Raw genomic sequence first — 57671 nt, 5'->3', positions numbered from 1 at the left:
ACCCGGCGCGCAAGGAACTGTGGGTCTACAGCAACGAGGGCAACGGCCAGCTGGCCGGCACGGAGTTCGGACGCCGTGAGCTGCAGGTGTTCTCCGACGACGCCAACCACTGGCACAACGCCGACCAGATCCTCTCGGTCGGCAGCATGAACGACGACAACGGCGACGGCACGCTCACCGATGTCGACACACCCGACTTGCTGGTCAAGTCGGCCGGACAGCTCTGGCTGTACCTCGGTGCCCAGGGCAGTCCCTTCCTGGACGAGTTCTCCGAGCCCATCCCGCTCGGCAACGCCGACTGGCAGAACATGACCCTGATGGCGCCCGGCGACCTCAACAAGGACGGGCTCCCAGAGCTGTGGGTCCGCGACACCAAGGCCGGTACGGTGCACCAGTACACCAGCCGGGTCAACCCTGTCGCCGGCGACCTCACCGCCGCCGATCTCACCGTTTACGGTGACGCGGCCGTCCGCACCGCGTCCATCGGCACGGGCTTCACATCGGCCGCGTACCCGCATCTGTCCACGGAGGGAGACTTCGAGGGCGACGGCTTCGCGGACCTGTGGGCACGGGACGGTGTCGGCACAGCGGTCGAGTTCCCGGGCAGGGCGCTCGCGAACAGCTCCGCCTTCGGCGCGGCGCGGCCGCTCGTCACGGGCGGCACGCCTTGGGGCACGTGCGAGGTCTTCGAATCCACGGCTACCGGCAAGCGTTCCCTTTGCGGGCCGATCCTGGCCAAGTACAAGGCCATCGGCGGCCCGGCCAAGTTCGGCTACCCGACCAGCGACGTCAAGACCGCCGGAGACGGCGTGGGCCGCTACGTCCACTTCCACCAGCCGGGTACGACGACGGAGAACCGCTCCATCTTCTGGAGCCCGGACACCGGCGCCTGGCCGGTCCACGGCAGCATCTGGGCCAAATGGAACGAGATGGGCCGCGACACCAGTGTCCTCGGCTACCCGACCTCGGACGAGCGTCCCACTAGCGACGGGGTCGGCCGGGTCACCACCTTCAGCAAGGGCGGCAAGACAGGCGCCATCTACTACGCCCAGGGCATCGGCGCCTTCTCCATCCACGGACCTGTCTATACGAAGTACCTGGAGCGCGGCGCCACGGCAGCCCTGGGATATCCGACGACCGACGTGCGGGCCACGACCCCCAAGGCCGGTTCTTTCCAGCGGTACCGCTTCCGTCACGAGACGGCGGACAGCTCATCCATTTACTGGAGCAGCGCGACGGGCGCCTGGCCCGTGTCCGGGCAGATTCGGGCGAAGTGGATCTCCCTGGAGTCGGAGAACAGCTGGCTGGGCTTCCCGACGTCCGACGAGTACGAGGTCACCGGAGGGACGCGGACCGACTTCGAGGACGGGTACGTGCGCTGGAACCGGGCGAGTGATATCGCCACCGAGTACAAGCCGAACGCGATGACCGGCGGTCTGCGCACGGAACTCGGAGGGGACGTCAACGGTGACGGCCGTAGCGACATGATCACCATTTACAACTACGGCGGCGCCACCACCGGCTTCCACGTCCTGACCGCCAACACCGAAGGCGGGTTCGGCCCGCCGAAGGAGGCTTGGACCAGCGCGAGGGGCGGCTTCGACTACACCCGGAGCAAGTGGATCTCCGGCGACTTCAACGCCGACGGCCGTGCCGATGTCGCCGCCTTCTACGGATATGCCGACGGATCCGTTGCCACCTGGAGCTTCTTGGGCGAGTCCGACGGAACCTTCAAGCGCACCCTCAAGAGCACGACGAACCCAAGCGGCTGGTCATGGGAAGCCAGCCAGGTGCGCAGTGGCGACTTCAACGGGGACAAACGCGATGACTTCGCGATCCTCTACGACTACGGCAACGCCACTTCCGGCCTTCACACCTTCCTCGCGAAGGCGGACGGTACGTTCAATTCTCCGCTGGCCAGTTGGAAGTCTGGTGTTGGGGGCTGGGATGCCACCAGGGCCCAGATGGTCCCCGGCGATTTCAACGGGGACGGGCGTGCCGAGCTTGCCGGCTTGTACCAGTACGAGAGCGGAACGGCAGCTCTCTGGCGCTTCAACACCGCCGTCACCGGATCATTCTCCAGTAATGGCAAGGCCTGGGATTCGGGCGCAGAAGCATGGAACGCCGCCGGCCGCTTGACCAGCGGTGACTTCAACGGTGACAAGAGGGCGGATCTCGCTGTGCTCAAGGGCAAGGGGAGCACAGCCAAGAAGCTGGAGACCTTCACTGCCACTCCAGACGGTGGGTTCAGTGCACCGCGTGTCAGCTGGGAGACTCCTGCTTGGAGCGGCAGATGGGCATTCGGCAACCCCGGCGATGCGGTTTCCGGTGATGCGAACGCCGACGGAGTCGGAGACTTGGCTGTGATCTACGAACAGATGAGTGGAGACAGCCGTGCCTACACCTTCGTAGGTAAGAGCGACGGCGACTTCGACAATCCCCAACCCTCCTGGCACGGTGAAGGTGGCACCTGGTAGCCAAAGGAATTCCAGAGTCACACTCTGACTGACACACCAAGGCCCCGCGGTCATCCCCACCGCGGGGCCTTGGTCGTCGGCGTACTGCATGGGTGCACGTGCGGGGACCGGGAGAGGGACTGGCGGCGGTCCGGGGCGGATGCGGTCGGCTCCGGGCGTCCCCGGAGCCGACCGCTTTTTCGGGTGACCGGGCTGCTGTCCCCTGCCGTCCGGTCACGCACGCTGGAGCGAGGTCCCACGACGTACCCGAGGGGTACGCCACACGCTCCAGCGGAGCCACGCGTGGTTTCTTCGGCCCGCCCCTGGCTGACACGGACAACCGATCCAACGAAGGCCGGTACCGTGCGGTCACGCGCCGTACGGGTGAGGGTGGGACCGAACTCAGATACGGCCCCGGCACAGCTCCAGCATCGTCATCGCCAGCGCGGTGCCCGGCTTGCCCAGCGCGGAGCGGTAGTGGGCGAGGACCTCCATCTCGCGGGCCAGGTTCACGCGGCGGCCGCCGGAGGTGATGCGGGCCTCCTGGATGACGGCCGAGATGGCCACCCGTTCCTGGATCAGGCCGATGATCCGGTCGTCGAGCGCGTCGATGCGCTCACGCGCGTCGGTGATCAGCTCCGCGGCGTCGTCCGTGCGGGCGCCGGTCTTGTCGAGCGAGTCGAGTGCGGTCATGGCGGGGCTCCTCAGTCGGTGAGCGGTGCCCCGAGCGGCATGGCCCGGAAACGACAGACGCCCCGGACCTTGTCGGCCCGGGGCGCCTGGGGAAGTCGCTTGTCAGTGGCTCAAGCAGCACGACCATGGCAGCCGGACGGGCCCGGTGCCATAGGTAAAGACGTAGGTCAGGTGCTTGTGCATGGGCGCCAGTATGGTGCATCCGCACATCACGGCAAGCCCGGGTTCGGATGGTGAGACGAAAGGTCGCGCGGGCGCGCCGGTAGAATTGGCGTACAGCCCCTCCTCCCACCGCCGGAAGGCCGCCGTAGTGTCATCAGCGAATCCCGCTGCCGCGCCCGACGCCGTACTGGTCGTCGACTTCGGCGCGCAGTACGCCCAGCTCATCGCCCGACGCGTCCGTGAGGCGCGGGTCTACAGCGAGATCGTCCCGTCCACCATGCCGGTGGCCGAGATGCTGGCCAAGAACCCCAAGGCGATCATCCTCTCCGGCGGCCCGTCCTCCGTGTACGAGGAAGGCGCCCCCACCCTCGACCGCGAGATCTTCGAGGCCGGCGTCCCCGTCTTCGGCATGTGCTACGGCTTCCAGCTGATGGCCACGACCCTCGGCGGCACGGTCGACAACACCGGCGCACGCGAGTACGGCCGTACGCCGCTGCACGTCAGCAAGGTCTCCTCGACCCTCTTCGAGGGCACCCCGGCCGAGCAGCCGGTGTGGATGTCGCACGGCGACGCCTGCTCCGCCGCGCCCGAGGGCTTCACCGTCACCGCGTCCACGGACGTCGTACCGGTCGCCGCCTTCGAGAACGACGAGAAGAAGCTGTACGGCGTGCAGTACCACCCCGAGGTGATGCACTCCACGCACGGCCAGCAGATCCTGGAGCACTTCCTCTACCGCGGCGCCGGCCTGCGCCCCGACTGGACCACCGGGAACGTCATCGAGGAGCAGATCGAGGCGATCCGCGCCCAGGTCGGCGACAAGCGCGCCATCTGCGGCCTCTCCGGCGGCGTCGACTCGGCCGTCGCGGCCGCGCTCGTCCAGAAGGCCATCGGCTCGCAGCTGACCTGCGTGTACGTCGACCACGGCCTGATGCGCAAGGGCGAGACGGAGCAGGTCGAGAAGGACTTCGTGGCGGCGACCGGCGTCCAGCTGAAGGTCGTCGACGCGCAGGAGCGGTTCCTCGCCGCGCTCGCCGGGGTCTCCGACCCCGAGGAGAAGCGCAAGATCATCGGCCGTGAGTTCATCCGGGTCTTCGAGCAGGCCCAGGCCGAGATCGTGGCCGAGGCGCCGGACGACCAGCCGGTCGAGTTCCTCGTCCAGGGCACCCTCTACCCCGACGTCGTCGAGTCCGGCGGCGGTACGGGCACGGCGAACATCAAGTCCCACCACAACGTGGGCGGGCTCCCCGAGGACCTCGAGTTCAAGCTGATCGAGCCGCTGCGCAAGCTGTTCAAGGACGAGGTCCGGATGGTCGGCCAGGAGCTCGGCCTGCCGGAGGAGATCGTCCAGCGCCAGCCCTTCCCGGGCCCCGGCCTCGGCATCCGCATCGTCGGCGAGGTCACCAAGGAGCGCCTGGACCTGCTGCGCGAGGCCGACGCCATCGCCCGCGAGGAGCTCACCGCGGCCGGCCTGGACGGCGAGATCTGGCAGTGCCCGGTCGTGTTGCTCGCCGACGTGCGCAGCGTGGGCGTCCAGGGTGACGGGCGTACCTACGGCCACCCGATCGTCCTGCGGCCCGTCTCGTCCGAGGACGCGATGACCGCGGACTGGACGCGGATGCCGTACGACGTGCTCGCGCGGATCTCGACGCGCATCACCAACGAGGTGCGCGACGTCAACCGCGTCGTGCTGGACGTGACCAGCAAGCCGCCGGGCACCATCGAGTGGGAGTGACCCCACTCCGACTCCGGGCGTAGCCGGACGAAGCCGCCGTTCACCCTCGTGGGCGGCGGCTTCGTCGTACGACGCCGAAGCGCTGAACCGGCGGTCCTTCCGTCGCGTATCCATGGGGTGGGGCCGGAGAATCGGTTCACGAGGTGGCGGAGAGGCGGGTCGGAGATGGGCGGGCACAGGTACGGGACGTACCGGACGGCGGGGGAGGCGCGGGGGCTGCGGGCGGCGGCCTCGCGCTACGCGCTGCTGCCGCTGCGGATCTTCCTCGGCGTCACGTTCGTCTACGCCGGACTCGACAAGCTCACCGACGACCGGTTCCTGGCCGCGTCCGGAGCGGGCTCGGTCGGCGAGCTCATGCGGTCCGTGCGGGACTCCTCCGCCGTGCCGTGGCTGGTCGACCTGGCGCTGAAGAACCCGGAGGCGTTCGGGCAGGCCATCGCCTTCGGCGAGCTGGCCGTCGGGGCCGGGACGCTGCTCGGGCTGTTCGCGCGGCTCGCCGCCGCCGGTGGGGCGCTCATCTCGCTGAGCCTGTGGCTGACCGTGAGCTGGCAGTCCGACCCGTACTACTACGGCAACGACCTCGCCTACCTGATGGCGTGGCTCCCGCTGGTGCTGGCCGGGGCGTCCGTCCTCTCCGTCGACGCGGTCCTCGCCGCGCGGCGGCGGCGCAGCCGGTAGGCGGCCCAGGCGGCGGCGCCCGCCAGCCCCAGCCCGCCGCAGAGCAGCGGTACCACCGCGTACCAGGGCGTGTGCCAGGAACCGGCGGCGTCGCCCCCGTACAGGACGGCGATCGTCATGCCCGTGGCGCCCGCGACCAGCCGGCCCGGGCGGAACTCATGCAGCGGCACGGGTGACCTCCACCAGTCCGAGCGCGGCGTTCAGCGTGAGATGCACGGTGCCGGCCGGGGGCACCCCTCGGGGCGGGGGGATCGTACGGACCGTGTCCTGGTCCGGCGCGATGTCGACCTCACCGGACGGGTCGGCCGGAAGCCGCACGTCACCGAGGCCCACCTGGGCGTGCACCGTCACGGTCACGTTCCGGGGGACGACCACTTCCACGCGGCCGGCGCCCACCTCCGCCGAGGTGCGCAGGGTCCGCTCCGGGGGGACGGCCACCTGGGAGAGGTCCACCGTGCCGACGCCGCTGCCCACGGCGTAGCGCGGCTGGACGTCCGCGACGGTGGCCGGTCGCCATGTCGTACGGGTCCACTCGGTGCCGATCTGCCGCGGTATCAGCGAGGCACCCGCCAGCAGCAGGGCCATGACGACCGTCATGAAGACCGTGCCCAGGCCGGTGCGGCCCGCGAACGAGCTGACCACCAGGCCGAGGGCGAGGACGCCCAGCGCGCACGCGAGCCCCGTCTGCAGGCACGTACCGAGCGGCTGCGACCCCCAGGGCAGGGCCGTGCCGAGCGCTCCCGCCAGCAGCGCGAGCAGCAGGACCAGGCCGCCGATCGAGCGCGGGCCGCGCCGGGCCGCGGCGGCGGTCGGCGCCGGTGCCCACGCGCGCTGGGTGGGGCGGGCGCTGATCGCGTCCTCGACGCCCACCGCGTCCTCGGGGCCCCACAGGTAGCCGAGGGCCAGCGGCCCCGTCGTACCGTCCTTGACGATCGGGTCCCGCCACCACGACGGCGCCGCGGGCGGCGGCGGGGCCTGCGTCTCGGGCGGCGCCTCCGCCACCGCGTGCGCTGCCGCCGGGTCCAGCGGCACCTCCGCCTCGACCGTCAGCCGACGCCGCTGCGACCAGACGGCCGCGCCGCTCACCGCTATGACGAGCAGCAGCGAGAAGGAGAGGGTGCTGCTGTTGCCCAGCATCGACAGGAACAGCCCGCAGCCGACGAGCGCCATCAGCACGGCGGTCAGCGAGGCGCCGTCGACGCGGCCCGACAGCAGTCGGCGCGCTTCGTTCTCCTCCTCGCCGTCGGCGGTGATCAGCAGCCAGGCGAAGCCGTAGAAGAGCAGGCCGAGGCCGCCGGTGACGGCGAGCACGCCGACCGCTACCCGGAAGACCACCGGGTCGAGGTCGTAGTGCCGGCCGAGACCGCCGCACACCCCGGCCAGCACCTTGTGCCGGCGCGCGCGGCGCAGCGGCGGAGGGGCGGCGGGCGCGGGCGCTCCCGAGGGGGCGGGGCCGGCCGCGCCCTCGGGAACCCCCTCGGGCGGCGCGGGAGTCGTGCGGGTCATACGTCCATGGTGGCGGTCCGCGCGCCCCGGCGGCACCGGGGCCGACCCTGGCCCGTCCCTGATATCGCCCCCGGGCCCCGGGGAGCCGTCTCAGGGCCGCGTAGGGGACCGACCCTGATGTGGGCGGGCCGGATGCCGTGTGACGATCGGACCATGCCCGTCGCCACCCGTCCGCCCGAGACCGACGAACCGCCCGTGCGCAAGCTGTACCGCAGCGCCGACGGGCGGATGCTCGGCGGTGTCGCGCGGGGCCTCGCCGGGCACCTGGGCCTGCCCGTCATCTGGGTGCGCTTCGTCTTCCTCGCCCTCTTCATGGCCGACGGCCTGGGCGTGCTGCTCTACGCCGTCTTCTGGATCGTCGTCCCGCTCGGCGTCGGGGGCAGGGCCAGGACCGTCGAGCCGCGTTCCGTGTTCGAGACCACCCCCGACGGGCGCCGCCGCCTCCGCAAGCCCGACAAGGGCCAGATCGTCGCCCTCATCGCGCTGACGATCGGCGCAGGCGCCTTCGTCGGCAGCGTCGACCTGGGCGGCGAGCGGTACGTCTGGCCGATCCTGCTCGTGGGCGTCGGCGTCGTCCTGGTGTGGCGCCAGGCGGACAACGCGCGCCGGGCGCAGTGGTCCCGCTCCGGCCGTCGCAAGCGGCTCTTCCAGCTCGCGCGCGGCCTGGCCGGGGTGGCGCTCGTCGGCATGGGCCTGACCGTGTTCATGGTGGTGCGCGGCTCGGCGGCCCAGCTGGGCACGGCGCTCACCGCGGCCATAGCGGTGCTGGCTGGCATAGCGCTGCTCGCCGGGCCCTGGCTGGTGCGGATGTCGCAGGACCTCTCCGAGGAGCGGACCATGCGCATCCGCGCCCAGGAGCGCGCCGAGGTCGCCGCCCACGTCCACGACTCCGTCCTGCACACCCTCACCCTCATCCAGCGCAACGCCGACGACCCGGGCGAGGTCCGCCGCCTCGCCCGCGCCCAGGAGCGCGAGCTGCGCGAGTGGCTGTACAAGCCGGAGGGCACCGGAAAGGACGCGGACGAGGAGCCCGAGACCCTCGCCGAGGCCGTGAAGCGGACCGCGGCCGAGGTCGAGGACACCCACGGCGTCCCCATCGAGGTCGTGGTCGTCGGCGACTGCCCGCTGGACGAGAGACTGGCCGCGCAGGCGCAGGCCGCGCGCGAGGCGATGGTCAACGCCGCCAAGTACGGTGGCGGGGGCGGGGCCGTACAGGTGTACGCCGAGGTCGAGGGCCGTACCGTCTTCGTCTCCGTACGGGACCGGGGGCCCGGCTTCGACCTGGACGCGGTGCCCGCCGACCGGATGGGCGTACGAGAATCGATCATCGGCCGGATGCAGCGCAACGGCGGCACCGCGCGGCTGCGGTCGGTGCCGGGGGACGGCACCGAAGTGGAGCTCGAGATGGAGAGGGCGGACGCATGACCGAGGAGACGACGGCTTCCGTAGGACCCGGGGAGTCGGGGACGTCCCGGCAGTCCGTGGCGCCCGGGCAGTCTGTGGAGCCCGGGGAGTCCGGGACGTCCCGGCCGTCCGTGGCGCCCGGGCGGTCCGTGGAGCCCGTGGAGTCCGAGCAGTCCGGGCAGCCGGTGGGGCGGCGCGTGCGGGTGGTGCTCGTCGACGACCACCGGATGTTCCGCACCGGCGTCCGGGCCGAGATCGGCCGGACCGAGACGACCGGCGTCGAGGTGGTCGGCGAGGCCGCCGACGTCGACGAGGCCGTCTCCGTGATCACCGAGACCCGCCCCGAGGTCGTCCTCCTCGACGTCCACCTGCCGGGCGGCGGCGGCGTCGAGGTGCTGCGCCGCTGCGCGCCGCTGATGGCCGACGCCCGGAACCCGGTCCGCTTCCTCGCGCTGTCGGTCTCGGACGCCGCCGAGGACGTCATCGGCGTCATCCGCGGCGGGGCCCGCGGGTACGTCACCAAGACCATCACCGGGAGCGACCTGGTCGACTCGATCTTCCGGGTGCAGGACGGCGACGCCGTGTTCTCGCCCCGGCTGGCCGGATTCGTGCTGGACGCCTTCGCCTCGACCGACGCCCCGCCCGTCGACGAGGACCTCGACCGGCTCACGCAGCGGGAGCGCGAGGTGCTGCGGCTGATCGCCCGCGGGTACGCGTACAAGGAGATCGCCAAGCAGCTGTTCATCTCGGTCAAGACGGTCGAGTCGCACGTCTCGGCGGTGCTCCGGAAGCTCCAGCTGTCCAACCGGCACGAGCTGACCCGCTGGGCGACGGCCCGCCGCCTCGTCTGAGGGCCGCCCGTCCCCGGCCGCTCATGACGTAACCGGGACATAACCGGGGCAACCCGCACGGTTCCGGGCCCCTCCTACAGACCGTGATGAGCCTGACGGGTACGCCCTTCCTCGTGACCGCGATCGTGCTGGCCGTGATCGCGGTCCTGCTGCCGCTGGTGCTGTGGACCCGACTGCGCGGACCGGCGGTCGTGCGGGGCGCACTCCGGCTGGGCATGGTCGCCTTCGCCCAGCTCACCGCGATCGTGGTGGTCTTCGTCGCGGTCAACAACGCCAACCGCCTGTACGACAGCTGGGGCGACCTCCTCGGCACCAGCGACCACGTCGACGCGGCGATCGACCTCGGCCCCGACGGCACGGGCGGCAAGCGCGTCACCGACCTGCCGAAGGTGCGGCAGACGTTCGAGCCGGTCGACGACCCGGGCATGGGCGAGGGCATCCGGCGCACCACCCTCAAGGGCCGCATCTCCGGGGTGGAGGCCGAGGTGTACGTATGGCTGCCGCCGCAGTACGACGACCCGGCGTACAAGGACCGCAGGTTCCCGGTGGTCGAGCTGCTCTCCGGCTTCCCCGGCTCCCCGAAGTCCTGGTTCGGCAGCCTGCACGCGAGCAGGCAGCTGGAGCCGCTGATGCGGCAGGGCAAGGTCGCGCCGTTCATCCTGGTGTCGCCGCGGACCACCCTGCTCGGCGACACCGACACCGGCTGCGCCAACATCCCCGGCAAGGTGAACGCCGACTCGTGGCTCAGCATCGACGTACGCCGGATGGTCACCGACAACTTCCGCGCCCTCGACACCCCCGACGGCTGGGCCGTGGCCGGGTACTCGGCGGGCGCCCACTGCGCCGCGAAGCTGACGGTGGCGCACCCCGACCGGTACGGGTACGCGATCAGCATGTCCGGCTACAACGACCCGGCCGCCGAGCCGTCCTCGCTCACCGGCCGGGACCCGGAGCTGCGGCACCGGCACAACCCGCTCACCCTCCTGAAGACGGCCGCGACCCCGCCCAGGGTCACGATGCTGTTCACCGGGAACGGGCAGGACGGCTTCCAGCAGGGCCTGGACCTGCGCGCCGTCTCCCGGCCGCCGACCCGGATCGACGTCCGCCAGGTCACGGGCGGCCACCGCACGGCCTCCTGGATGCGGGAGGTGCCGGCGGTCTTCGAGTGGCTGACGGCGCGCATGGGGACGGGTCCCGGGGCGGGGGCCGCCGGGGGTCACGGAGCCAGCGAGACGTCCACCTTCTCCGCCACCCGCCGGTAACCGATCCCCGCGTAGATCCGCTCGATCGCCGCGTCGGCCGGCTCCAGCCACACCAGCCGGCAACCGCGCGCGAACGCCGTCGCCGTCAGGTACGCCGAGAGGCCCGCGCCGATGCCCCGCCGCCGGTGGCTCGCCGCGACCGCCAGCCCGGCGAGCTCGCTCAGCCCGTCCACCGGCACCGAGCAGCCGCCCGCCCCCACCGTCGTACCGTCGGAGGTGTCCGTGGCGACGCCGGCGACGCCGCCGCCGGCCGCCGCCGTGCGCAGCCAGCGGATCGCGCCCTCGTTCGCCTCGCCCGTCCCGCCGTACGCGAGGTTCTGCACCGCGGCGGCGGCCGCGTACGCGGCGTCGTCCGCCGGCTCGCCGAACGCGATGCCGTCGACGGGTCCCGGTTCCCGCAGCCCGTCCGGCGCGCACGCCATCAGCGGCGCCCGCCGCTCGACGGTGAACCCCGCGGCGAGCAGCGCAGGTTCCAGCTCCGGCGCGCAGGCGGGCTGGAACTCCAGGCGCGGCAGCCGTTCCAGCTCGCGGAAGGCCGCCACCAGTTCGTCGATCTCCGCCTTCGTGGGCGCGGCGCCCGCGTCGGGGACGGCGTAGTTGGCGGGCGGGATGTCCCAGTCGGGGTTGTAGCGCAGGGTGAAGGGGCCCACGCGGCGGTGGTCGGGGGACCGCTGCACCAGGGTGCGGACGCAGTCCTGGAGGGCGGCGGCGATGCCGTCGGGAACGGTTTCACGGGTGTCGCGATCCATGGTCATGGATTCCGGACCCTATGCGATCCGGGTCGCTCCCGCCCACGGCATTTCGTCGATCGGCGCGATCCGTACGGCCGCGCCGGGGCGCGGCGCGTGGATCATCTTGCCGTCGCCGATGTAGAGCCCGACGTGGCTGACACCGGAGTAGAAGAACACCAGGTCACCGGGGGCGAGCGCGGAGCGCGGTACGCGCTGTCCGGCGTTGATCTGGGTGTACGTGGTACGCGGCAGGGACACCCCCGCGGAGCGCCACGCGGCCTGGGTGAGGCCCGAGCAGTCGAAGGCCGACGGCCCGGTCGCGCCCCATACGTACGGCTTGCCGAGGGCCCCGTACGCGTACGCGACGGCCTGCGCGGCGCGCGGGTTGGGCGCCTGCGGCGCTCGCGCCGGAGGGAGGCTTCCGGCCGACGGGCCGGGGTTGTCGTACCGGGCGCGTTCGGGGGCGGACAGCCGGCCCAGGAGGCGCTCGGCGGCGGCGAGCTTCTGCCGGATGGTGGTCTTGTGACGGCGCAGCTCGGCCTGGCGGGCCGCCAGTTCCCGCAGGTGGCCGCCGGATTCGGCGCGCAGCTGCGCGAGCCCGGCGAGTTCGCGGCGCAGGGCGGCGATGGCGTCGGTCTGGCGGGTCCCGGCGCGCTCGGCGAGGGCGGCGCCCTCCAGGTACGCGTCGGGGTCGCTGGAGAGGGCGAGCTGGAGGGCGGGGTCGAGGCCCCTGTGCCGGTACTGGGCGGTGGCCACGGAACCGAGCGCGTGGCGGGTGGCGGCGAGCCGCTCCGTCCGGCGGGCGGCCTCGTCCCGCAGGGCGTCCAGGGAGGAACGGGCCTTGTCGGCCTGCTCCTTGGCGCCGTTGTACCGCTCGGTGGCCTCCTCGGCCTCCCGGTGCAGCCGGTCCACCTCGCTCCTGACCTGGGCGGGGGAGAGGCGGGGCTCCGCGTGCCCGGCGCCGCTGAGGGCGGTGGCGGTCGCCGCCCCGGCGAGTACGAAGCCGACGGCGGTGCGCCCGGCCACCCGCCCGGCAGCCCACCCGGCCGCAGCCGCGTTCAGGGAGCGCTGCCGGGGCTTGCGGTGCTTGCCGCGACCGCTGTCATGGCCGTGATCGCCGTGCTGCGGAGGTTCTGGTTCTGGGTGAGCTGCCACGAGGGCGGGTCACTTCCCTTCCCTGTCGCGTGTGGGTGGGGTGGCCGGCCGCCGCCCGGGAGTCGGAAGACGGCGGTGGGAGAACCGGCCACCTGGGGGAGGACGCTAAACCCGCCGGTCACGGTGGTGAGGGGGAGTGACCGCAATTGCCCGCAGGTGAGAGTTCGGGAACGGCTTCCGTCGGCGGCGACGCGCCTGGAATCTCTCATTCCGTATCAGCTGTGACCGAGGCGACGAATGAGGCAACCCTGCCCGGCGACCGGTGCTATGGCCCCGGTTAGGCTCCGGCCCATGGACGTACTCATCAATGTCTTCGTCGCGCTGCACATCATCGGTATCGGCGCCCTGCTGGGCGGCTTCCTGTCCCAGATGAAGGCGATGGGCGCGGGCACGGCGCGCTTCAGCCCCGGCATGCTGCACGGCGCGCTGACCATGCTGGTGACGGGTGTGGCCCTGGTCGGGCTCAACCAGGCCGACGACCAGACCGTGAACAACATCAAGATCGGCGTGAAGCTGGCGATCCTGGTCGTCATCCTCGGCCTGGTCTACGTCAAGCGGGACGAGGAGACGGTCGACAAGGCGCTGTTCGGCGCCGTCGGCGGCCTCACCGTCGCCAACATCTTCATCGCGACGCTCTGGACCTGAGGTGACCTGAGCGGCCCGCTTCCCACGGGCGGGCCGCCCCTCTCAGGCGGCCCCTCAGGCGGGGCGCACGCAGCCGTACAGCGGCATGGAGTGGACCGCGTCCTCGCGGACGTTCATCCCGGGACGCGGGGCGTGGATCATCACGCCGTCGCCCTGGTAGACGCCGACGTGGCTGATGTCGTCGTAGAAGAACACCAGGTCGCCGGGGCGCAGCTCGTCCATGGAGACGCGCGTGCCGACGCGGGCCTGCTCCCAGGTGGTCCGCGGCAGGTCGACGCCCGCCGCCTTCCAGGCCGCCTGGGTCAGGCCGGAGCAGTCGTACGAGCTCGGGCCGGCCGCGCCCCAGACGTACGGCTTGCCCAGCTGGGCGCGGGCGAAGGCCAGCACCTTGTCGGCTTCGGCCGCGGTGCGGTCGGGGCCGTGACCGGTTCCGCTCTCGGTCTCGCGGACTTCCGGCCCGTACACCGGGGCCTCCGTCCGCGTACCGGTCGGCGTCCCGGTCGGCGTCCCGGTCGGTGTCCCGCTCAGCGTCTCCGGCCGCGTCTCCTCCCGCGCCAGCAGGGCGCGCGCCTCCGCGAGCTTGCGCTGCACCGTCCGCTTGCCGGCGCGCAGCGCCTCGGGGGTCTTCGCGGGCTCGGCCCGCGGGGTCGGGGCCTCCGCCTTCCACGCCTCGGCGGCTTCGAGGGCCTCGGCGGCCTCGACGGCATCGTTGTCGGGCTTCGCGGTCGGCTCCGACTCGACGTGCGGGACGTGCGGGCTGGGCGGGGTGAGCTGGACGGGCGGGGCGGGCCGCACGGGCTGGGCCGGCGGGGCGGGCCGCACGGGCTGGGCGTACCGCTGCGCCTGCGTCATCGTCCCTCCGGCCTGCCGGTAGAGGTCGTCGACCTTCCTCTGCACCTCCTCCACCGTCGGCCGGCCCGGCGCGGCCTCGGCCGACTGGGCGGACAGCAGGGTCGTGACCGAGGCGATGGCGGCCGTCGTGACCCCGACGGCGGGGGAATTCGTACCGAACGAACCAAACGTACCGAGCGTGCGGGTGGTGCGGCTGCGCGGCTTGCGATGCGACGCCAAGGCCGGCATCTCCTTCCGTAGACCGCCTACCGGGTCAACCGGCGGGTTCGGGCGAACGGAAGGTGCCCTACGGCCTGCGGAAGCGGCCGATTCACCCCATGGTGCATGGTGGGTCCCCGGTTCCAACTCCCGTGCGGGGAGAGTGGATTCGGCGTGGGCGGTCCGATCGGCGTGGTTCGCCGATGAGGGAACGGTCCGCTTGTGCGGCACGCTAGCCAACGTGTGGTGGTGCTGTGAAGGATGATGTTCGATATGCCGGATACATTTTCGTGACCTTTACGCGACGCTTATGTGTCATCGCGCTCTGCGACGAAGTCTGTTCGGCCCCGGCTGTCGGTGGGGCGGCCTAGACTCGATAGGCGATGAGCAGCCTCTTTGACGACAGCTTCCTGGCGGACCTGCGGAACCACACCTCCGAGGAACCGCCGCCGCCCCCCGAGGACGCCGAGGGCCACGCCCCGGCCCCGGAGGAGGTCCCGCACGACCTCTTCGGGGACCGCTTCGACGTGCCCCCGGCCCGGGACGCGTACCACCGCGACGGCGCGCCGCGCACCGTCGTGGACCCCGCCGCGCTGCTGGAGGGGCTGAACGACCAGCAGCGCGCCGCCGTCGTCCACACCGGCTCGCCGCTGCTCATCGTGGCCGGTGCGGGCTCCGGCAAGACCCGGGTGCTCACCCACCGCATCGCCCACCTGCTGGCCACCCGGCACGTCCATCCGGGCCAGATACTGGCGATCACCTTCACCAACAAGGCCGCCGGCGAGATGAAGGAGCGCGTCGAGCAGCTCGTCGGCCCGCGCGCCAACGCCATGTGGGTGATGACCTTCCACAGCGCGTGCGTCCGCATCCTGCGCCGCGAGTCGAAGAGGCTCGGCTTCACGTCGTCCTTCTCGATCTACGACGCCGCCGACTCCAAGCGGCTCATGGCGCTGGTCTGCCGCGACCTGGACCTCGACCCGAAGAAGTTCCCGCCGAAGTCCTTCAGCGCCAAGATCTCCAACCTCAAGAACGAGCTGATCGACGAGGAGACCTTCGCCGACCAGGCCGCCGACGGTTTCGAGAAGACGCTCGCCGAGGCGTACCGGATGTACCAGGCACGGCTGCGCGAGGCCAACGCCCTGGACTTCGACGACATCATCATGACGACGGTCCACCTGCTCCAGGCGTTCCCGGACGTCGCCGAGCACTACCGCCGCCGCTTCCGCCACGTCCTCGTCGACGAGTACCAGGACACCAATCACGCCCAGTACACGCTCGTACGCGAGCTGGTGGGCACCGGTTATGAGGACCTGGACCCGGCCGAGCTGTGCGTCGTGGGTGACGCCGACCAGTCGATCTACGCCTTCCGCGGCGCCACCATCCGCAACATCCTCCAGTTCGAGGAGGACTACCCCGACGCGACGACGATCCTGCTGGAGCAGAACTACCGCTCCACGCAGACCATCCTCTCCGCCGCCAACGCCGTGATCGAGCGCAACGAGAGCCGCCGCCCCAAGAACCTGTGGACGAACGCAGGCCCCGGCTCGCGCATCACCGGGTACGTCGCGGACACCGAGCACGACGAGGCGCAGTTCGTCGCCGACGAGATCGACCGGCTGACGGACGCGGGCGAGGCGAAGGCCGGCGACGTCGCGATCTTCTACCGGACGAACGCCCAGTCCCGCGTCTTCGAGGAGATCTTCATCCGCGTCGGCCTGCCGTACAAGGTCGTCGGCGGCGTCCGCTTCTACGAGCGCAAGGAGGTCCGGGACGTCCTGGCGTACCTGCGCGTGCTGGCGAACCCGGAGGACAGCGTCCCGCTGCGCCGCATCCTCAACGTGCCCAAGCGGGGCATCGGCGACCGCGCCGAGGCGATGATCGAGGCGCTGGCCCTCCGCGAGAAGATCACCTTCCCGCAGGCGCTGCGCCGCGTCGACGAGGCGTACGGCATGGCGGCGCGCTCCGCGAACGCCGTGAAGCGCTTCAACACGCTCCTCGACGAGCTGCGCACCATCGCCGAGTCCGGCGCCGGCCCGGCCGTGGTCCTCGAGGCGGTCCTGGAGCGCACCGGGTACCTCGCCGAGCTGCAGGCCTCCACCGACCCGCAGGACGAGACCCGCATCGAGAACCTCCAGGAGCTCGCCGCCGTGGCCCTGGAGTTCGAGCAGGAGCGCGGCGAGAACCCCGGCACGCTCGCCGAGTTCCTGGAGCAGGTGGCGCTCGTCGCCGACTCCGACCAGATCCCGGACGAGGACGAGGAGGGCTCCGGCGTCATCACGCTGATGACGCTGCACACCGCCAAGGGCCTGGAGTTCCCGGTGGTGTTCCTGACGGGCATGGAGGACGGCGTCTTCCCGCACATGCGCGCCCTCGGCCAGACCAAGGAGCTGGAGGAGGAGCGGCGCCTCGCGTACGTCGGCATCACGCGCGCCCGCGAACGGCTCTACCTCACGCGGTCGTCGATGCGCAGCGCCTGGGGCCAGCCCTCGTACAACCCGCCCTCGCGGTTCCTGGAGGAGATCCCGGCCCAGCACCTGGAGTGGAAGCGCACGGGCGCGATGGCCAAGCCGTCGTCCGGCGGCCCGGCCTCCGGGATCACCGCGTCGCTGTCGTCCTCGCGCTCCCGCTCCGGCCCGTCGGGCTTCGCCACGCGGCGTACGACCGACAAGCCGGTGATCGCGCTGGCGGTCGGGGACCGGGTCACGCACGACCAGTTCGGGCTCGGGACCGTGATGGCGGTGACGGGCGCGGGCGCCGACGCGCAGGCGACGATCGACTTCGGGGACGAGAAGCCGAAGCGGCTGCTGCTGCGGTACGCCCCGGTCGAGAAGCTGTAGTCCGGGTTCTGATCAGCCGGTCGGGTCGAGGCCGTGGCTGCGCAGCCACGGCAGCGGGTCGATCGCGGTGCCGCCGCCGGGCCGTACCTCGAAGTGCAGGTGCGGTCCGGTGGAGTTGCCGGAGTTGCCGGAGTACGCGATGACATCACCGGCCTTGACCTCGCCGGACCGGATCTTGGTGCTGCTGAGGTGGCAGTACCAGGTCTCGGTGCCGTCCTTGGCGGTCACGATGGCCATGTTCCCGTAGGCGCTGTTCCACTGGGTGCGCACGGTGCCGTCGGTGGCGGCCATCACGGGAGTGCCGTACTGCACGGGGAAGTCGATCCCGGTGTGCAGGGACATCCAGTTGACGCCGGCCTGTCCGTAGTGGGCGCTGAGCTGGTGCAGCTTGACGGGGAGCGCGAACTTGGGGCGCAGCGCCTCGCGGCGCGCGGCCTCCTCCTCGCGCTTCTTGCGCTCGGCCTCCTGGCGGGCCTTGAGGTCGATGCGCTCCTGCGTGCGGCTGGCGCGGTCGCCGAAGTCGCGGGCGTCGGCGCTGAGCGCGGCGAGCTGGGTGTCCAGGGCGCTGTTGGCGGCGGCGACGGTCTTGACGGAGGACGGGTCCTCGGCGGTCACCGGTTTGGCCTCGGCCTTCTCCTCGCCGCCGGTGAGGCCGCTGACGGAGGCCGCCGCGATCCCGGCGACACCCATGACGCACGCGGAGGGCACGGCCACGGTCAGAAGCGCGGAACGTTTCGCGGGGGTACGCCGCCGGCCACGGCTGCCGCCTCCGCCGGAGCGGCGGGCGGGGCGGGGGATGACGGCCGCGGCCACGGGCTCGGCTTCGGCCTCGGGCGCCGCCTCGGGCTCCGGGTCCGACTCCTCGTGCTCCTGGTCCTGGTCCTGCTCCGGCTCGGGGGCTTCGGCGTGCGGGGCCTCCGCATGGAGGGCCTCCGCCGAGGCGTAGTCGTACTGCTCCGGCACGAACGTCTCGGTGGGCGCGGAGTGCCAGGCGGTGGCGTCGTAGGCGCCGGTGTCGTACTGCGTCTGGTTGTTCCAGGCGCTGGCGTCCCACTGGCCGGTGTACTCGGAGTACTCGACGTAACCGGTGGTGGCGCCGTCCCACTGCGTGGTGTCGTACTGGCCGCTGTGCCCGGCGTCGTAGCCGCTCTGGTGTCCGGCGGTGTCGTAACTCGCCTGGTAGCCGCCGTCGTAGGACCCGGGGAGGGCGCCGAAGAGCGGGTCGGTGGCGAAGGCGCCGGTGTCGTAGGTCCCGGTCTCGTACGTGCCCGTGGTGTAACTGCCAGTGCTGTAGCTGCCCGTGGTGTAGGCGTCGTCTCCGACGTACCCGGCGTGGGGGTGCTGGTCGTTCACCAACTTCTCTCTCGCCTCGGCAGCAGGACCAGGTCTGGGCGCGGCCCCCGGGATGGGGAACCCCAGAGGGGAAAGCAGTGGGCGCGACTGTACCCGGCGGTACGCGCAAGCGACAATCTTCCGAGAGTTTTGGGCCCGGGGGAAACGGGCATTCAGCCGCCTTTCGGCGGAGTGCACACAGAGCCTTGGCCGTACGTTCGAAATCCGTTCGACCGTTGTGGCGTTGCCTTCACGCCACCGACACGGAATCAACCGCTCCGGCGGTCGGCTCCTCCGACTCCAGCACCCGGCGGACCGCGGCGGCGACCGCCGGGTGGACCGGGAGCGCCAGGTGGCCGATCCCGGTGACCCGGACGTTCTCCGCGATCAGATCTGGATGGCGCAGGCACGCCGTCTCGGCGGGGACCATCACCTGGTCGAGATCGCTCCAGAAGCTCACGAACCGCGTACGGCACTGGGGTGCGGGCTCGCTCAACTCCCGCAGCACGGACGAACCGGGACGCATCTGGCGGACGAGCGGGTGGGCACCGGCCAGCGGGGCGAAGGTGGTGCCCGCGTGCGGTGTGCCGAGCGTGACCAGCGTGCGTACGCGCCGGTCGCCGCCGAGCCGCTGCACGTAGTAGCGGGCGATCAGACCGCCGAGGCTGTGCCCGACGACGTCCACCTCGGGGTGGCCGGTGCGGGAGCAGAGGTCCTCCACATGGCGGCCGAGCAGTGCGGCGGCGGTCCGCAGATCGCAGGTGAGAGGGGAGTAGTTGAGCGACTCCAGGTGCTGAGGCGGTCGGCCGGACCGGACGAGGGAGCGGCGCAGCAGCACGAAGACGGAACGGTTGTCGATGAACCCGTGCAGCAGCACGACGGGCGGCCGCCCGTCGACGGCCGTGACGGGAGCACGGCGGCGGCGTTCCGGGGCGACACCGGTGGGGTAGAGCACCAGGTGGCAGGCGAGGATGGCCAGCTCCAGGGTTGTGGCCTTGAACAGCGCGATGACCCTCATGGCCGACCTCGCCCTCCCGCACCGGCACACGAGGCACCGCGCCACGCCGCGCCGACGTGAGGTTTTCCCTCGCGAGCATGTCCCACGTGTGATTTCCCCCTCGGTATTCACCGTGAAACGGCCGCTTGCGGGATGCTGTAGATAACGTTCGTTCACCTCCCCGGGATACAGCTACGGGGGACGCATGTGGAGGCAGTGATGGGTGTGACCGGTCCGATCCGCGTGGTGGTGGCCAAGCCGGGTCTCGACGGCCACGATCGCGGGGCCAAGGTGATCGCGCGGGCCCTGCGCGACGCCGGTATGGAGGTCATCTACACCGGCCTGCACCAGACGCCGGAGCAGATCGTGGACACCGCGATCCAGGAGGACGCGGACGCGATCGGCCTCTCGATCCTCTCGGGCGCGCACAACACGCTGTTCGCGAAGGTGCTGGAGCTGCTGAAGGAGCGGGACGCGGAGGACATCAAGGTCTTCGGGGGCGGGATCATTCCGGAGGCGGACATCCCGCCGCTGAAGGAGAAGGGCGTCGCGGAGATCTTCACGCCCGGCGCGACGACGGCGTCGATCGTCGACTGGGTCAACGCGAACGTCCGCGTCGCCGCGTAGCGGCACGGCCCCTGCGGGGTGTGGCCCGGAGTTCTTTTCCCCCACCCCTCCCCCTACGCCCTGCGGGCGTGGGGGGACCCCCACTTCCCGTAACTGGGGCTGACGCCCGAGACCCCCCGGGGGAGGTGTACGTGGGGGCTGACGCCCCCACACCCCGGAGCGCGGCAGCTGCGCGCCGCCACTCGGAGGGTTCGGCAGGGGCCCCGGTGGTGGCGTAGGGGCACCACCGGGGGAGGCACGCGTCGGCGGCGGGGACGACCATCCGCGTGAGGGGGTCGGGGGTGGAGCGTGGGGGGTGGTCGGACGTAAGACGACTGAACTCGCGCGAAGCGCGGTGAACGAGAGTCCGACCACCCCCCACCGGAACCCCCGGCACCCGCCCGGTACGCACCGGCGCAAGCCACGGCGCGCCGGAAAGCCGTCCACCGGGCAGAAGCACCGCACCGACCCGCACCCACCGGCGCAAGCCACGGCGCGCCGGAAAGCCGTCCACCGGGCAGAAGCACCGCACCGACCCGCACCCACCGGCGCAAGCCACCGCGCACCCGAAAGCCGCCCCACCGGGCAGAAGCACCGCACCGCCGCCCCCGGCGCACGCCGGGCTACCGCGTGAGCTCCGCGTGCATCGTCGCGCGGAGCCTCAGCGTGGACACCAGGCGTTGGAAGGCCTCCGACCAGTAGCCGCCCGCGCCGGGGGACGCGTCCTCCGGTTCGTCGGGGACGGCGGTGAGGACCTCGAGCCGCGCCGCTTCGACCGGGTCGAGGCAGCGTTCCGCGAGGCCCATCACGCCGCTGAAGCTCCACGGGTAGCTCCCGGCGTCGCGGGCGATGTCGAGCGCGTCGACGACGGCACGGCCCAGCGGCTCCGCCCAGGGCACGGCGCAGACGCCGAGGAGCTGAAACGCCTCCGACAGGCCGTGCGCGGCGATGAAGTCGGCGACCCACAAGGCCCGTTCGTCCGCGGGCAGGGTGGACAGCAGCTTGGACCGCTCCGCCAGCGAGGCGGGCGGCGTCGCGGGCGGGCCCAGCAGGGCGCGCGACCAGGCCGCGTCGCGCTGCCGGACGGCCGCCCGGCACCACGCGGCGTGGAGCTCGTCGCGCCAGTCGTCGGCGACGGGCAGGGCGACGATCTCCTCGGGCGTGCGCCCGCCGAGCCGCGCGGACCAGGCGGCGAGCGGCGTCGCCTCGACCAGCTGGCCGAGCCACCAGGACCGCTCGCCCCGTCCGGCGGGCGGGTTCGGCAGGACGCCGTCGCGCTGCATGCCGGCGTCGCACTCGTGCGGCGCCTCGACGGAGATCACGGCCGTGTCGCCGGTGCGGTCGAGGCTGACGCAGGTCGCCGCCCGCTCGGCCATGCGCGCGGCCAGCGCCGACTGCGGGAGCGCGGACAGCAGCTCGGCGGCGGTGGCGCGGACGTTGCGGCTGCGGTCGGAGAGCGCGTCTTCCAGGAAGGGCTCGTCCGCGTCGGACAGTCCGGTGCGCAGGGAGTCGAGGAACATGAGCCGGTCCTCGGCCCGTTCGGCGGACCAGGTCGAGCGCAGCAGCGCGAGCGCGGCTCCGGGCTCGTGGGCCCGTACGGCCGCGAGGAGGGCGACGCGCTCGGCGAAGAGGCCCTCCTCCCACAGGCTCCGCACCGCCGGGGTGTCGTCGGGCGCGGGGAGCGCGGCCACTCCCGAGGGGCCGCGCAGGGCGAATCGCCACTCGGGGTTGAACCGGGCGAGCCACAGCCCGCGCGGCCCGGCGAAGGTGAGGGCCTGGGGGCGCAGGTCGGTGCGGGCACGGGCGGCGTCCAACAGGGCGGGGAGGACGGAGGCGGGCGCCCGGTAGCCGTGTGCGTTCGCGGTCGCGAGCCACTGGGGCAGCAGCTCGGTGAGGTCGGGTGCCGCCCCGCGCCGGCCGCCGCCCTGTGACGGCCCGGCCCGGTCGGCGAGCAGCTGGGTGAGCCGGCGGCGGGCCGCTTCGGGGACGAGTGGCCGCGGATCGTGCGGCGCCGGTTCGGGCGGGGCGGCGGCGGGCGCGGGCAGCAGGCCCGCCCTGCGCCGCACGGTGTGCAGGGCGGCGGCGTCCAGGAGCGCGACCGGCGCGTCCTTCCCGCCCGAACCGGCGCCGGGCGGCCGCCGCTCGGTGCCGAGCAGTGCCGAGGTCACGAGGTCTTCCCAGGATGTGGCGGTGGTCATGGCGTCGTCCTTCCGTAGCCCGGCGTCAGATGAGCGGAACGGTCTCGAGCGGCCCAAGCGGCCCGAGCGGCTCGAACGGCTGGAGCGACTCGAGCGGCTCGAACGGCTGGAGCGACTCGAACGGCCCGCGTGGCCCGCGTGGCCCGCGCGGCCCGAGCGGCTCCGCAGTCTCGGCCGTCCCGACCGCTCCCGGCGTCCCGATCGTCCCGACCGCTCCCGGCGTCCTGGTCGTCTCGTCCGTCCCCGGCTTCCCGGCCGTCTCCGCCGACCACGCGGCGAGCGGGGTGAAGCCCCGGTGCCCGCATTCGCCGAAGACGGTGACGGGGCCGCCGCCGGAGAGGGCGACGAGCCGCCACAGGCCTGCGCGGCCGAGCGCGGCGGGGGCCACCGGCAGCGCGGACGTGCCGTCGGCCGCGGCCAGTTGCCAGGTGCCGTCCTGCGACGGCACGGGTATGACGTCGGCGAGCGTCACCGGCCAGGCGTCCAGCCAGGGATCCTCGCGCAGCGCGCGCCCGTACGCGGCGAGGGCCTCCGTGGCCGTCCCGCCGGGCGGCGGCCCCTCGGCGGGGACCGGCGGCGAGAACTGCGGCCCGAGCTCGGCCCGCAGCTGTCCGGCGCCCGCGTACGGGGTGACCTCGGCGTCGATGACCACGCCGACGGGCAGGGCCAGCTGCGGCGCCCGCCCCGCGGCGCCGAAGGACAGGAGCAGGGCCGTGCGCCCGCTGTTCCGCCCGTACAGCCAGATGCGGCGCGTGGTCAGCTTGCCGTCCGAGGTGTCGTACTGGGCGAGGACCGTCCAGCGGTCGCGCACGGCCGGGCCGTCGGCGGGCGCGGTGAGCCCGACGCGGGTGCGTACGGTCGCGGCCAGTGGCTCCGGCAGCCGGTCGATGCCCAGCCACGCCTGGTCGAGGAGGTGCGTCAGGGCGCACTCCTCCAGCAGTCGTACGGGCCAGCCGGGGCCCGAGCCCGGTATCGCGCCCAGCTCCCGCACACGGCCGGCCAGCCCGGGGGCCTGCGCGTCGACCATGCGGGCGGCCGTCTCCTCCCACAGTCCGTACCCCGCCTGGTCGGCGGAGGCGAGCCCGCCGCGCAGGAGGTCGGCGAGCCGCTGCTCCAACTCCCGCGCGCCCGCGGTGATCCGGGCCGAGCGGCGTTCGGCGCGGCGCCGGGCCGCCTCGGGGTCGGCGGTTCTCGGGGCGGGGGAGCCGGCCGCGTCCCCTCCGTCGCGGCCGGCAGCCCGTTCTCCGCGCCCGGCGAGCCACTGCTCGGCCCACTCCGGCGCGGCGTCGGCGTCCGGTACGGCCCGTTCGTCCGACGCCCAGAGCAGCAGCAGCCCGAGCGCGTGCTTGCACGGGAACTTCCGGCTCGGGCAACTGCATTTGTACGCCGGGCCGGTGGTGTCCACGATCGTCTGATACGGCTTGCTCCCGCTGCCCTTGCACAGACCCCAGACGGCCCCCGCGCCGCTGCCGCCCGTGCCGGACCACGGTCCGGCCGTGCCGAGTTTGCTTCCCGCTTTGCGTGAGGCGTCGTCAGGAGCCAGAGCCAGCACCTGTTCAGCCGTCCAGCGCACCCCCTGCTGATTCATGCCCCCGACCGTAGGCCCCACCACTGACAATCGGCTCTGACCTGCGCAGACGATCGATTGTCAGTGGCATGGTGCACGGTGGATCCCACACCCGGTCGCAACGATCTGGAGGGGGATCCATGACCGTGCCCGAAACCACCGAAGCCACCGCGCCCACCGCGCCCACCGGCGCAGACTCCGCCCCGGTCACCGGCGCCGAGCCTCTGCGGCCGCACGCCGAGGACGCGTTCGCGCACGAGCTCAAGGCGCTGGCGGCGGCCGACGACCGGCCCCGCCCCGCCCGCTGGCGGCTCTCGCCGTGGGCCGTCGCCACCTATCTGCTCGGCGGCACCCTCCCCGACGGCACCGTCATCACACCGAAGTACGTCGGCCCGCGCCGCATCGTCGAGGTCGCCGTCACCACACTCGCCACCGACCGCGCCCTGCTGCTGCTCGGCGTGCCCGGCACCGCCAAGACCTGGGTCTCCGAACACCTCGCCGCGGCGGTCAGCGGCGACTCCACGCTCCTCGTCCAGGGCACGGCGGGCACTCCCGAGGAAGCCATCCGGTACGGCTGGAACTACGCGCAGCTGCTGGCCCACGGTCCCAGCCGGGACGCGCTGGTGCCCAGCCCGGTGATGCGCGCCATGGCCGAGGGCATGACGGCCCGGGTGGAGGAGCTCACCCGCATCCCGGCCGACGTGCAGGACACGCTGATCACCATCCTGTCCGAGAAGACGCTCCCCATCCCGGAGCTGGGCCAAGAGGTCCAGGCGGTACGGGGTTTCAACCTGATCGCGACCGCCAACGACCGCGACCGCGGGGTCAACGACCTGTCCAGCGCCCTGCGCCGCCGCTTCAACACCGTCGTCCTGCCGCTGCCGGCGACGCCGGAGGCCGAGGTCGAGATCGTCTCGCGGCGCGTCGACCAGATAGGGAGCTCGCTCGACCTCCCCGCGACGCCGGAGGGCGTCGACGAGATCCGCCGGGTCGTCACCGTCTTCCGCGAGCTGCGCGACGGCGTCACCACCGACGGCCGCACCAAGCTCAAGTCCCCGTCCGGGACACTCTCCACGGCCGAGGCGATCTCCGTCGTCACCGGCGGCCTCGCGCTCGCCGCGCACTTCGGCGACGGCGTGCTCCGCCCCGGCGACGTGGCCGCCGGCATCCTCGGCGCGGTCGTCCGAGACCCGGCGGCCGACCGCGTCATCTGGCAGGAGTACCTGGAGACGGTCGTCCGCGAACGCGACGGCTGGAAGGACTTCTACCGCGCCTGCCGGGAGGTCTCGGCATGACGGCGAAGGCGAAGGCGACGGCGACGGCACGCGCGACCGCCACGAAGCCGCTGCTCCTCGGGGTGCGGCACCACGGCCCGGGGTCCGCCCGCGCGGTCCGGGCCGCCCTGGACGCCGCGAAGCCCCCGGCCGTGCTGATCGAGGGCCCGCCCGAGGGCGACGCGCTGCTCCCGCTCGCCGCCGACGAGCGGATGCGCCCGCCCGTCGCCCTGCTGGCGCACGCGGTGGACGACCCGGCCCGGGCGGCGTTCTGGCCGCTGGCGGAGTTCTCACCGGAGTGGGTCGCCGTGCGCTGGGCGCTCGACCACGGCGTGCCCGTCCGCTTCATCGACCTGCCGGCCACCCACTCGCTGGCCATGGCCGCGGACCCCACCTGGGGCGACGGGGACGAGGAGGAGGCCGACGGCGTCCGCGTCGACCCGCTCGCCGTGCTCGCCGAGACCGCCGGGTACGACGACCCGGAGCGCTGGTGGGAGGACGTCGTCGAGCACCGCGGGCCGCGCGGCCCGGTCGGGGCCCGCCACGGGCCCCCGGGCGACGTCGAAGGCACGGACGACGGAGGCATGGACGACGGAGGCACGGACGACGGAGGTTCCGATCCCGTCGCCGTCTTCGACGAGCTCGCGGAGGCCATGTCCGCACTGCGCGAGGCGTACGGACACGGCGGCCACCGCCGGGACCTGATCCGCGAGGCCTACATGCGGCTCCAGCTGCGCGCCGAGCGCAAGACGTACGGCGACGGCGTGGCCGTCGTGTGCGGCGCCTGGCACGTGCCGGCGCTCGCGGCGAAGAACACCGTCACCGCCGACCGCGCCCTCCTCAAGGGCCTGCCCAAGGTCAAGACCGAGATCACCTGGGTGCCGTGGACCCACCGCCGCCTCGCCCGCCACACCGGCTACGGCGCGGGCATCGACTCCCCCGGCTGGTACGGGCACCTGTTCAGCGCACCCGACCGGCCCGTCGAGCGCTGGCTGACGAAGGTCGCCGGGCTGCTGCGCGACGAGGACCGGATCGTCTCCTCGGCCCATGTCATCGAGGCCGTACGCCTCGCCGGGACGCTCGCCGTCCTGCGCGGCCGCCCGCTCGCCGGGCTCACCGAGACCATGGACGCCGTACGGGCGGTGATGTGCGACGGCTCCGACGTGCCGCTGGACCTCATCAGGGACCGGCTGATCGTCGGCGACGTGCTCGGCGAGGTGCCGGACAGCGCGCCCGCCGTCCCGCTGCAACGGGACCTGACCCGGCTTCAGCGCACCCTGCGCCTCAAGCCGGAGGCCCTGGAGCGCGAGCTCGACCTCGACCTGCGCAAGGAGACGGACGCCGAGCGCAGCCGGCTGCTGCACCGCCTGCGGCTGCTCGGCATCGACTGGGGCGATCCGGACGGCGGGCGCGGCTCCACCGGCACGTTCCGGGAGGGCTGGCGGCTGCGCTGGCAGCCGGAGCTGCACGTGCGCGTGGCGGAGGCGGGTGTGTGGGGCACCACGGTGCTCGCCGCCGCCACCGCCAAGGCCGAGTCGCTCGCGGTGTCGGCCACCGCGCTGGCCGATGTGACCGCGCTCGCCGAGCGGTGCCTCCTGGCCGGGCTGCCCGACGCGCTGCCCGTGGTGATGAAGGCGCTCGCCGACCGGGCCGCGCTCGACGCGGACGTCGGCCACCTCGCCCAGGCGTTGCCCGCGCTGGCCCGCTCCCTGCGGTACGGCGACGTGCGGTCCACGGACACGGCCGCGCTCGGCGAGGTCGCCACCGGCCTCGCGCTGCGCGTCTGCGTCGGGCTGCCGCCCGCCTGCGCGGGGCTCGACGCGGACGGCGCCGCCGAGATGCGCGGCCACCTCGACGGCGTCCACACCGCCATCCGGCTCCTGCCGGAGGCCGAGGCCGAGGAGGTCACCGCCCGCTGGGGCACCGTCCTGCGCGGCCTCGCCGGCCGGGACACCGTGCCAGGAGTGATACGCGGCCGAGCCGCCCGGCTGCTGCTGGACGACGGGCGGCTCGCCGAGGAGGAGGCGGCCCGGCTGATGGCCCTCGCCCTCTCGCCGGGCACGCCGCCCGCTGAGGCGGCGGCCTGGATCGAGGGGTTCGTCGGCGGCGGCCCGGGAGCCGGTTCCTCCGGCGGGGGCATGCTCCTCGTCCACGACGAGCGGCTGCTGGGCCTGGTCGACGCCTGGCTCACCGGGGTCCCGGCGGAGGCGTTCACCGACGTACTGCCGCTGCTGCGGCGCACGTTCGGAGCGTACGAACCGGGTGTGCGGCGCACGCTCGGCGAGCTGGTGCGGCGCGGCCCGGCGGCACCCGGCGCAACGGCGGCGGGCCGCGCCGCCGAGCCCGGCGCACCGGGCTTCGGCCCGGGCCTGGACGAGGAGCGCGCGGACGCCGTCGTGCCGCTGGTGCGGCTGTTGCTCGACGGCGCGCGGGACGCGCACGGCATGGACGACGACGACCTGGTGGGGGCGGCACGATGAGCGAGGTCACGGCCAAGGCCAAGGCCAAGGACAAGGACGAGGACGAGCGGCTGCGGCGCTGGCGGCTGGTGCTCGGCGGCGGAGCGGCCGACGGGACCGGCCGCGCGCTCGCCGGAACCGACGCCGCCATGGACGGCGCCCTGGCCGCCCTCTACGGCGAGAGCGGCGGCCGGGGCAGGACCGGGCGGGACCGTTCGGCCGGGCTGGGAGCGTCGGCGCCGTCCGTCGCCCGCTGGCTCGGCGACATCCGCACGTACTTCCCGAGCTCTGTCGTCCAGGTCATGCAGCGCGACGCGATCGACCGTCTCGGTCTGTCGACGCTGCTGCTGGAGCCGGAGATGCTGGAGGCGGTCGAGGCCGACGTGCACCTCGTCGGCACGCTCCTCTCCCTCAACAAGGCGATGCCCGAGACGACGAAGGAGACCGCACGGGCCGTCGTCCGCAAGGTCGTCGAGGACCTGGAGAAGCGGCTCGCCACCCGCACCCGTGCCACGCTCACCGGTGCGCTCGACCGCAGCGCGCGCGTCAGCCGCCCCCGTCACCGGGACATCGACTGGGACCGGACGATCCGGGCGAACCTGAAGAACTACCTCCCCGAGCATCGCACCGTGGTGCCCGAGCGGCTCATCGGCTACGGCCGCGCCTCGCAGTCCGTCAAGAAGGACGTCGTCCTGTGCATCGACCAGTCGGGGTCGATGGCGGCGTCCGTCGTCTACGCCTCGGTCTTCGGCGCGGTGCTGGCCTCCATGCGGTCCATCGCCACCCGGCTCGTCGTCTTCGACACCGCCGTCGTGGACCTCACGGACCAGCTCGACGATCCGGTCGACGTCCTCTTCGGCACCCAGCTCGGCGGCGGCACGGACATCAACAGGGCGCTGGCCTACTGCCAGTCGCAGATCACCCGCCCCGCCGAGACCGTGGTCGTCCTCATCAGCGACCTCTACGAAGGAGGCATCCGCGACGAGATGCTCAAGCGGGTCGCCGCGATGAAGGCGTCCGGCGTGCAGTTCGTGGCGCTCCTCGCGCTCTCCGACGAGGGCACACCGGCGTACGACCGCGAGCACGCGGCGGCGCTCGCGGCACTGGGCGCCCCGGCGTTCGCCTGTACCCCGGACCTCTTCCCCGAGGTGATGGCCGCCGCCATCGAGAAGCGCCCCCTACCCATACCGGACATGGCGACCCATCAGTAACACCGGACTTGCGTGACCCCCCGAGGCTCGTGCAAGCATCAGCGCGCCGTATGCGGAGTCCGAACCTCGACTTCCGCCGCCCTGGAAGGACTCCGAACGCCGTGACCGCCGCAGCAGCCGTGCCGGTTGCCGCCCTGCGCCTGGTGCGCGGAGCGGCCCGGCGGCACGCGCCGCGGCACCGCACGCTCGGCGCGCGGGCGCTGACCGCCGCGCTGTTCCTCGGCGGCCTGCTCGCCCTGGGCTTCCTCTGCGGCGGACAGGCGTACGCGGCGGACCCCACGCCGGGCGCGGCGCCGGGCACACAGGTCACGCAGGCCACGCACGTCATGCAGGTCCCCGCCGAGCGGCTCCGCGCCGCCGAGCCGGGGGCCGCCGCGCCCCGCGCCACGGAAGCCGTCCGCGAGGCCGCCGACCGTACGGGCGTAGCCGCCGAAGCCGCCGAAGCCGCCGAAGCCGCCGAAGCCCCCGACGCCGCCGACGTGGCCGACGCGGCCCAAGCCGTCGAGCCCGTTGGCGGGGCCGTCGCCGTCGCCGCCGGTGCGGTGCGGGACCTCGGCTCGGGTCTCACCGGAACCCTTCCGCCGGGTCCCGTCGAGCGCCCCTCGGCGCCCGGCCTGCCCGGCCTCCCGGTGGCGCCCGAGCTGCCGCAGGCCCCGGCACCCGCGGAGGCCGGAAGCCCCGGAGCCCCACCCGTCGCCGGAACCGCGACCACCACGACCGGCACCGGCGCCCGTACGGGCTCCGCGGCCCCGGCCGCCTCGCACGCGGACAGCGCCACCCCGGCGAGCGGCGAGCGCATACCCGGGTACGGCGAGGGCCACCGGGCCGCCACACCCACCACACCCGCCACGCCCGCCACCGCCGTCGCGCTTCCCGCGGCGCCGCCCACCGCCCCGGAGCCGTGCTCCGGCGGTGTGTGCCTCCCGACCGCCGGTGTCGGCGCCGGTGACAGCGGTTCGCCGCGCGGCGCCGACCAGCACGCCGCGCAGTCGGCGTCGGTCCCGTACCCCGGGCCCGTACGCGGCGCCGGACTGCCGGCGACCGTCGCCCCGGTCCACGACCGACCGCACGACATCCTCGAATTCCCCGGCTAGGGCAGACCGTCCCCCGTCCAGGACGCCCAAGACCTGCCGCGCGGGGGCGGGACAGGTCTGCCCGCCGTCACCCCATCGGTGACACCACACACGGAATTCGAAGGAACCGACGCACCCCATGAACAAGAACATCCGCCGTTCCATAGCCGTCGCCGCCACCGCCACCGGCATGTGGGCCATCGGCACCGCGGCCGCCAGCGCGGCCGAGGTCAACGTCTCCGTGCCGCTGTCGACCCCGGACAAGGTCGTCGACGCGGTGGAGGACACCGCCCAGGACACGGTCCAGGACGTCACGCAGGACGCCAAGACCGATGTGAACACCGTCGCGTCGGCCACCACCCCCACCGTCCAGAACGTCCAGGGCGTCACCCAGGACGTCCAGGCCGAGGTCCAGCAGGTGCAGGGCGCCGTCACCCCGGCCGTGGACACCACCGTCGACACCGCCACGGGCGAGATCGACTACCTCTTCGGCCCCCTCGCCTCCTTCGCCCACGAGGTCCACGGCGATCCGGTCGGCACCGCGACCCCGATCCTCGACGGTGTCGCCCAGGACGTCCTGCCGCCCATCGCCGACCGCGCCGTCGACGGAGCCGTCCCGGTCGCGGGCCAGGCCGTCGGTGACGCCGGCACCCTCGCCCAGGGCGTCGTCTCCGGCGTGCAGCCCTTCGCTGGCGGTGTCGTCGCGGACGTCCCGCCGCTGGCGTACGGCGTGACGGGCGAGGTCCAACCGTTCGCGTACGGGGTGACGGGTGCCGTGCAGCCGTTCGTCCAGGCGGTCGTCGACACCGTCTCCGACCACGTCCAGCCGGTGGTCGACGGCGTCGGCGGCAGCGCGACCGGTCTGGCGTACGGGGTGACGGGCGAGGTGCAGCCGTTCACGCAGGGCGTCACCGGCGACGCGCAGACGTTCGGGCAGTCCGTCGTCTCGCACGTCACCGCCGACGTCCAGCCGCTCTCCGCCAACGCGGTCACCGGCGTCCAGTCCACCGTCCAGTCGGTCACCCCGGACTACCTCCCCTACGGCGGCTGATCACCGGACCGGGTCACCGGGCCGGACCACCGGGCCGGATCACCGAGCCGGACCACCGGGCCGGTTCACCACGTCTGGTCCGCTACGAAATCCGTAGCTACGGGCGGTCTCACAACCCGTGAGGCCGCCCGTTTGAGGTCTGTGCCTGTGACAGGTATCACCGCGCGGGTGTGACCTGTGATTTAGGGACCCAGGTCCTACGGGGATAACCTGCGAGACGGACATGCCGCGTCCACGGACACCGTGTACGCCTCCCTTGTGACAGCGCAGTCACGTTGCCCTCCGCCCGGTCCGGGCGCGCGGCACGCCCACGCAGACAACGAACCGCGATCACCAGAAAAGGGACGGACGCGCGTGGACCTGTTCGAGTACCAGGCGAGGGACCTCTTCGCCAAGCACGGTGTACCGGTGCTGGCCGGTGAAGTCATCGACACGCCTGAGGCGGCGCGCGAGGCGACCGAGCGACTGGGCGGCCGTTCGGTCGTCAAGGCGCAGGTGAAGGTCGGCGGCCGCGGCAAGGCCGGCGGCGTCAAGCTGGCCGCCAGCCCCGACGAGGCCGTCGCCCGCGCGACGGACATTCTCGGCATGGACATCAAGGGCCACACGGTCCACAAGGTGATGATCGCCGAGACGGCACCCGAGATCGCCGAGGAGTACTACGTCTCGTACCTCCTCGACCGCACCAACCGCACCTTCCTCGCCATGGCCTCCGTCGAGGGCGGCATGGACATCGAGGAAGTCGCGGCCACCAAGCCCGAGGCCCTGGCGAAGATCCCGGTCGACGCCAACGAGGGCGTCACCGAGGCCAAGGCCCGCGAGATCGTCGAGGCCGCGAAGTTCCCGGCCGAGGTCAAGGACCAGGTCGCCGAGATCCTCGTGACCCTGTGGAAGACCTTCGTCGCCGAGGACGCGCTCCTCGTCGAGGTCAACCCGCTGGCCAAGGTCGCCGACGGCCGGGTCATCGCCCTCGACGGCAAGGTGTCCCTGGACGCCAACGCCGACTTCCGCCACCCCGAGCACGCCGAGCTCGAGGACAAGGCCGCAGCCAACCCGCTCGAGGCTGCCGCCAAGGCCAAGGGCCTCAACTACGTCAAGCTGGACGGCGAGGTCGGCATCATCGGCAACGGCGCCGGCCTGGTCATGTCGACGCTCGACGTCGTCGCGTACGCCGGTGAGGCGCACGGCGGCGTCAAGCCCGCCAACTTCCTCGACATCGGCGGCGGCGCGTCCGCCCAGGTGATGGCGAACGGCCTGGAGATCATCCTCGGCGACCCGGACGTCAAGTCCGTCTTCGTCAACGTCTTCGGTGGCATCACCGCCTGCGACGAGGTCGCCAACGGCATCGTCCAGGCGCTGCAGCTGCTCGCCGACAAGGGCGAGGAAGTCACCAAGCCGCTGGTCGTGCGCCTCGACGGCAACAACGCGGAGCTGGGTCGCAAGATCCTGTCGGACGCCAACCACCCGCTCGTGCAGCGCGTGGACACCATGGACGGCGCGGCCGACAAGGCCGCCGAGCTCGCGGCTGCGAAGTAAGGGACGAGGTCAGAAACACCATGGCTATCTTCCTGACCAAGGAAAGCAAGGTCATCGTCCAGGGCATGACCGGTGCCACGGGCATGAAGCACACCAAGCTCATGCTGGGTGACGGCACCAACATCGTCGGTGGCGTGAACCCCCGCAAGGCGGGCACGACCGTCGACTTCGACGGCACCGAGGTACCCGTGTTCGGCACGGTCGCCGAGGCGATGGAGAAGACCGGGGCCGACGTCTCCGTCCTCTTCGTCCCGCCGGCCTTCGCCAAGTCCGCCGTCGTCGAGGCCATCGACGCCGAGATCCCGCTGGCCGTCGTCATCACCGAGGGCATCGCGGTCCACGACTCCGCCGCCTTCTACGCGTACGCCGTCGAGAAGGGCAACAAGACCCGGATCATCGGCCCGAACTGCCCCGGCCTCATCACGCCGGGCCAGTCCAACGCGGGCATCATCCCCGGCGACATCACCAAGCCCGGCAAGATCGGCCTGGTGTCCAAGTCCGGCACGCTGACGTACCAGATGATGTACGAGCTGCGCGACATCGGCTTCACGTCGTGCGTCGGCATCGGCGGCGACCCGGTCATCGGCACCACCCACATCGACGCGCTCGCGGCCTTCGAGGCCGACCCCGAGACCGAGCTGATCGTGATGATCGGTGAGATCGGCGGCGACGCGGAGGAGCGGGCGGCCGACTTCATCAAGGCCAACGTCACCAAGCCGGTCGTCGGCTACGTCGCGGGCTTCACCGCCCCCGAGGGCAAGACGATGGGCCACGCCGGTGCGATCGTGTCCGGCTCGTCCGGCACCGCGCAGGCGAAGAAGGAGGCCCTCGAGGCCGCGGGCGTCAAGGTCGGCAAGACCCCGACCGAGACGGCCAAGCTGGCGCGCGCCATCCTCGCCGGCTGACCTGCCTGAACAGCTGAACAGCCTCTGAACAGGCTGTACCGCACTGCCGCACAGCGGATGGGCCCGCTCCCGGATCTCCGGGGGCGGGCCCATCCGCGTGTTCAGCGAGGGTCCGGGAGGAGCCGTGGCGGACCGGCGAATGGCAGGCCGCGCAGCGCGTCGCGCAGCTCCTCGTCCTCCGGGGTCAGCCGCTGCGGTCCGCTCAGCACCGGTACGCCGGCGATCGCCTCGCCCGGCGCGAGCGGCGGCTCGTACGCGGTCGGCGCCGTGGCCAGCGTGAACGCGGTCGCGCCGACGATGAGCGTGGTCAGGCCGATGGCCGCCCGCGTCCAGGTCCTGGCGCGGCGCTCGCTGCCCGTACGGACGGCGCGGGGCAGGGCCAGCACCATGGTCGGGCCCTTGGCGAGCAGCTCCGCGAGGCGTTCGTGGAGCGCGTCCGGGTCGGCCAGCTCGGGCAGCCGCTCGGCGACGGCTTCCCGCGCACCCAGGATGCGGTGCGCGGCGGCCGGGGTGCTCGCCTCCAGCTCGGCGGCGGTCTCGGGCAGGTCCATGCCGAGGCCGTCGTAGAGCAGCAGGGCGCGGCGGTACGGCGGCGGCAGGTCGAGCACCGCGCCGCGCAGCGCCCGGGCGGCGCGGTCGGTGGTCGGCGGGTCGGGGTGCCGGTGGGTGGGGCGCAGCCGGTGCCAGGGGGAGAGGGCGTACGCGTGCGCCGCCGCGCGCACCCACCCGGCGGGGTCAGGGTCGACGGCGACCTCCGGCCAGCGCTCCCAGGCGAGGTGGAAGGCGTACTCGACGGCCTCGCGCGCCAGCCGGCGCCGCCCGGTGAGCAGGTATGCCTGCTGGAGGACGGCGGGGGCGGCGCAGGCGTACAGCGCGTCGAAGGCGTCGGAGGCGGTGGCGGGCGCCTCGGACGTCTCGGGTGCCTCGGAGGTCTCGGACGTCTCGCACGCCTCCGGAGTCTCCTCCGCCTCCTCCGCCACCTCCGACTTCTCCGCCTCGGATGTCGCGGACGTCTCGGAGGCGTCGGCGGCGTCGGCGGCGTCGAGGGCGACGGGACCGGATTTCTCCGCGCTCTGCGGCGCCGCGGCTGCTTCCGGGGCTTCCTTCGCAGGCGCCGGCTCCTGTGCCTTCTGGGGCTCCTGGGGCTCCTGCGACGCCCGTGCCTCCTCCGCCTCCTCCGGCTCCTCAGGCTCGGGCTCCGGTTCCGGCCTCTGCGCGCGTGAGGCGTCGGGCGCCGTGGTGCTCTGCGGACGCCGGCGCTCGGCCCGTGGCGCCTGCTGGGAGGTGCGCGGCCGGGTCTGGCCCTTCGCGGCGGACTTCGCCGACTTGTTGGCCGGCTTCGCCCCCGCCGTGGCGGCCTCGTGCGCGCGCAGCAGCTTCACGTACGCCTCGCGCTTGCGCCCGCGCGGGCTCGACCGCCCCGTCTCCCAGGAACGCACGGTCGCCTTGGTGACCCCGAGGACCTCGGCGACCTGGCTCTCGCTCAACGATCTCGCCTCACGCAGTCGTCGCCGCTCCTTGGGGGACGGGAGCGGCGGCGCGGAGCGGGTCGTGGTGCTCTGGGTCATGGGAGGCTCCCCGCGGCGCTGCACGCGACGAAAAAGTACATAACCGTATATTGAGCGACACAGCGGGCAATCTCCCGTTACGCAGAGAAAGCGCGTGTCGTTGGCAGCATGGCGCCGTGACTCGCGCGACGGCCGTGACGGCCATGACCAGGATCACCGTGAGCGGTGTGCGCGGCGCGCTCGCCGCAGGGCTCGGGCTCGGCTCCGTCACCGTCCTGGTGATGGTGATGTGGATCAGCTCGCCCTACCCGGACCGGGGCCCGGACGGGGCGTTGCACGTCGCCGCCGCGGTGTGGCTGCTGGCCCATGGGACGGAGCTGGTGCGGGAGGCCGGAGCGCCACCGGCCGGGGCGCCGGCGCCCGTCGGCGTCGTACCGCTGCTGCTGCTCGCGCTGCCGGGCTGGCTGGCGTACCGCACCACGCGCGATGTGGCGCCCGGACCGGCGTTGAGCGTCGTCGGCGGGGTGACCGCGGGGTACGCGGTCGTCGGCGCGGGCGCCGTGGCGTACGCGCTCGGCGGCCCGCTGGCCCCGCAGCCGCTCAGCGCGGCGCTGCACCTGCCGCCGCTCGTCGCGCTCGCGGCGGCGGCCGGGGTGTGGACGGCGAACGGCCGCCCGGCCGGGCCGCTGCCGCGTTGGCTCCCGCAGTGGCTGCGCGTGGAGCTGGCCCGCTCGCGGACGGGTGTCGCGGCACGCGCCGCCGCGGCCGGTCTGGTGACGCTGGTGGGCGGCGGAGCGCTCGTGGTGGCGGTGTCGCTGGTGTGGCACCTGGGCGCCGTGCGGGACGGGTTCGTGGGCCTGTCCGACACGTGGGCCGGGCGGACGGGGGTGCTGGTCCTGGCCGTCGCGCTCCTGCCCAACGCGGCGGTGTGGGGCTCGGCGTACGCGCTCGGCGCGGGCTTCGCCCTCGGCACGGGCGCGGTGGCCACGCCGTTCGCGCTCACCGGCGACCCGGCGGTGCCGCTCTTCCCCCTTCTCGCCGCGGTACCGGGGGAGGGGCGCGGAACCTGGCCGCACTGGGCGGCCGCGGCGGTGCCGGTGGTGGCGGGCCTGGTGGTCGCCTGGTTCGCGGGGCGGGCGGAGTCGGTACGGAGCGTACGGGACACGGTGCTGGCGGCGTGCGCGGCGGCGGCGCTGTGCGGCGCGGGCGCGGCGGTACTCGGCGCGGCGGCGGGCGGGCCGCTGGGGGCGGGGCGGCTGGCGGAGTTCGGGCCCGTGGGCTGGCGCGTGGGCGCGGCGGCCCTGGCGTGGACGGCGCTGCTCGGCGTCCCGGGAGCGCTCGCGGTACGTGCCTGGCGTCTGCGGGGCGCCACCGCCGTACCCCCCGCGGTTCCTCTCCCCGCCCCGGCTCAGGCCCCTGCCCTGGTGGCGGCGTCCGTGCCCGCCGAGCAGGAGCGGGTGGACGAGGACGCTGCCGAGCCGTACGGGGTGCTCCCGGCGGCCTGGGAGACGCCGGCTGTCACCGCCCAGGCCCCTGACACCGCCCTCGACACCGAAGAGCCGGATACGGAGGAGGACCCGCCGGAGGAGGTCCCGCCGGAAGAGGACCCACCGGAAGAGGACCCGCCGGTCAGGCCGTGAGGGCCGAGCCGGCTACTCCTGTACGCCGAAGACGTCGCGCAGCGGCGTCGGCAGCAGTTCGTTGCAGGAGAGCTGGCCCGTCTTCGTCAGGGCGTCGTCCACGCAGCTGTAGTAGTCGCGGTAGACCAGCTGGACCGTGAAGGTCGCCGCCACGATCGCCAGGGCCAGCGCCGCCGTCACCAGGCCGCTGAGCGCGGCCGTGCGCTGGGGGCGGGTCCCGGGGCGCGGGCTTCCGGAGCCGGCCGGGGCTCCCGGAGCGGCGACCGGAGCCGGAGCCGGGGCGGGGGGCGCGGGAGCCGTCGGGGCGGGGGAGCCCTCGGTGGAGGCGGCCGGTGCCGTGGCGGGCTTGGCGCGCAGGGAGCTGATGCCCCAGTAGAGGGCCAGCGCGCCGAGCAGCAGGGCGATCTCCGGGAAGTCGAAGAGCGCGAAGAAGAACGCCCACATGCCCGACAGGAGCGCGTAGCGGGCGCGCCGCTGGGCCGGGTCCGTCGGGTCCCAGCGCAGGGCCGGGCCCTGCTGGGTGCCGCCGGGGCCGCCGCCGGAGCCGCCGCCCTGCTGGTCACCGTTCGGGCGGCTGCCGAAGCCGCCGGAGGAGCGGCCGGGCTGCCGCGGGCTCCACTGGCTGCCCCAGGCGGGCCGCTCGGACCGGTCGTCGCCCGAGTCGTCGTCGCCGTTCTCGGGGCGGCGCGGCTGCCACGGCTGGTCCGGCCGGCCCTCGGGGGGCGGCGCGAACGGATTGTTCTCGTCCCCGGACGTCCCGGAGGTCCCGGGCGCCGACCCGGGCGTCGACCCGGGCGTGGACGCGGGCGTGGACGTGGACTCCGTGGACGGGCGGTGGCGGTCCGGCATGTGGTGAACGTCTTCCCCTCAGACCCGGTGTGCGCAAAGGGCCTTGTGTTGTCGTGTCCGTCCGTTCGGGACGGCTCCCTCCCAGACGCTACCCCCCGGCTCCGCCCCCGTCCCGTGGGGGCGGCTCGGTGTGCCGGTATCGTTGCTGACGGTCGGCTCGTTCGTAGGGTTCCCCGTGTCGAGGGGCGCGATTCATTCGTACGACCACACAAACAAGGAGTTTCCCCCGTGGCTGCCGCCCGCCTCGTCGTCCTGGTCTCCGGGTCGGGGACGAACCTGCAAGCCTTGCTCGACGCCATCGGTGACGATCCCGAGGCGTACGGCGCCGAGATCGTCGCCGTCGGCGCCGACCGCGACGGCATCGCCGGTCTGGAGCGGGCCGAGCGCGCCGGGCTGCCGACGTTCGTGTGCCGGGTCAAGGACCACGCTTCGCGCGAGGACTGGGACCGCGCGCTCACCGAGGCGACCGCCGCGTACGCACCGGACCTGATCGTCTCGGCCGGGTTCATGAAGATCCTCGGCAAGGAGTTCCTGTCCCGGTTCGGCGGGCGGATCGTCAACACGCACCCGGCCCTGCTGCCCAGTTTTCCCGGTGCCCACGGAGTGCGGGACGCGCTCGCGCACGGCGTGAAGGTCACCGGATGCACCGTCCACTTCGTCGACGACGGCGTCGACACCGGCCCGATCATCGCCCAGGGTGTGGTCCAGGTCCGGGACGAGGACGACGAAGCCGCTCTCCAGGAGCGCATCAAGGAAGTCGAGCGCACGCTGCTCGTCGAGGTCGTGGGGCGTCTGGCCCGGCACGGCTACCGCATTGAGGGACGAAAGGTTCATGTCGGTGAATAAGCCCATCCGTCGCGCGTTGATCAGTGTCTACGACAAGACGGGGCTGGAAGAGCTCGCCCGCGGGCTGCACGAGAACGGCGTCGAGCTGGTCTCCACCGGCTCCACCGCCGCGAAGATCGCCGCGGCCGGGGTCCCGGTCACCAAGGTCGAGGAGCTCACCGGCTTCCCCGAGTGCCTGGACGGCCGCGTCAAGACCCTGCACCCGCGCGTGCACGCCGGAATCCTCGCCGACCTGCGCCTGGACGCGCACCGCGAGCAGCTCGCCGAGCTGGGCGTGGAGCCGTTCGAGCTGGTCGTCGTGAACCTCTACCCGTTCCGGGAGACGGTCGCCTCCGGCGCCACGGCCGACGAGTGCGTCGAGCAGATCGACATCGGCGGCCCCTCCATGGTCCGCGCCGCCGCCAAGAACCACCCCTCCGTCGCCGTCGTCACCTCCCCGGCGCGCTACGGCGACGTCCTCGCCGCGGTCCAGGCGGGCGGCTTCGACATGGCCGCCCGCAAGCGCCTGGCCGCCGAGGCGTTCCAGCACACCGCGGCGTACGACGTCGCCGTCGCCTCCTGGTTCGCCGACGACTACGCCGCCGCGGACGACAGTGGTTTCCCCGACTTCCTCGGCGCCACGTACACCCGCGAGAACGTCCTGCGCTACGGCGAGAACCCGCACCAGGGCGCCGCGCTGTACGTCGACGGCACCGGCGGGCTGGCCGAGGCGGAGCAGCTGCACGGCAAGGAGATGTCGTACAACAACTACACGGACACCGACGCCGCGCGCCGGGCCGCGTACGACCACACCGAGCCGTGCGTCGCGATCATCAAGCACGCGAACCCCTGCGGCATCGCGGTCGGCGCGGACGTCGCCGAGGCGCACCGCAAGGCGCACGCGTGCGACCCGCTGTCGGCCTTCGGCGGCGTGATCGCCGTCAACCGCCCGGTCTCCGTGGCCATGGCGGAGCAGGTCGCCGAGATCTTCACCGAGGTCATCGTCGCGCCCGACTACGAGGACGGCGCGGTCGAGGTGCTCGCCCGCAAGAAGAACATCCGCGTGCTGCGCGCCCCCGGCGCCCCGTCCGCCCCGGTCGAGGTCAAGCCGATCGACGGCGGCGCGCTGCTCCAGGTCACCGACCGCCTCCAGGCGGACGGCGACGACCCGGCCAACTGGAGCCTCGCCACCGGCGAGGCGCTCTCCGCCGACGAGCTGGCCGAGCTGGCCTTCGCCTGGCGCGCCTGCCGCGCCGTCAAGTCCAACGCCATCCTGCTCGCCAAGGACGGCGCGAGCGTCGGCGTGGGCATGGGCCAGGTCAACCGCGTCGACTCCGCGAAGCTCGCCGTCGAGCGCGCGGGCGAGGAGCGGGCACGCGGCTCGTACGCCGCGTCGGACGCGTTCTTCCCGTTCCCCGACGGCCTGGAGATCCTCACCGCGGCCGGCGTCAAGGCCGTGGTCCAGCCGGGCGGCTCGGTCCGCGACGAGCAGGTCGTCGAGGCGGCGAAGAAGGCGGGCGTGACGATGTACTTCACGGGGACGCGCCACTTCTTCCACTAGATGCCGAACTGGCGGAGCCCCCCGCCGGCATTAGCCGGGGTGATTCGCCCAAAAAACGAAGGACGTTAATGCGCCACTGGCGAATTAACGTCCTTCGTGCTTACGGGTGCGCTGCATCGGCGCGTTGTATTGAGGCCTGGCGGCTGTAGTTACGGTTCCCCCTTTCTGTGGCACGCGCGCCTGCTGGCATAGCAGGGCCGCATTGGTGCGCTGAAGCTCAAATCTAGCTCAACGATATGGGAATCAGTGGCGCCTGCATGCGAGAGTATTGATCGAGATCGCTCGGGACTTTCTGACCAAAAGTCCAAGCCTGCCTGGCTGAATAGAGGTGGTCTCGCCATGGAAACGGGAGATAGAATGAATTACAGGTCTCGCGCTGTCGGCGCCCTTGTCGCAGCCGCCACGGTCGGCTCACTCCTTCTCGCCGGGGCACCCGTGGCCTTGGCCCAACCGGGAACCGCTGACGAAGCCGCGCGCGCGGCGGCGGTGATCGAGCAAGCCACCGGCACGGACGACCTCGTGTCCCTCCGCACGGCCGCTGGTGACGGAGTCAAGGTGACGGTCCCGGCGGAGTCCGGGGGGCGCATAGAAGGGCCCACCGCGGACGGTGGCTCCTTCAGTCTTGGCCTGCCGGAGACGAGGAGCGTCAAGGGCATCGCGTCCGAAAGCGGAACCGTCGTGTATCCGGACTCGGCCGAGGCTACCGATCTGGCGGTCCAGCTCACCCAGGACGGATCCGCCCGGGCTCTGATCACGTTGAAGGACAGCAGCGCCCCGACGGAGCACCGGTTCGACCTCGATCTGCCTGACGGTGTCGAGCTCCAGCCGGACGGCCGCGGCGGCTACCTCGCGGTGAAGCAGGACGCCGGCGGCGCGACCGTCGTCGGCGCGATCGCTGCGCCTTGGGCCAAGGACGCACTCGGCGAGCCGGTTGCCACTCAATACAGGGTCGAATCGGGCGCGTTGGTTCAGACGGTCGAAGTGAACCAGGATACGGCGTTCCCGGTCGTAGCTGACCCCAAGATTTCCTTCGGTGCAGGTATTTACATCAATTACTCGAAGAAAGAAGTAAAGGCCCTCTACGGCAAGGTGACCTACCTCAACGGCGCAGCCACCGTGTGCTCCATCGGCGGCCTGGCGGGAATCCCTTGTGCTGTGGTTACCACGGCCGTGGCCACCAAAATCAAGAACACCTGGGAGTACGCCAAGAACAACGGCCGCTGTATTGAGGTGAAGCTCTCCTACACGGGTATGTTCTCGGGAATCAAGCACTACAGCTGCTGATTGCCGGCCCAGCCGGGGCTCGCGGCCTGTTCCGGCATGAAACAGGCCGCGGCCCCACTGCTGTCGAGCAGTGGGGCCGCGGCCTGAGTGCGGCGTCGCCTTAGTACCGCGGGCGCTTGAACCACGCCGCACCGTCCGCCTTCGAGACGAAGACGATGACGAGGATCAGCAGCACGATGTGGACGATGCTGAGCGGGAAGAACGGGTAAATGCTCAGCAGGAGGCCGATCGACGCGTACACGATGATGCCGACGCGTGCGCCGTTGCCGCCCTTGCCGCACTGGAGCGCGAGTGCGATCGACGCGATGAGGTAGACCACCGCGAGGGCGATGAGCGCGTAGAGCACACCGGAGGAGAAGTCGGCGAAGGCGTCGAAGCCCTCGGTCGTCTGCAGCTGCTGGTCTTCCTTGAGCTTGTTCACCGCGGCGAGGCCCAGGCCCAGCAGGATGATGCCCACGACCTGGAGACCGGCGATCACCCACATCATGACCTGCGCGGCCTTGACGCCACCCGGCATCTGCTGCGGCGCGCCGGCGTAGCCGCCGCCGTACGCCGGGGCCGGCGGCGGGGCGGCCGGGTAGCCGTAGCCGGGCTGCTGGGGCTGGCCCTGCTGCGGGTAGCCGTAACCGGGCTGCTGCGGCTGGCCCTGCGGCTGGCCGTAGGGGTTGTTCGGGTCGCCGAAACTCATGGCGTGTTCCTCCGTTGGATGGGTGCGGGGACGGCGCGGCCCGCGCGGAGGAACGAACTTTCACATGTATTGAGCGGTTTGGCCCCCCGGCACTGCCCGCGGCACTGCGCGGATCATCGTGGTCGTACCATCTCCTTTTTGTCCAGTCGGAATCTGTACGTGTTGTGCAAGTGCAACCTGGCGTTCCACCGGGGTGCGCGAATTGGAACCCGGGCGGGTTCATCCGCGAGGATGGGGCCATGACCGCCCAGATTCTCGATGGCAAGGCCACCGCAGCAGCGATCAAGTCCGACCTGGCCGCCCGTGTGGCGGCCCTGAAGACCAAGGGCATCACGCCCGGTCTCGGCACCGTCCTGGTCGGCGACGACCCGGGCAGCCAGAAGTACGTCGCGGGCAAGCACCGCGACTGCGCCGAGGTCGGCATCGCCTCCATCCAGCGGGAACTGCCCGCCACCGCCACGCAGGACGAGATCGAGGCGGTCGTACGCGAACTGAACGAGGACCCCGACTGCACCGGGTACATCGTGCAGCTGCCGCTCCCCAAGGGCATCGACGAGAACCGCATCCTCGAGCTCATGGACCCGTCCAAGGACGCGGACGGCCTCCACCCGATGAACCTCGGGCGCCTCGTGCTGAACGAGCCCGCCCCCCTGCCCTGCACCCCGAACGGCATCATCACGCTGCTGCGCGCGCACGGCGTCGAGATCAGCGGCGCGGAGGTCGTCGTCGTCGGCCGCGGCACGACCATCGGGCGCCCGATGCCGCTGCTGCTCACGCGCAAGTCCGAGAACGCCACGGTCACGCAGTGCCACACGGGTACGCGCGACCTCGCCGCGCACCTGCGCCGCGCCGACATCATCGTGGCCGCGGCGGGCGTACCGCACCTGATCAAGCCCGAGGACGTCAAGCCGGGCGCCGCCGTCCTGGACGTCGGCGTCAGCCGCGACGAGAGCGGCAAGATCGTCGGTGACGTTCACCCCGGCGTCGCCGAGGTGGCCGGGTGGCGCGCCCCGAACCCGGGCGGCGTGGGCCCGATGACCCGGGCGCAGCTGCTGGTCAACGTCGTCGAGGCCGCGGAACGCGCCGCCGCCACCGCGAGCTGAGCCGGACCGGAGAGGGCGACCCCATGGGCGTACGGGCGAACGAGGACCCCGCGACCGCGACCGCTGCCGCCGAGGCGGCGCCGGTCGGCACCGATGCGGCCGCGGCCGGCGGCTCCACGGCACCCGGGCCCGCGGGGCGCGAAGCCGCCGAGGACGAGGCGCCGGCCGGCGCCTCGGGCCCCGGCGAGGGCGGCCACGCGCCCGGCGCCGCCGACGGCGTCCCCCCGGACGCGGGCGCCGACAGCCCCGCGAGCCCCGCACAGGAGCCCCAGCCGGGCGGCAAGCCCCCGGCTGCAGGCACCGCGCCCGAGGCCGAGCCCGGCCCCTCGGCAGATGCCGCGCCCGAGGCGCCGGAAGGGCAGAGCAGCCCGGCTGCAGGAGCTCCGTCCGAGGCCTCGCAGGCCGAAGCCGACAACGCCGCTGGAGCCTCGCCCGAGGCCTCGCAGGACCAGCCCGCCAACGCCGCGGACACCGCGCCCGAGGCCCCGCAGGCCGGGACCGACAAGGGCAGCACCGACGCGGGCACCGCACCCGAGGGCCCGCAGGCCGGGACCGACAAGGGCAGCACGGACGTGGGCACGGCGGCCGAGGCCTCGCAGGCCGGGACCGACAAGGGCAGCACCGACGCAGGCACCGCGCCCGAGGCCCCGCAGGCCGGGACCGACAAGGGCAGCACGGACGCGGGCACCACGTCCGAAGCCCCGCAGGCCGGGACCGACAGGGGCAGCACGGACGCGGGCACCGCGTCCGAGGGCCCGCAGGCCGGGACCGACAGGGGCAGCACCGACGTGGGCACGGCGTCCGAGGCCTCGCAGGCCGGGACCGACAGGGGCAGCACGGACGTGGGCACGGCGTCCGAGGCCTCGCAGGCCGGGACCGACAAGGGCAGCACCGACGCAGGCACCGCGTCCGAGGGCCCGCAGGCCGGGACCGGCAAGGGCAGCACGGACGCGGGCACCACGTCCGAGGCCCCGCAGGCGCAGGTGCAGGACGGCACGGGCGCCGGGACCGCGCAGGAGGATGCGCCCGCGCCGCGGCACACGCGGCGGCCGCCCGCCATGACGCGGGACACCGCGCGGCCCGAGGGCGGCGGGCGGGCGGCGCCCGGGGACGCGCCCGCGCCCGCGCGGCAGTGGCCGCTGCTGACCGTGCTCGGGGTCGCCACGCTCGGGCTGGTCGTCGTCGGGCTCGACCCCTTCCCGCAGGCACCGCGGATCGGGGCCATCCTCATCGGCCTCGCCCTGCTCACCGGTGCCGCGCTGCGCCGCGCCGTGCCGTCCGTCGGCATGCTCGCCGTACGGTCGCGGTTCACCGACATGGTCACGTACGGCCTGCTCGGCGTGGTGATCGTGCTGCTGGCGCTGATGACGCAGCCCAACCCGTGGCTGGAGATCCCGTTCCTGGAGAAAGCCGTCCGGTTCACGGTGCGTTAGAGGCGCGTACCTTCCGTGCACACATGGGGTGAGAGACCGACCCGGCCCCGCGCGAGAGGGACGTTCGCCCCATGGTCAAGATCAAGGTGGCCACTCCCGTCGTCGAACTCGACGGCGATGAGATGGCCCGCATCGTCTGGCGGTTCATCAAGGAGCGGCTGATCCTGCCGTACGTGGATGTCGAGCTGCGCTCCTTCGACCTCGGCATCCAGCACCGCGACGCCACCCGCGACCAGGTGACGGCCGACGCCGCGCGGGCCGTCAAGGAGTACGGCGTCGGCGTCAAGTGCCCCACGATCACACCGGACGACGCGCGCGTCGCCGAGTTCGGTCTCAAGGCGAGGTACCGCCCGCCCGGCGCGACCCTGTGGGAGGCGCTCGGCGGTGCGGTCTTCCGCGAGCCGGTCCTCGTGGGCGCCGCGCCGCGCCCGGCCAGACCGGTCGTCGTCGGCCGCCATCCCTTCGGGGACCAGTACCGGGCCACCGAGCTCAGGGTCCCCGGCCCCGGCACGCTCACCCTCAGCTTCACCCCCGCCACCACCACCGGTCCCGCCGCCGACCCGGTCGAGCTGGAGGTGTACGCGTTCGAGGGCCCGGGCGTCGCGCTCGCGATGTACAACGTCGACGCGTCCATCCGCGACTTCGCGCGCGCCTCCTTCCGCTACGGGCTGGCCCGCGGCTACCCGGTGTACCTCTCGACGAAGAACACCGTCCTGAAGAAGTACGACGGCCGCTTCAAGGACCTCTTCCAGGAGGTCTTCGACACGGAGTTCACGGAGGACTTCGACGCCGCCGGGCTGACGTACGAGCACCGCCTCGTCGACGACATGGCCGCCTCGGCCCCGGCGGGCGAGGGCGGCTACGTCTGGGCGTGCAAGAACTACGACGGCGACGTCCAGTCCGACGCCCTGGTGCGGTGGGCCGGTTCGCCCGGGCTGATGACCTCCGTGCTCATGGCCCCCGACGGCCGGACCGTCGTGACGGAGGCCGCGCACGGCACCGTCACCCGCCACTACCGCCGCCACCAGCAGGGCAAGGCGACGTCCACCAACCCGATCGCCTGCGTCCACGCCTGGACCCGGGGTCTGGCGCACCGGGGCCGCCTGGACGGCACACCCGAGGTCGTCGACTTCGCCGAGTCGCTGGAGGAGGTCTGCGCCGAGACCGTCGAGGGCGGCCAGCTGACGAAGGACCTCGCCGCCCTGGTCTCCGGGGACCAGCCGTGGCTGACCACGGAGCAGTTCCTGGAGACCCTCGACACCGGGCTGCAGAAGAAGATGGCGGCCCGCTGACGGCGGGGGCGACGGCGACCGTCCCCTCCCCCGAGCAGGACGGGCGCCGTCACCTGCGTAAAGAGTCATGGACGCGCCAAGAGAGGGCAAGGTGTGTCCGGTCCCTGTAGCGCGGAGGTGACCATTCCGGCATGGTGTGATCGACCCGCAACGGATGCGAAACTGGGGCGGCGACAGGACGACCCGGCGTGTGGGGGCACCCGGCCGTCCCGTTCGCGCCCCTGCGCCCCCGCCCGAGGAACTGACATCCTGGCTACGCGCATCCCCCTCGGTGACACCCGTTCCGGGGGGCGGCAAGGGGGCACGCGGAGCGGGGAGCACATCAGGCACGTACGGGGGACAAGGGGGAGGCAATGCCTCGTTGGAAGGCGCTACCGGAGGAGCTCGACCCACAGGTCAAGGAGTTCACCCATCAGCTGCGTCGGCTGGTGGACCGCAGCGGACTGAGCATCGCCGCGGTCTCGGACCGCACCGGTTACAGCAAGACGTCGTGGGAGCGCTATCTCAACGGGCGCCTGCTCGCGCCCAAGCGGGCGATCGTCGCCCTGGCCGAGGTCACCGGCACCAACCCGGTGCACCTCACCACCATGTGGGAGCTGGCGGAGCGGGCCTGGAGCCGCGCCGAGATGCGCCACGACATGACGATGGAAGCGATACGCATCTCCCAGGCGCGCGCCGCGCTCGGTGAGTTCGGCGGTGACGCCGGCCCCGGCGCCGACGGCTCGTCCCGTACGAAGACGGCGAAGCCGGTGAAGTCGGCGCAGGCGGCGCAGGCGGCGACGTCCGCACCGGCGTCCCCGGGCGCCGACGGCGGCGCTGGGAGCGGCGGCGCGGGCGCCGTCCGTCCGTCCGTCATACCGCCCGACGGAGGCCCCAACGGCCCCGCCCGGCGCGGCCCGGCGACCCGGCCCGCGCCCACGCCCACGGACCGGGCGCCCGAGCCCGCACCCGCGCGGGCGCGGCGGCGGGGCGGCAAGAGCAAGGTGCCCATGGTCCTCGCGGGCGTGCTCGGCGTCCTGCTGGTGGCCGTCGGCGCCTACCTGGTCTCGGGCCTCGGCGGCGACGAGGACGGCCCGGGCGGCACACCCGTGGCGAAGTCGCCGTCCGCCTCGCCGAGCACCAGCGCGTCCGAGCCGGTGCCCGAGGGCGTCAAGTGCACCGGCGACGACTGCACGGGCCAGGACCCGGAGGCCATGGGCTGCGGCGGTCAGTACGCCACGACGGTCGCCTCCGCGACGGTCGGCACGGCGAAGGTCGAGGTCCGATACAGCAAGACGTGCGGCGCCGCGTGGGCCCGGCTCACCCAGGCGAAGGCGGGCGACACCGTCCGGATCACGTCCGGCGACGCGACCCAGAACGGCGCCGTGAAGATCGACACGGACGCCTACACGCCGATGGTCGCGGCGGCCGAGGCCGCCGACGCGAAGGCGTGCGCCACACTGGCGACCGGCACCAAGGGCTGCACCACCGAGGAGTGAGCGCCCAGGGGCGAGCGGCCCACGGGTGAGCGCCCAACGGCGAGCGGCCCACGGGTGAGCGCCCAGGGGTGAGCGGCTCGGGGCGGTCGGGCCGCGGGTGATTCAGTGAGCCGCGACACAAGGGGGCGGGGGTTGAGGGGGGTCCGGGTCGGATAGCCTGACCGCTGGATATCTCTTCACGTCGAGACACCGATCGATCACCCGGTCGATCCACCGGCCGCTCGGCCGGCCGGCTCAACGCAGAGGGGTGTCCAGCACCAGGGGCAGGGACCCCCACCGCCAGCTGTCTTACGGAGATCGCCATGACCCGCACTCCCGTGAATGTCACCGTGACCGGCGCGGCCGGCCAGATCGGTTACGCGCTGCTCTTCCGCATCGCCTCCGGCCACCTGCTCGGCGCGGACGTGCCGGTCAAGCTCCGCCTCCTGGAGATCCCGCAGGGCCTCAAGGCCGCCGAGGGCACCGCGATGGAGCTCGACGACTGCGCGTTCCCGCTGCTGCGCGGCATCGACATCACCGACGACCCGAACGTCGCCTTCGACGGCGCCAACGTCGCGCTGCTCGTCGGCGCCCGCCCGCGTACGAAGGGCATGGAGCGCGGCGACCTGCTGGAGGCCAACGGCGGCATCTTCAAGCCGCAGGGCAAGGCCATCAACGACCACGCCGCGGACGACATCAAGGTGCTCGTCGTCGGCAACCCGGCCAACACGAACGCGCTCATCGCGCAGGCCGCCGCCCCGGACGTACCGGCCGAGCGCTTCACCGCGATGACCCGCCTGGACCACAACCGCGCGCTGTCGCAGCTGGCGAAGAAGACCGGTTCCCAGGTCTCCGACATCAAGAAGCTGACGATCTGGGGCAACCACTCGGCCACCCAGTACCCGGACATCTTCCACGCCACCATCGGCGGCAAGAACGCCGCCGAGGTCGTCAACGACGAGAAGTGGCTGGCCGACGACTTCATCCCGACCGTCGCCAAGCGCGGCGCCGCCATCATCGAGGCCCGTGGCGCCTCGTCGGCCGCCTCCGCCGCGAACGCCGCGATCGACCACGTGTACACGTGGGTGAACGGCACCGCCGAGGGCGACTGGACCTCCATGGCCATCCCGTCGGACGGCTCCTACGGCGTCCCGGAGGGCCTGATCTCCTCCTTCCCGGTCACCTGCAAGGACGGCCGGTACGAGATCGTCCAGGGCCTGGACGTCAACGAGTTCTCGCGCTCGCGCATCGACGCGTCGGTGCAGGAGCTGGTGGAGGAGCGCGACGCGGTCCGCGGCCTCGGCCTGATCTGAGGAACCCGTCGCCGGACGGAGTCCGGCGCGGCTCCTCGAAGCCTGTGAGGCCCGCCAGGGCCGAGCAGTGCGAGAGGAGCCATCGAGGATGGGTCGCGGTCCGCGGTCTCGGCCTGATCTGAGGAACCCGTCGCCGGACGGAGTCCGGCGCGGCTCCTTGAAGCCTGTGAGGCCCGCCAGGGCCGAGCAGTGCGAGAGGAGCCATCGAGGACGGGTCGCCGTTCGCGGTCTCGGCCTGATCCGACCTCACGAGTTCGTCCGCGTACGGACCTCACCGCCCCCGGTAGCCGACCGCTGCCGGGGGCGCGGTGTTTCCGTGGCGCCCGGCGCGCCCGCGCCCCCGACCGCCCCGCCCGCGACGCCCTCCACGTACGGCCGCCGGAGCCGCAGGAACGGCAGTTCGATGGCGTGGTACGTCACGAACGACACCGCCACCGTCAACGGCAGCGCCACCAGCAGCGTCAGCAGGAACGCCTCGCCCACCGGCGGCAGGACGCCGGGGAACCAGGCGTACTCGCACAGCAGCGTCAGCACCATGAAGTGCGTCAGGTACACCGAGAAGCTGACCTCCCCGAGCCGGGCCAGCCACCGTGACACCCGGCCCTGCCCGCCGCCGGACCCGTCCTTCCCGCCCTCCCCGGCCGCCGCCACGTACGCGACGACCACCAGCGCCCACACGGCCCCCTCGGCGCCGCTCCACGCCAGCTTCAGCGGGCTGTCGGAGACGTACCCGTGGAGCTGGTTGTACGACCAGAGCGCCCCCAGCGCCAGGCTCAGCGCCCCCGGCGCCAGCCATCGGGCCGCCGCCCGCAGCCGCTCGCGGTGGTGCGCGTACGCCCAGGCGGCCAGCATGCCCAGCAGGAACTGGTCGATGCGCCCCGCCAGGCCCAGGTAGAGCGCCGCCGTGTGCGGCGCGGGCGCCGGGCTGCTGAGCCACACCAGCGCCCGCAGCAGGGACACGGCGGCCAGCAGGCGCAGCAGGGCGCCCGGTCCACGCTCCGTCAGGAGCCGGTTGAGCAGCGGGAAGACCAGGTAGAACTGCATCTCCACGCAGAGCGTCCAGAACACGCCCCCGTAGGGCAGGCTCGGCGTCGCGAACGTCAGGATCCGCAGCAGGTCCTGGAAGGTCGGCAGGGAGACGTGGGTCGCCAGGCCGAGGAAGGCGATCACCAGGTACAGCGGGTAGACGCGCAGCAGCCGGTTGGTGAGGAAGCGGCCGTAGTGGATCGGGCGGCCCTGCGCGCCGACGGTGAAGATGAAGCCGGACAGCACCATGAAGAGCGCGACGCCCGTGTGGCCTTCGAAGACGAGGGTGGCGGCGGGGTTCGCCGAGTACAGCCAGTCGGTCCCGGCGACGAAGCGCGGCCGCCCCTCGATGCGCGCGCTCAGCAGCTGGCAGCCGTGGTAGAGCACCACGAGCACAGCGGCGACGGCCCGCAGGTGGTCGACGGGGGCGAGGTAGACGCGGTCGTCGCTGCTGCGCATGGACGCACCCTAGGTCGCCCCGGTCGTGGGGCCGGGGAGCGACGCTCCTTCCGGTCATCCATTCGGATCATTGCGTAAGTGCGATCGAATGTAGTACTTCTTATACATGAGCGAGCAGGTGCACAACAGGCTGGCGATGGTCCGGGCCGAGCGGAAGGTGTCGCGACAGGCCCTCGCGGAGGCCGTGGGCGTCCACTACCAGACCATCGGCTACATCGAGCGGGGCCAGTACAACCCCAGCCTCGACCTGGCGTTGAAGATGGCCCGCTTCTTCCGGCTGCCGGTGGAAGCGCTGTTCTCGCTGGAGCCGTTCCAGCCGCTCACCAGTGAGATCTACGGGGAAAACGGGAGGAACCAGTAACCATGACCAGGTCCACGACCACGACCACGCCCATGAGCACGGCCATGACGGCGACCGCCACGCGCCACGACCGGCGGATGTACGCGCTGATGAACCGGCGCGAGGCCGCCGCGCTGTACGCCACGGCGGCGCGCAGGCGCGCGGTCGTGGCGGCGCACGTCCTGATGACGCTCGCCTCCATCGCCCTGTGGCTCCTCATGGTCCTGGACGGCGACGCCCTCTGGCCCGCCGTCGCCCTGCTCGCGCTGGTGCTGCCCTGGTGCGTCGCCACCGGCGCCATCAACGCCGCCACGCGCGGCCTGCTCGAACTGCGCGGCCGGATGCTCGATGAGCGCCAGCTCACGGAGCGCGACCGGGTGCGGGCGCTGGCGCACCGGATCACCACCGGGCTCCTGCTCCTCTCCGCCGCCGTCATGGGCGCCGTGACGTGGTTCGCCGACGTGCGGTTCGAGGGGCTCGCCTTCGCCGTGCTGTTCAGCGCGCTCGTCATCCACTGGGTGATGCCGCTGTGGGTGGCCGGTCTGCGCGCCGAGGACGACGAGCCCGACCCGTACGGGGACCCCGTAGCCGAGTGACCAAACCCACTTTCGCGGACTGATTCCGCATGCTTTCCGCCGCTCCGGGCAGGGTCCCCGGTCGCCGACCACCGTCGGTGACGACCACCCGACCAGGACAGGCACAACGGAAGGCAGAACGCGACCGTGGCGGAACAACAGACCATCCACGTGGGCGGAGAGTGGCGCGCGGCCGCCTCCGGAGCCACCAGGGACATCCTCGACCCGGCCGACGCCACGACCCTCGCGGTCGTGGCGGAAGGCGGCGCCGAGGACACGGACGCCGCCGTCGCCGCCGCCCGCGCGGCATTCGACGGGGGCCGCGGCGCCTGGCCGCGCACCCCCGTCGCCGAGCGGGCCGCGCTGCTGCGCCGCGTCGCCGACCTGCTCGTGCGCGACCGCGAGAAGCTCGGCCTGCTGGAGAGCCGCGACGCCGGCAAGACCCTCGAAGAGGGCCGGATCGACGTCGACTGCGTCGCCGACGCCTTCCGCTACTACGCCGACCTCGTCGCCGCCGAGAGCGGCGGCCGCGTCGTCGACGCCGGCTCACCCGACGTCCACAGCGTCGTCGTCCACGAACCCGTCGGCGTGTGCGCGTTGATCACGCCCTGGAACTACCCGCTGCTCCAGGCCAGTTGGAAGATCGCGCCGGCCCTCGCCGCGGGCAACACCTTCGTCGTCAAGCCCAGCGAGATCACCCCGCTGACCACCGTCGCCCTCATCGAGCTGCTGGTGGAGGCGGGCCTCCCGGCCGGTGTCGCCAACCTTGTCACCGGCCCCGGCGACCCCGTCGGCGCCCGCCTCGCCGAACACCCCGACGTCGACCTGGTGTCGTTCACCGGCGGCCTCGTCAGCGGTACGAAGGTGATGCGCGCCGCCGCCGACACCGTCAAGAAGGTCGCCCTCGAATTGGGCGGCAAGAACCCCAACGTCGTCTTCGCCGACGCCTGCGCGACCGACGAGGGCTTCGACACCGCCGTCGACCAGGCGCTCAACGCCGCCTTCATCCACAGCGGCCAGGTCTGCTCGGCCGGCTCCCGCCTCATCGTCGAGGAGTCGGTGCGCGAACGCTTCGTCGCCGAACTCGCCCGCCGCGCCGAGCGGATCCGCATCGGCCGCGGCACCGACGAGGGCGTCGAGTGCGGCCCGCTCGTCTCCGCCCAGCAGCTCGCCCGCACCGAGGAGTACGTCGCCTCCGCCCTCGCCGAGGGCGCGGTCCTGCGCGCGGGCGGCGAACGCCCCGGCGGCCCGGAGCACGCGAGCGGCTACTTCTACCGCCCGACCGTCCTCGACCGGTGCCACCGCGCCATGCGCGTCGTACGCGAGGAGGTCTTCGGGCCCGTCCTGACCGTCGAGACCTTCCGTACGGAGGACGAGGCCGTCGCCCTCGCCAACGACACCGAGTACGGCCTCGCGGGCGGCGTCTGGACCGCCGACCCCGGCCGGGCGCGGCGCGTCGCCGGGCGGCTGCGCCACGGCACCGTCTGGATCAACGACTTCCACCCCTACCTGCCGCAGGCGGAGTGGGGCGGCTTCGGCAAGAGCGGCATCGGGCGCGAGCTCGGCCCCTCCGGGCTCGCCGAGTACCGCGAGTCCAAGCACGTCTACCAGAACCTGGCCCCGCGCCCCGTGCGCTGGTTCGCGGGCTGACCAGCGGGAGAACCTTGTGAACAGCGACACCCACGCGTACGAGCACGAGCACGAGTACGACTACGTCATCGTCGGCGGCGGGACCGCCGGTTCCGTCATCGCGCACCGCCTCACGGCCGACCCCGACGTCACCGTCGCCGTCATCGAGGGTGGCCCCAGCGACGTCGACCGCCCCGACGTCCTCACCCTGCGCCGCTGGATGGGCCTCCTCGGCGGCGACCTGGACTACGACTACCCCACCACCCCGCAGCCACGCGGCAACTCCCACATCCGGCACAGCCGCGCCCGCGTGCTGGGCGGCTGCTCCTCCCACAACACCCTCATCTCCTTCAAGCCGCTGCCGTCCGACTGGGACGAGTGGGAGGAGGCGGGTGCCGAGGGCTGGCACGCGGCCGCCATGGACCCGTACTACGACAAGCTCCTCAACAACATCGTGTCGGTCGACGAGAAGGACCGGAACGCCATCGCCCGCGACTTCGTCGACGCCGCCCAGGCCGCGCTCGGCGTCCCGCGCGTCGAGGGCTTCAACGAGAAGCCCTTCCACGAGGGCGTCGGCTTCTTCGACCTCGCCTACCACCCCGAGACCAACAAGCGCTCGTCGGCGTCGGTCGCGTACCTCCACCCGATCATGGACCAGCGGCCCAACCTGCGGCTGATGCTGGAGACCTGGGCGTACCGGCTGGAGCTCGACGGTACGACCGCGCGCGGCGTTCACGTCCGTACGAAGGACGGCGAGGAGCGGCTCGTCACCGCCCGCCGCGAGGTCGTCGTCTGCGCCGGTGCCGTGGACACGCCCCGGCTGCTGCTGCACTCCGGCATCGGCCCCAAGGCCGACCTGGAGAAGCTGGGCATCCCGGTGGTGCACGACCTGCCGGGCGTCGGCGAGAACCTCCTCGACCACCCCGAGTCGGTCATCGTCTGGGAGACCCACGGGCCGATCCCCGAGAACTCCGCCATGGACAGCGACGCGGGGCTGTTCGTCCGCCGCGACCCGCAGTCGCCGGGGCCGGACCTGATGTTCCACTTCTACCAGATCCCCTTCACCGACAACCCCGAGCGCCTCGGCTACGAACGCCCCGCGCACGGCGTGTCGATGACGCCGAACATCCCCAAGCCGCGCAGCCGCGGGCGGCTCTACCTCACCAGCGCCGACCCCGAGGTCAAGCCGGCCCTCGACTTCCGCTACTTCACGGACGAGGACGACTACGACGGCCGCACCCTCGTCGACGGCATCCGCCTCGCGCGCGAGATCGCCAAGACCGAGCCGCTGGCCGGCTGGCTCAAGCGCGAGGTCTGCCCCGGACCGGAGGTCACCGACGAGGAGGAGCTCAGCGCGTATGCCCGGCAGGTCGCGCACACCGTCTACCACCCGGCCGGCACCTGCCGCATGGGCGCCGAGGGCGACGAACTCGCCGTCGTCGCCCCCGACCTGAAGGTCCGGGGCCTGGACGGCATCCGGATCGCCGACGCGTCCGTCTTCCCGACCATCCCGGCCGTCAACCCGATGATCGGCGTGCTGATGGTCGGGGAGAAGGCCGCCGATCTGCTGCGAGGTGACGCCCGATGAGCACTCCTGCGAGTACCCCCGTCTTCTCCGTCCAGAACCTGTGGAAGGTCTTCGGCCCCAAGGCCGAACGCATACCCGGCTCGCCCGAGCTGGCCGCCCTCCCCGCCGCCGAGCTGCGCGAGCGCACCGGCTGCACCGCCGCCGTCCGCGACGTCTCCTTCGACGTGCGCAAGGGCGAGGTCTTCGTCGTCATGGGCCTCTCCGGCTCCGGCAAGTCCACCCTCGTCCGCTGCCTGACCCGGCTCATCGAGCCGACCTCCGGCACCGTCGCCATCGACGGCGAGGACGTCACGGCCATGGACAAGAACCGGCTGCGCGAACTGCGCCGCCACCGCGCCGCCATGGTCTTCCAGCACTTCGGCCTGCTGCCGCACCGCACGGTCCTCGACAACGTCGCCTACGGCCTCGAGATCCAGGGCGTCGCGCGCGCCGAGCGCCGCGCCAAGGCCGCCGAGGTCGTCGCCAAGGTCGGCCTGGAGGGCATGGAGGACCGCACGCCCGCCCAGCTCTCCGGCGGCCAGCAGCAGCGCGTGGGCCTCGCCCGCGCCCTCGCCGTCGACCCCGAGGTGCTGCTCTTCGACGAGCCCTTCAGCGCACTGGACCCGCTCATCCGGCGCGACATGCAGGAGGAGGTCGTACGCCTCCACCGCGAGGAGGGCCGCACGATGGTCTTCATCACCCACGACCTGAACGAGGCGCTGCGCCTCGGCGACCGCATCGCCCTGATGCGCGACGGCCGGATCGTGCAGCTCGGCACGCCCGAGGAGATCGTCGGCGCGCCCGCCGACGCGTACGTCCGCGACTTCGTGCGCGACGTGCCGCGCGAGCAGGTCATGACGGTACGCACCGCCATGCGGCCGCCCTGCGACGCCGACGGCGCCACCGAGTCGGCGGCGGCCGTCACCCCGGGCGCGACCGTCTCCGAGGCCATCGAGGCGGTCGCCCGCAGCGGCGGCCCCGTGCGCGTCGTCGACGGCGGCCGGTGGGTGGGGGTCGTGGACCACAAGGACCTGCTGTCGGTGGTGGCGGGAATCCCCACCGGCGAGGCGGCACCCACGAGTGACCCCGCCGCCGGGCGGAAGGCGGCGGCATGACCGCAGCCGTCACCACCCCCGTCCACCAGAGCGAGCGCGGACGGCAGTCCCGGCTGCCGACCGCCGTGCGCCTCCTCCGCGGGTACTGGCCGCTGGCCGCCGCGCTCGTCGTCCTCCCGCTCGGCGCCCTCCTCGCGGGCGGCGGCAGCTGGCCCGCCGCGCTCGAAGTCGACCTCTCCGGCCCGCTCGGCTCGGCCAGCGACTGGATCATCGACCACCGCGACAGCCACCCCCTGTTCCTCTACTTCTTCGGGCACATCAGCAACGCCGTCGTCCTCTCCGTGCGCGCCGTCTACCTCGTGCTGCTCGCCGCCGGATGGGCCGGTGTCACCGCCGCCGCGGGCGTCATCGCCTGGCGCGTCGCGGGCCTGCGCCTCGGGCTCACCGCCGTCGGCGCGTTCGCCGTGTGCGGGCTGCTCGGCATGTGGGTGCCCACCATGCAGACCCTCGCCCTGATGGTCGTCGCCGTGGCCGCGTCCGTCGCGCTCGGCGCGCTGCTCGGCCTCGCGGCCGGTCTCTCGGACCGTACGTACCGGGCGCTGCGGCCCGTGCTCGACACCATGCAGGTGCTGCCCGCGTTCGCGTACCTGCTCCCCGTCGTCCTCGTCTTCGGCATCGGCGTACCGGCGGCCGTCCTCGCGACCGTCGTCTACGCCGCCCCGCCCATGGCCCGCCTCACCGCGCTGGGCCTGCGCGGCGCCGACGCGGGGGTGCTGGAAGCCTCCGCCTCGCTCGGCGCGACCGGGCGGCAGCGGCTGCTCACCGCGCGCCTCCCGCTGGCGCGCAAGGAGCTGCTCCTCGGCGTCAACCAGTCGATCATGATGGCGCTGTCCATGGCGGTCATCGCCTCCGTCATCGGCGCCGGCGGCCTCGGCGACCGCGTCTACCAGGCCCTCGCCTCCGTCGACGTCGGTGCCGCGCTCGCCGCGGGCATCCCGATCGTGCTGCTGGCCGTGGTGATGGACCGTACGGCGACAGGCGCGCGTTCCCGGGCCGGCGGCCGCCGCGAGTGGGCCGCCTGCGCGGTGGGCGTGGTGGCCGCCGCCGTGACCGGCCGGCTGGCCGGCGGGCTCAGCTGGCCCGCGGCGTGGCACCTCGACATCGCGGGGCCGGTCAACCGGGCCGTCGACTGGATGACCGCCCACCTCTACTCGGGCGTCCCCGTCGTCGGCGGCACGGCCGACTGGGCGGGCCACTTCACCCACTGGGTGCTCGACCCCGTCCGCGACGGCCTCCAGGCCCTGCCCTGGTGGACCCTCCTGCTGCTCGTCGGCGTGCTGGCGCTGCTGGTCGGCACCTGGCGCACGGCGCTGACGGCCGTCACCGCGATGGCCGCCATCGGAGTGCTCGGCGTCTGGGACGCGTCCCTCGACACGCTTTCGCAGGTGCTCGCCGCCGTGGCGGTCACGCTCGTGCTGGGCTTCGCCGTCGCGGTCGCCGCCGCGCGCAGCGCGCGGGTCGAACGCTGTCTGCGCCCGGTCCTGGACGTCTTCCAGACGATGCCGCAGTTCGTCTACCTCATCCCGGTGGTGGCCCTCTTCGGCGTGGGCCGCGCCCCGGCGGTCGCCGCCGCCGTGGTGTACGCGCTGCCCGCCGTCGTCCGCATCACCACGCAGGGCCTGCGGGGCGTCGACCCGGTGGCGCTGGAGTCGGCGCGGTCGCTGGGCGCGACGGGCTGGCAGCAGCTGCGCCAGGTCCAGCTCCCGCTCGCGCGGCCGGCGCTGCTGCTGGCCGTGAACCAGGCGGTCGTGCTCGTCCTCGCCGTCGTCATCATCGGCGGCCTGGTGGGCGGCGGGGCGCTCGGTTACGACGTCGTCTTCGGCCTCGCGCAGGGCGACCTGGCGACCGGCCTGGTCGCGGGCGCGGCGATCGTATGCCTGGGCCTGATGCTCGACCGGGTGACCCAGCCGACCGGAAAGGAGGCCGGACATGCCGCGTAAGCGCGTGATGGCCCCCCTGATCGCCGCCCTGACCCTGCTCCCCCTGACGGCGTGCGGCGCGGCGGACATGACCAAGCAGGCGTCCCCGTACGCCGCCGCCCGGGGCGCGAAGACGGTCACGCTCTCCGTCCCCTCGTGGGTGGGCGCGCAGGCCAACGTCGCCGTCGCCCAGTACCTCCTCGAACACGAGCTGGGCTACCGCGTCGACACCGTCCAGATCGACGAGGTGCCGGCCTGGGACGCGCTCAGCCAGGGCCGGGTGGACGCCCTCCTGGAGGACTGGGGCCACCCGGAGGAGGAGAAGCGGTACGTCGACGACAAGAAGACCGTCGTACGCGGCGGCGACCTCGGCGTCACCGGCCACATCGGCTGGTACGTCCCCACGTACTTCGCCGAGGCCCACCCGGACGTCACCGACTGGAAGAACCTGAACAAGTACGCCGACCAGCTGCGGACGGCGGAGAGCGGCGGCAAGGGCCAGCTGCTCGACGGCTCTCCGTCGTACGTCACGAACGACAAGGCGCTCGTGAAGAACCTCGACCTGGACTACAAGGTCGTCTTCGCGGGCTCCGAGGCGGCGCAGATCACCCAGATCAAGCAGTTCGCCAAGGAGAAGAAGCCCTTCCTGACGTACTGGTACAAGCCGCAGTGGCTCTTCGAGAAGGTGCCGATGACGGAGGTGAAGCTGCCCGCGTACAA

General features: G+C 72.9%; 46 protein-coding genes and 1 riboswitch (2 of these 47 running past the window's edge). Of the genes, 32 read left to right on the top strand and 14 right to left on the bottom strand.

Annotated features, from left to right (window positions below; all coding sequences use genetic code 11):
* Window positions 1–2477, top strand: partial view of an FG-GAP-like repeat-containing protein gene (locus AC07FJ_RS27525; protein ID WP_479051999.1) — the 3' portion only. 2296 nt of this gene lie to the left of the window's left edge; only the last 2477 of its 4773 coding nucleotides appear in the window; its start codon lies beyond the left edge, outside the window; it ends in the stop codon at window positions 2475–2477.
* Between the two features lie 381 nt (window positions 2478–2858).
* Here the strand turns inward: AC07FJ_RS27525 and AC07FJ_RS27520 are convergent, their stop codons facing one another.
* Window positions 2859–3149, bottom strand: coding sequence for a chorismate mutase (locus tag AC07FJ_RS27520; protein WP_361421181.1), 291 nt, complete (start codon window positions 3147–3149; stop codon window positions 2859–2861).
* A 310-nt stretch (window positions 3150–3459) separates the two neighbouring features.
* On the opposite strand from AC07FJ_RS27520, the gene guaA reads away from it, so the two are divergent.
* The gene (guaA, locus tag AC07FJ_RS27515) at window positions 3460–5043 is read left to right on the top strand and encodes a glutamine-hydrolyzing GMP synthase (RefSeq protein ID WP_361421179.1); all 1584 of its coding nucleotides are present in this window, start codon (window positions 3460–3462) and stop codon (window positions 5041–5043) included.
* 165 nt (window positions 5044–5208) lie between these two features.
* Window positions 5209–5721, top strand: coding sequence for a DoxX family protein (locus AC07FJ_RS27510; RefSeq protein ID WP_479051998.1), 513 nt, complete (start codon window positions 5209–5211; stop codon window positions 5719–5721).
* Here AC07FJ_RS27510 and AC07FJ_RS27505 read toward each other — a convergent pair.
* Both AC07FJ_RS27505 and AC07FJ_RS27500 read right to left on the bottom strand, forming a co-directional pair.
* Entirely contained in the window at window positions 5628–5891 is a 264-nt protein-coding gene (locus tag AC07FJ_RS27505) for a hypothetical protein (protein WP_479051997.1), read from the bottom strand. The genes AC07FJ_RS27510 and AC07FJ_RS27505 overlap by 94 nt on opposite strands.
* Window positions 5878–7227: a PspC domain-containing protein gene (locus AC07FJ_RS27500; protein WP_479051996.1), complete on the bottom strand. Its 1350-nt coding sequence runs from the start codon at window positions 7225–7227 to the stop codon at window positions 5878–5880. The genes AC07FJ_RS27505 and AC07FJ_RS27500 overlap by 14 nt, the downstream gene beginning before the upstream one ends.
* A 153-nt stretch (window positions 7228–7380) precedes the next feature.
* Here AC07FJ_RS27500 and AC07FJ_RS27495 point away from each other — a divergent pair, with 153 nt between their 5' ends.
* The 3 genes from AC07FJ_RS27495 to AC07FJ_RS27485 all read left to right on the top strand — a co-directional run bounded on the left by AC07FJ_RS27495 (window position 7381) and on the right by AC07FJ_RS27485 (window position 10744).
* The gene (locus AC07FJ_RS27495; RefSeq protein ID WP_479051995.1) at window positions 7381–8652 is read left to right on the top strand and encodes a PspC domain-containing protein; all 1272 of its coding nucleotides are present in this window, start codon (window positions 7381–7383) and stop codon (window positions 8650–8652) included.
* On the top strand, window positions 8649–9482 hold the full coding sequence (locus AC07FJ_RS27490) for a LuxR C-terminal-related transcriptional regulator (RefSeq protein ID WP_479051994.1): 834 nt from the start codon (window positions 8649–8651) through the stop codon (window positions 9480–9482). The genes AC07FJ_RS27495 and AC07FJ_RS27490 overlap by 4 nt, the downstream gene beginning before the upstream one ends.
* Window positions 9483–9568: 86 nt before the next feature.
* Complete coding sequence (locus AC07FJ_RS27485) at window positions 9569–10744, top strand: alpha/beta hydrolase (RefSeq protein ID WP_479052134.1); 1176 nt, start codon at window positions 9569–9571, stop codon at window positions 10742–10744.
* Here AC07FJ_RS27485 and AC07FJ_RS27480 read toward each other — a convergent pair.
* Together AC07FJ_RS27480 and AC07FJ_RS27475 are read right to left on the bottom strand one after the other, a co-directional pair.
* Window positions 10699–11499: a GNAT family N-acetyltransferase gene (locus AC07FJ_RS27480; protein WP_479051993.1), complete on the bottom strand. Its 801-nt coding sequence runs from the start codon at window positions 11497–11499 to the stop codon at window positions 10699–10701. The two genes, AC07FJ_RS27485 and AC07FJ_RS27480, sit on opposite strands and share 46 nt — an antisense overlap.
* Window positions 11500–11511: 12 nt before the next feature.
* Window positions 11512–12537 (bottom strand): C40 family peptidase, encoded by a 1026-nt coding sequence (locus AC07FJ_RS27475; RefSeq protein ID WP_479052133.1) that lies wholly within the window; start codon window positions 12535–12537, stop codon window positions 11512–11514.
* A gap of 384 nt (window positions 12538–12921) precedes the next feature.
* Here AC07FJ_RS27475 and AC07FJ_RS27470 point away from each other — a divergent pair, with 384 nt between their 5' ends.
* Window positions 12922–13275, top strand: coding sequence for a hypothetical protein (locus AC07FJ_RS27470; protein ID WP_361421155.1), 354 nt, complete (start codon window positions 12922–12924; stop codon window positions 13273–13275).
* A 54-nt stretch (window positions 13276–13329) separates the two neighbouring features.
* Here the strand turns inward: AC07FJ_RS27470 and AC07FJ_RS27465 are convergent, their stop codons facing one another.
* Window positions 13330–14355 carry a C40 family peptidase gene (locus AC07FJ_RS27465; RefSeq protein WP_479051992.1) on the bottom strand — a complete coding sequence of 342 codons (1026 nt, stop codon included), beginning with the start codon at window positions 14353–14355 and terminating at the stop codon, window positions 13330–13332.
* Window positions 14354–14510: riboswitch (cyclic di-AMP (ydaO/yuaA leader) on the bottom strand. It overlaps the preceding gene by 2 nt.
* Before the next feature lie 198 nt (window positions 14511–14708).
* Between AC07FJ_RS27465 and pcrA the strand changes: the two genes are divergently transcribed.
* Window positions 14709–17162 carry a DNA helicase PcrA gene (gene pcrA / locus AC07FJ_RS27460; RefSeq protein WP_479051991.1) on the top strand — a complete coding sequence of 818 codons (2454 nt, stop codon included), beginning with the start codon at window positions 14709–14711 and terminating at the stop codon, window positions 17160–17162.
* Between the two features lie 12 nt (window positions 17163–17174).
* Here pcrA and AC07FJ_RS27455 read toward each other — a convergent pair whose 3' ends face one another.
* Entirely contained in the window at window positions 17175–18515 is a 1341-nt protein-coding gene (locus AC07FJ_RS27455) for a M23 family metallopeptidase (RefSeq protein ID WP_479051990.1), read from the bottom strand.
* 229 nt (window positions 18516–18744) lie between these two features.
* The gene (locus AC07FJ_RS27450) at window positions 18745–19512 is read right to left on the bottom strand and encodes a lipase family alpha/beta hydrolase (RefSeq protein ID WP_479051989.1); all 768 of its coding nucleotides are present in this window, start codon (window positions 19510–19512) and stop codon (window positions 18745–18747) included.
* Window positions 19513–19710: 198 nt separating this feature from the next.
* Here AC07FJ_RS27450 and AC07FJ_RS27445 point away from each other — a divergent pair, with 198 nt between their 5' ends.
* Window positions 19711–20118: a coenzyme B12-dependent isobutyryl CoA mutase small subunit gene (locus AC07FJ_RS27445; RefSeq protein ID WP_361421141.1), complete on the top strand. Its 408-nt coding sequence runs from the start codon at window positions 19711–19713 to the stop codon at window positions 20116–20118.
* Between the two features lie 602 nt (window positions 20119–20720).
* Here AC07FJ_RS27445 and AC07FJ_RS27440 read toward each other — a convergent pair.
* Window positions 20721–22295 (bottom strand): DUF5691 domain-containing protein, encoded by a 1575-nt coding sequence (locus AC07FJ_RS27440; RefSeq protein ID WP_479051988.1) that lies wholly within the window; start codon window positions 22293–22295, stop codon window positions 20721–20723.
* 25 nt (window positions 22296–22320) lie between these two features.
* Window positions 22321–23883, bottom strand: coding sequence for an SWIM zinc finger family protein (locus tag AC07FJ_RS27435; RefSeq protein ID WP_479051987.1), 1563 nt, complete (start codon window positions 23881–23883; stop codon window positions 22321–22323).
* A gap of 119 nt (window positions 23884–24002) precedes the next feature.
* Here AC07FJ_RS27435 and AC07FJ_RS27430 point away from each other — a divergent pair, with 119 nt between their 5' ends.
* The 7 genes from AC07FJ_RS27430 to sucD all read left to right on the top strand — a co-directional run bounded on the left by AC07FJ_RS27430 (window position 24003) and on the right by sucD (window position 33368).
* The gene (locus tag AC07FJ_RS27430) at window positions 24003–25157 is read left to right on the top strand and encodes an ATP-binding protein (RefSeq protein WP_479051986.1); all 1155 of its coding nucleotides are present in this window, start codon (window positions 24003–24005) and stop codon (window positions 25155–25157) included.
* A complete protein-coding gene (locus tag AC07FJ_RS27425) occupies window positions 25154–27616 on the top strand; it encodes a DUF5682 family protein (protein WP_479051985.1) in 2463 nt (820 codons plus the stop codon). The genes AC07FJ_RS27430 and AC07FJ_RS27425 overlap by 4 nt, the downstream gene beginning before the upstream one ends.
* Window positions 27613–28806 carry a VWA domain-containing protein gene (locus tag AC07FJ_RS27420; RefSeq protein WP_479051984.1) on the top strand — a complete coding sequence of 398 codons (1194 nt, stop codon included), beginning with the start codon at window positions 27613–27615 and terminating at the stop codon, window positions 28804–28806. The genes AC07FJ_RS27425 and AC07FJ_RS27420 overlap by 4 nt, the downstream gene beginning before the upstream one ends.
* A gap of 101 nt (window positions 28807–28907) precedes the next feature.
* Window positions 28908–29900, top strand: a complete 993-nt coding sequence (locus tag AC07FJ_RS27415; RefSeq protein ID WP_479051983.1) for a hypothetical protein — start codon at window positions 28908–28910, stop codon at window positions 29898–29900.
* Between the two features lie 118 nt (window positions 29901–30018).
* Window positions 30019–30930, top strand: a complete 912-nt coding sequence (locus AC07FJ_RS27410; RefSeq protein WP_479051982.1) for a hypothetical protein — start codon at window positions 30019–30021, stop codon at window positions 30928–30930.
* 354 nt (window positions 30931–31284) lie between these two features.
* Window positions 31285–32463, top strand: coding sequence for an ADP-forming succinate--CoA ligase subunit beta (gene sucC / locus AC07FJ_RS27405; RefSeq protein ID WP_361421118.1), 1179 nt, complete (start codon window positions 31285–31287; stop codon window positions 32461–32463).
* Between the two features lie 20 nt (window positions 32464–32483).
* Window positions 32484–33368 (top strand): succinate--CoA ligase subunit alpha, encoded by an 885-nt coding sequence (sucD, locus tag AC07FJ_RS27400; RefSeq protein WP_361421115.1) that lies wholly within the window; start codon window positions 32484–32486, stop codon window positions 33366–33368.
* 101 nt (window positions 33369–33469) lie between these two features.
* Here the strand turns inward: sucD and AC07FJ_RS27395 are convergent, their stop codons facing one another.
* Window positions 33470–34936: a helix-turn-helix domain-containing protein gene (locus AC07FJ_RS27395; protein ID WP_479051981.1), complete on the bottom strand. Its 1467-nt coding sequence runs from the start codon at window positions 34934–34936 to the stop codon at window positions 33470–33472.
* Between the two features lie 116 nt (window positions 34937–35052).
* On the opposite strand from AC07FJ_RS27395, the gene AC07FJ_RS27390 reads away from it, so the two are divergent.
* Window positions 35053–36516 (top strand): cell division protein PerM, encoded by a 1464-nt coding sequence (locus AC07FJ_RS27390; protein WP_479051980.1) that lies wholly within the window; start codon window positions 35053–35055, stop codon window positions 36514–36516.
* Between the two features lie 12 nt (window positions 36517–36528).
* Here the strand turns inward: AC07FJ_RS27390 and AC07FJ_RS27385 are convergent, their stop codons facing one another.
* Complete coding sequence (locus tag AC07FJ_RS27385) at window positions 36529–37365, bottom strand: hypothetical protein (RefSeq protein WP_479051979.1); 837 nt, start codon at window positions 37363–37365, stop codon at window positions 36529–36531.
* Between the two features lie 228 nt (window positions 37366–37593).
* Between AC07FJ_RS27385 and purN the strand changes: the two genes are divergently transcribed.
* From purN to AC07FJ_RS27370, 3 genes are all read left to right on the top strand, one after another.
* Complete coding sequence (purN, locus tag AC07FJ_RS27380; protein ID WP_479051978.1) at window positions 37594–38211, top strand: phosphoribosylglycinamide formyltransferase; 618 nt, start codon at window positions 37594–37596, stop codon at window positions 38209–38211.
* Window positions 38198–39751, top strand: a complete 1554-nt coding sequence (purH, locus tag AC07FJ_RS27375) for a bifunctional phosphoribosylaminoimidazolecarboxamide formyltransferase/IMP cyclohydrolase (RefSeq protein WP_479051977.1) — start codon at window positions 38198–38200, stop codon at window positions 39749–39751. Before purN ends, purH begins: the two co-directional genes overlap by 14 nt.
* Before the next feature lie 339 nt (window positions 39752–40090).
* Window positions 40091–41035, top strand: coding sequence for a hypothetical protein (locus AC07FJ_RS27370; protein WP_479051976.1), 945 nt, complete (start codon window positions 40091–40093; stop codon window positions 41033–41035).
* A gap of 100 nt (window positions 41036–41135) precedes the next feature.
* On the opposite strand, the gene AC07FJ_RS27365 is transcribed toward AC07FJ_RS27370, so the two are convergent.
* Window positions 41136–41723 (bottom strand): hypothetical protein, encoded by a 588-nt coding sequence (locus tag AC07FJ_RS27365; RefSeq protein WP_479051975.1) that lies wholly within the window; start codon window positions 41721–41723, stop codon window positions 41136–41138.
* A gap of 239 nt (window positions 41724–41962) precedes the next feature.
* On the opposite strand from AC07FJ_RS27365, the gene AC07FJ_RS27360 reads away from it, so the two are divergent.
* The 5 genes from AC07FJ_RS27360 to AC07FJ_RS27340 all read left to right on the top strand — a co-directional run bounded on the left by AC07FJ_RS27360 (window position 41963) and on the right by AC07FJ_RS27340 (window position 48321).
* Window positions 41963–42826 carry a bifunctional methylenetetrahydrofolate dehydrogenase/methenyltetrahydrofolate cyclohydrolase gene (locus AC07FJ_RS27360; RefSeq protein ID WP_479051974.1) on the top strand — a complete coding sequence of 288 codons (864 nt, stop codon included), beginning with the start codon at window positions 41963–41965 and terminating at the stop codon, window positions 42824–42826.
* Window positions 42827–42849: 23 nt separating this feature from the next.
* A complete protein-coding gene (locus AC07FJ_RS27355; RefSeq protein ID WP_479051973.1) occupies window positions 42850–44259 on the top strand; it encodes a DUF3017 domain-containing protein in 1410 nt (469 codons plus the stop codon).
* A gap of 71 nt (window positions 44260–44330) precedes the next feature.
* Window positions 44331–45551 carry an NADP-dependent isocitrate dehydrogenase gene (locus AC07FJ_RS27350; protein ID WP_479051972.1) on the top strand — a complete coding sequence of 407 codons (1221 nt, stop codon included), beginning with the start codon at window positions 44331–44333 and terminating at the stop codon, window positions 45549–45551.
* Window positions 45552–45904: 353 nt separating this feature from the next.
* Window positions 45905–47029, top strand: a complete 1125-nt coding sequence (locus AC07FJ_RS27345) for a helix-turn-helix domain-containing protein (protein ID WP_479051971.1) — start codon at window positions 45905–45907, stop codon at window positions 47027–47029.
* A 302-nt stretch (window positions 47030–47331) separates the two neighbouring features.
* Window positions 47332–48321, top strand: a complete 990-nt coding sequence (locus AC07FJ_RS27340; RefSeq protein ID WP_479051970.1) for a malate dehydrogenase — start codon at window positions 47332–47334, stop codon at window positions 48319–48321.
* Between the two features lie 246 nt (window positions 48322–48567).
* On the opposite strand, the gene AC07FJ_RS27335 is transcribed toward AC07FJ_RS27340, so the two are convergent.
* Window positions 48568–49806 (bottom strand): acyltransferase family protein, encoded by a 1239-nt coding sequence (locus tag AC07FJ_RS27335; RefSeq protein ID WP_479051969.1) that lies wholly within the window; start codon window positions 49804–49806, stop codon window positions 48568–48570.
* Window positions 49807–49912: 106 nt separating this feature from the next.
* Here AC07FJ_RS27335 and AC07FJ_RS27330 point away from each other — a divergent pair, with 106 nt between their 5' ends.
* The 7 genes from AC07FJ_RS27330 to AC07FJ_RS27300 all read left to right on the top strand — a co-directional run.
* Entirely contained in the window at window positions 49913–50167 is a 255-nt protein-coding gene (locus AC07FJ_RS27330; RefSeq protein WP_361421079.1) for a helix-turn-helix transcriptional regulator, read from the top strand.
* A gap of 2 nt (window positions 50168–50169) precedes the next feature.
* Window positions 50170–50742: a hypothetical protein gene (locus tag AC07FJ_RS27325; RefSeq protein ID WP_479051967.1), complete on the top strand. Its 573-nt coding sequence runs from the start codon at window positions 50170–50172 to the stop codon at window positions 50740–50742.
* A 126-nt stretch (window positions 50743–50868) separates the two neighbouring features.
* Window positions 50869–52371, top strand: coding sequence for an aldehyde dehydrogenase family protein (locus tag AC07FJ_RS27320; RefSeq protein ID WP_479051966.1), 1503 nt, complete (start codon window positions 50869–50871; stop codon window positions 52369–52371).
* 16 nt (window positions 52372–52387) lie between these two features.
* Complete coding sequence (locus AC07FJ_RS27315) at window positions 52388–53938, top strand: GMC family oxidoreductase (RefSeq protein WP_479051964.1); 1551 nt, start codon at window positions 52388–52390, stop codon at window positions 53936–53938.
* Entirely contained in the window at window positions 53935–55032 is a 1098-nt protein-coding gene (locus tag AC07FJ_RS27310) for a quaternary amine ABC transporter ATP-binding protein (protein ID WP_479051962.1), read from the top strand. Before AC07FJ_RS27315 ends, AC07FJ_RS27310 begins: the two co-directional genes overlap by 4 nt.
* Window positions 55029–56972, top strand: coding sequence for an ABC transporter permease subunit (locus tag AC07FJ_RS27305; protein WP_479051960.1), 1944 nt, complete (start codon window positions 55029–55031; stop codon window positions 56970–56972). The genes AC07FJ_RS27310 and AC07FJ_RS27305 overlap by 4 nt, the downstream gene beginning before the upstream one ends.
* Window positions 56962–57671, top strand: partial view of an ABC transporter substrate-binding protein gene (locus AC07FJ_RS27300; protein ID WP_479051959.1) — the 5' portion only. 250 nt of this gene lie beyond the right edge of the window; only the first 710 of its 960 coding nucleotides appear in the window; the start codon lies at window positions 56962–56964; its stop codon lies beyond the right edge, outside the window. Before AC07FJ_RS27305 ends, AC07FJ_RS27300 begins: the two co-directional genes overlap by 11 nt.

Source organism: Streptomyces sp. NPDC045998 (genome assembly GCF_056430285.1).
The sequence above is the reverse complement of the archived record's forward strand: the minus strand, read 5'-3'. Positions and strand labels throughout refer to the sequence as shown.

Coding starts and splice junctions, on each gene's coding strand:
- sucD (WP_361421115.1), top strand. CDS start 32,484: ATGGCTATCTTCCTGACCAAGGAAAGCAAGGTCATCGTCCAGGGCATG.
- AC07FJ_RS27335 (WP_479051969.1), bottom strand. CDS start 49,806: ATGCGCAGCAGCGACGACCGCGTCTACCTCGCCCCCGTCGACCACCTG.
- AC07FJ_RS27365 (WP_479051975.1), bottom strand. CDS start 41,723: ATGAGTTTCGGCGACCCGAACAACCCCTACGGCCAGCCGCAGGGCCAG.
- AC07FJ_RS27440 (WP_479051988.1), bottom strand. CDS start 22,295: ATGACCACCGCCACATCCTGGGAAGACCTCGTGACCTCGGCACTGCTC.
- AC07FJ_RS27430 (WP_479051986.1), top strand. CDS start 24,003: ATGACCGTGCCCGAAACCACCGAAGCCACCGCGCCCACCGCGCCCACC.
- AC07FJ_RS27310 (WP_479051962.1), top strand. CDS start 53,935: ATGAGCACTCCTGCGAGTACCCCCGTCTTCTCCGTCCAGAACCTGTGG.
- AC07FJ_RS27395 (WP_479051981.1), bottom strand. CDS start 34,936: ATGACCCAGAGCACCACGACCCGCTCCGCGCCGCCGCTCCCGTCCCCC.
- AC07FJ_RS27355 (WP_479051973.1), top strand. CDS start 42,850: ATGGGCGTACGGGCGAACGAGGACCCCGCGACCGCGACCGCTGCCGCC.
- AC07FJ_RS27500 (WP_479051996.1), bottom strand. CDS start 7,227: ATGACCCGCACGACTCCCGCGCCGCCCGAGGGGGTTCCCGAGGGCGCG.
- AC07FJ_RS27470 (WP_361421155.1), top strand. CDS start 12,922: ATGGACGTACTCATCAATGTCTTCGTCGCGCTGCACATCATCGGTATC.
- AC07FJ_RS27520 (WP_361421181.1), bottom strand. CDS start 3,149: ATGACCGCACTCGACTCGCTCGACAAGACCGGCGCCCGCACGGACGAC.
- AC07FJ_RS27445 (WP_361421141.1), top strand. CDS start 19,711: ATGGGTGTGACCGGTCCGATCCGCGTGGTGGTGGCCAAGCCGGGTCTC.
- AC07FJ_RS27435 (WP_479051987.1), bottom strand. CDS start 23,883: ATGAATCAGCAGGGGGTGCGCTGGACGGCTGAACAGGTGCTGGCTCTG.
- AC07FJ_RS27425 (WP_479051985.1), top strand. CDS start 25,154: ATGACGGCGAAGGCGAAGGCGACGGCGACGGCACGCGCGACCGCCACG.
- AC07FJ_RS27450 (WP_479051989.1), bottom strand. CDS start 19,512: ATGAGGGTCATCGCGCTGTTCAAGGCCACAACCCTGGAGCTGGCCATC.
- AC07FJ_RS27480 (WP_479051993.1), bottom strand. CDS start 11,499: ATGACCATGGATCGCGACACCCGTGAAACCGTTCCCGACGGCATCGCC.
- AC07FJ_RS27360 (WP_479051974.1), top strand. CDS start 41,963: ATGACCGCCCAGATTCTCGATGGCAAGGCCACCGCAGCAGCGATCAAG.
- AC07FJ_RS27325 (WP_479051967.1), top strand. CDS start 50,170: ATGACCAGGTCCACGACCACGACCACGCCCATGAGCACGGCCATGACG.
- AC07FJ_RS27330 (WP_361421079.1), top strand. CDS start 49,913: ATGAGCGAGCAGGTGCACAACAGGCTGGCGATGGTCCGGGCCGAGCGG.
- AC07FJ_RS27410 (WP_479051982.1), top strand. CDS start 30,019: ATGAACAAGAACATCCGCCGTTCCATAGCCGTCGCCGCCACCGCCACC.
- AC07FJ_RS27485 (WP_479052134.1), top strand. CDS start 9,569: ATGAGCCTGACGGGTACGCCCTTCCTCGTGACCGCGATCGTGCTGGCC.
- AC07FJ_RS27350 (WP_479051972.1), top strand. CDS start 44,331: ATGGTCAAGATCAAGGTGGCCACTCCCGTCGTCGAACTCGACGGCGAT.
- AC07FJ_RS27420 (WP_479051984.1), top strand. CDS start 27,613: ATGAGCGAGGTCACGGCCAAGGCCAAGGCCAAGGACAAGGACGAGGAC.
- AC07FJ_RS27385 (WP_479051979.1), bottom strand. CDS start 37,365: ATGCCGGACCGCCACCGCCCGTCCACGGAGTCCACGTCCACGCCCGCG.
- AC07FJ_RS27490 (WP_479051994.1), top strand. CDS start 8,649: ATGACCGAGGAGACGACGGCTTCCGTAGGACCCGGGGAGTCGGGGACG.
- AC07FJ_RS27510 (WP_479051998.1), top strand. CDS start 5,209: ATGGGCGGGCACAGGTACGGGACGTACCGGACGGCGGGGGAGGCGCGG.
- AC07FJ_RS27370 (WP_479051976.1), top strand. CDS start 40,091: ATGGAAACGGGAGATAGAATGAATTACAGGTCTCGCGCTGTCGGCGCC.
- purH (WP_479051977.1), top strand. CDS start 38,198: ATGTCGGTGAATAAGCCCATCCGTCGCGCGTTGATCAGTGTCTACGAC.
- AC07FJ_RS27340 (WP_479051970.1), top strand. CDS start 47,332: ATGACCCGCACTCCCGTGAATGTCACCGTGACCGGCGCGGCCGGCCAG.
- AC07FJ_RS27305 (WP_479051960.1), top strand. CDS start 55,029: ATGACCGCAGCCGTCACCACCCCCGTCCACCAGAGCGAGCGCGGACGG.
- pcrA (WP_479051991.1), top strand. CDS start 14,709: ATGAGCAGCCTCTTTGACGACAGCTTCCTGGCGGACCTGCGGAACCAC.
- AC07FJ_RS27465 (WP_479051992.1), bottom strand. CDS start 14,355: ATGCCGGCCTTGGCGTCGCATCGCAAGCCGCGCAGCCGCACCACCCGC.
- AC07FJ_RS27495 (WP_479051995.1), top strand. CDS start 7,381: ATGCCCGTCGCCACCCGTCCGCCCGAGACCGACGAACCGCCCGTGCGC.
- AC07FJ_RS27345 (WP_479051971.1), top strand. CDS start 45,905: ATGCCTCGTTGGAAGGCGCTACCGGAGGAGCTCGACCCACAGGTCAAG.